Origin of the sequence: Vandammella animalimorsus (assembly GCF_002285265.1) — a bacterium.
Classification (GTDB): Bacteria; Pseudomonadota; Gammaproteobacteria; order Burkholderiales; family Burkholderiaceae_C; genus Lampropedia.
On the sequence record NZ_NSJB01000005.1, the window covers coordinates 1 to 57,295 of the forward strand.

50 protein-coding genes are annotated in these 57,295 nt (G+C 66.5%); 24 read left to right on the forward strand and 26 right to left on the reverse strand.

The genetic code is table 11. The annotated features are described in order from the left end of the window. The first annotated feature begins 233 nt into the window (after positions 1-233). Positions 234-1,298, forward strand: coding sequence for an Obg family GTPase CgtA (gene cgtA, locus CK625_RS08390; RefSeq protein ID WP_095539871.1), 1,065 nt, complete (start codon positions 234-236; stop codon positions 1,296-1,298). Positions 1,299-1,332: 34 nt separating this feature from the next. Here the strand turns inward: cgtA and CK625_RS08395 are convergent, their stop codons facing one another. Together CK625_RS08395 and CK625_RS08400 are read right to left on the reverse strand one after the other, a co-directional pair. Next, entirely contained in the window at positions 1,333-2,472 is a 1,140-nt protein-coding gene (locus CK625_RS08395) for a glycosyltransferase family 4 protein (RefSeq protein WP_095539957.1), read from the reverse strand. A 23-nt stretch (positions 2,473-2,495) separates the two neighbouring features. Continuing rightward, positions 2,496-3,359, reverse strand: a complete 864-nt coding sequence (locus CK625_RS08400) for a glycosyltransferase (RefSeq protein WP_238945583.1) — start codon at positions 3,357-3,359, stop codon at positions 2,496-2,498. A gap of 54 nt (positions 3,360-3,413) precedes the next feature. On the opposite strand from CK625_RS08400, the gene CK625_RS08405 reads away from it, so the two are divergent. Next, on the forward strand, positions 3,414-7,526 hold the full coding sequence (locus CK625_RS08405) for a methyltransferase domain-containing protein (RefSeq protein ID WP_095539872.1): 4,113 nt from the start codon (positions 3,414-3,416) through the stop codon (positions 7,524-7,526). A gap of 120 nt (positions 7,527-7,646) precedes the next feature. Here the strand turns inward: CK625_RS08405 and CK625_RS08410 are convergent, their stop codons facing one another. After that, positions 7,647-9,845 (reverse strand): malate synthase G, encoded by a 2,199-nt coding sequence (locus CK625_RS08410; protein WP_238945584.1) that lies wholly within the window; start codon positions 9,843-9,845, stop codon positions 7,647-7,649. Between the two features lie 193 nt (positions 9,846-10,038). Here CK625_RS08410 and CK625_RS08415 point away from each other — a divergent pair, with 193 nt between their 5' ends. From CK625_RS08415 to CK625_RS08440, 7 genes are all read left to right on the forward strand, one after another. Further along, positions 10,039-11,094, forward strand: coding sequence for a LysR family transcriptional regulator (locus CK625_RS08415; protein ID WP_095539874.1), 1,056 nt, complete (start codon positions 10,039-10,041; stop codon positions 11,092-11,094). A 95-nt stretch (positions 11,095-11,189) separates the two neighbouring features. Continuing rightward, positions 11,190-12,083: an amino acid ABC transporter substrate-binding protein gene (locus tag CK625_RS08420; protein ID WP_095539875.1), complete on the forward strand. Its 894-nt coding sequence runs from the start codon at positions 11,190-11,192 to the stop codon at positions 12,081-12,083. Positions 12,084-12,295: 212 nt separating this feature from the next. Next, complete coding sequence (locus CK625_RS08425; protein WP_095539876.1) at positions 12,296-13,051, forward strand: amino acid ABC transporter permease; 756 nt, start codon at positions 12,296-12,298, stop codon at positions 13,049-13,051. A 1-nt stretch (position 13,052) separates the two neighbouring features. Continuing rightward, positions 13,053-13,718 carry an amino acid ABC transporter permease gene (locus CK625_RS08430; RefSeq protein ID WP_095539877.1) on the forward strand — a complete coding sequence of 222 codons (666 nt, stop codon included), beginning with the start codon at positions 13,053-13,055 and terminating at the stop codon, positions 13,716-13,718. 41 nt (positions 13,719-13,759) lie between these two features. Further along, positions 13,760-14,497, forward strand: a complete 738-nt coding sequence (locus tag CK625_RS08435) for an amino acid ABC transporter ATP-binding protein (protein WP_095539878.1) — start codon at positions 13,760-13,762, stop codon at positions 14,495-14,497. A gap of 132 nt (positions 14,498-14,629) precedes the next feature. Further along, a complete protein-coding gene (locus CK625_RS13715; RefSeq protein ID WP_238945585.1) occupies positions 14,630-14,932 on the forward strand; it encodes a hypothetical protein in 303 nt (100 codons plus the stop codon). Next, positions 14,910-15,296, forward strand: coding sequence for a hypothetical protein (locus CK625_RS08440; RefSeq protein ID WP_143326233.1), 387 nt, complete (start codon positions 14,910-14,912; stop codon positions 15,294-15,296). Before CK625_RS13715 ends, CK625_RS08440 begins: the two co-directional genes overlap by 23 nt. Before the next feature lie 175 nt (positions 15,297-15,471). Here the strand turns inward: CK625_RS08440 and CK625_RS08445 are convergent, their stop codons facing one another. Then, a complete protein-coding gene (locus CK625_RS08445) occupies positions 15,472-17,094 on the reverse strand; it encodes a YifB family Mg chelatase-like AAA ATPase (protein WP_095539880.1) in 1,623 nt (540 codons plus the stop codon). Between the two features lie 184 nt (positions 17,095-17,278). On the opposite strand from CK625_RS08445, the gene CK625_RS08450 reads away from it, so the two are divergent. Then, positions 17,279-17,905: a Maf family protein gene (locus tag CK625_RS08450; RefSeq protein WP_095539959.1), complete on the forward strand. Its 627-nt coding sequence runs from the start codon at positions 17,279-17,281 to the stop codon at positions 17,903-17,905. Continuing rightward, the gene (locus CK625_RS08455) at positions 17,902-18,789 is read left to right on the forward strand and encodes an SAM-dependent methyltransferase (RefSeq protein ID WP_095539881.1); all 888 of its coding nucleotides are present in this window, start codon (positions 17,902-17,904) and stop codon (positions 18,787-18,789) included. Before CK625_RS08450 ends, CK625_RS08455 begins: the two co-directional genes overlap by 4 nt. Before the next feature lie 27 nt (positions 18,790-18,816). Here the strand turns inward: CK625_RS08455 and CK625_RS08460 are convergent, their stop codons facing one another. From CK625_RS08460 to CK625_RS08500, 9 genes are all read right to left on the reverse strand, one after another. Further along, entirely contained in the window at positions 18,817-19,851 is a 1,035-nt protein-coding gene (locus CK625_RS08460) for an LLM class flavin-dependent oxidoreductase (protein ID WP_095539882.1), read from the reverse strand. A gap of 21 nt (positions 19,852-19,872) precedes the next feature. Next, positions 19,873-21,423 (reverse strand): metalloprotease TldD, encoded by a 1,551-nt coding sequence (gene tldD / locus CK625_RS08465; protein ID WP_095539883.1) that lies wholly within the window; start codon positions 21,421-21,423, stop codon positions 19,873-19,875. A 222-nt stretch (positions 21,424-21,645) separates the two neighbouring features. Beyond that, positions 21,646-22,404 carry a ribosome silencing factor gene (gene rsfS, locus CK625_RS08470; RefSeq protein ID WP_095539884.1) on the reverse strand — a complete coding sequence of 253 codons (759 nt, stop codon included), beginning with the start codon at positions 22,402-22,404 and terminating at the stop codon, positions 21,646-21,648. A gap of 99 nt (positions 22,405-22,503) precedes the next feature. After that, positions 22,504-23,451, reverse strand: coding sequence for an oxygen-dependent coproporphyrinogen oxidase (gene hemF / locus CK625_RS08475; RefSeq protein WP_095539885.1), 948 nt, complete (start codon positions 23,449-23,451; stop codon positions 22,504-22,506). 127 nt (positions 23,452-23,578) lie between these two features. Beyond that, positions 23,579-24,841 carry an ATP-binding protein gene (locus CK625_RS08480; protein WP_095539886.1) on the reverse strand — a complete coding sequence of 421 codons (1,263 nt, stop codon included), beginning with the start codon at positions 24,839-24,841 and terminating at the stop codon, positions 23,579-23,581. Between the two features lie 60 nt (positions 24,842-24,901). Next, positions 24,902-25,624 (reverse strand): response regulator, encoded by a 723-nt coding sequence (locus CK625_RS08485; protein WP_095539887.1) that lies wholly within the window; start codon positions 25,622-25,624, stop codon positions 24,902-24,904. 141 nt (positions 25,625-25,765) lie between these two features. Next, complete coding sequence (gene lgt, locus CK625_RS08490) at positions 25,766-26,581, reverse strand: prolipoprotein diacylglyceryl transferase (RefSeq protein WP_095539888.1); 816 nt, start codon at positions 26,579-26,581, stop codon at positions 25,766-25,768. A 193-nt stretch (positions 26,582-26,774) separates the two neighbouring features. Next, on the reverse strand, positions 26,775-27,635 hold the full coding sequence (gene htpX, locus CK625_RS08495) for a protease HtpX (RefSeq protein ID WP_095539889.1): 861 nt from the start codon (positions 27,633-27,635) through the stop codon (positions 26,775-26,777). A 98-nt stretch (positions 27,636-27,733) separates the two neighbouring features. After that, on the reverse strand, positions 27,734-28,696 hold the full coding sequence (locus CK625_RS08500; protein WP_095539960.1) for a DUF3025 domain-containing protein: 963 nt from the start codon (positions 28,694-28,696) through the stop codon (positions 27,734-27,736). A 108-nt stretch (positions 28,697-28,804) separates the two neighbouring features. Between CK625_RS08500 and CK625_RS08505 the strand changes: the two genes are divergently transcribed. Continuing rightward, the gene (locus CK625_RS08505; RefSeq protein WP_095539890.1) at positions 28,805-29,677 is read left to right on the forward strand and encodes an acyl-CoA thioesterase; all 873 of its coding nucleotides are present in this window, start codon (positions 28,805-28,807) and stop codon (positions 29,675-29,677) included. Between the two features lie 105 nt (positions 29,678-29,782). Here CK625_RS08505 and CK625_RS08510 read toward each other — a convergent pair whose 3' ends face one another. The 6 genes from CK625_RS08510 to CK625_RS08535 form a co-directional block, all read right to left on the reverse strand. After that, on the reverse strand, positions 29,783-30,199 hold the full coding sequence (locus tag CK625_RS08510) for a roadblock/LC7 domain-containing protein (protein WP_343030384.1): 417 nt from the start codon (positions 30,197-30,199) through the stop codon (positions 29,783-29,785). An 85-nt stretch (positions 30,200-30,284) separates the two neighbouring features. Further along, complete coding sequence (locus CK625_RS08515; RefSeq protein ID WP_095539892.1) at positions 30,285-30,686, reverse strand: hypothetical protein; 402 nt, start codon at positions 30,684-30,686, stop codon at positions 30,285-30,287. A gap of 104 nt (positions 30,687-30,790) precedes the next feature. Beyond that, complete coding sequence (locus CK625_RS08520) at positions 30,791-32,131, reverse strand: ATP-binding cassette domain-containing protein (protein WP_095539893.1); 1,341 nt, start codon at positions 32,129-32,131, stop codon at positions 30,791-30,793. Beyond that, positions 32,128-32,736, reverse strand: coding sequence for a GTP-binding protein (locus tag CK625_RS08525; RefSeq protein ID WP_122243951.1), 609 nt, complete (start codon positions 32,734-32,736; stop codon positions 32,128-32,130). Before CK625_RS08525 ends, CK625_RS08520 begins: the two co-directional genes overlap by 4 nt. Before the next feature lie 71 nt (positions 32,737-32,807). Continuing rightward, positions 32,808-33,233 carry a hypothetical protein gene (locus CK625_RS08530; protein ID WP_143326234.1) on the reverse strand — a complete coding sequence of 142 codons (426 nt, stop codon included), beginning with the start codon at positions 33,231-33,233 and terminating at the stop codon, positions 32,808-32,810. A 498-nt stretch (positions 33,234-33,731) separates the two neighbouring features. Continuing rightward, entirely contained in the window at positions 33,732-34,853 is a 1,122-nt protein-coding gene (locus tag CK625_RS08535) for a 3-deoxy-7-phosphoheptulonate synthase (protein WP_095539895.1), read from the reverse strand. Between the two features lie 337 nt (positions 34,854-35,190). Between CK625_RS08535 and ypfJ the strand changes: the two genes are divergently transcribed. The 12 genes from ypfJ (at position 35,191) to CK625_RS08595 (ending at position 50,432) form a co-directional block, all read left to right on the forward strand. Beyond that, positions 35,191-36,033 (forward strand): KPN_02809 family neutral zinc metallopeptidase, encoded by an 843-nt coding sequence (gene ypfJ / locus CK625_RS08540; RefSeq protein ID WP_095539896.1) that lies wholly within the window; start codon positions 35,191-35,193, stop codon positions 36,031-36,033. A gap of 37 nt (positions 36,034-36,070) precedes the next feature. Then, on the forward strand, positions 36,071-36,853 hold the full coding sequence (locus CK625_RS08545; protein ID WP_095539897.1) for a lysophospholipid acyltransferase family protein: 783 nt from the start codon (positions 36,071-36,073) through the stop codon (positions 36,851-36,853). After that, on the forward strand, positions 36,850-37,791 hold the full coding sequence (locus tag CK625_RS08550; RefSeq protein ID WP_095539898.1) for a phosphatidate cytidylyltransferase: 942 nt from the start codon (positions 36,850-36,852) through the stop codon (positions 37,789-37,791). The genes CK625_RS08545 and CK625_RS08550 overlap by 4 nt, the downstream gene beginning before the upstream one ends. Positions 37,792-37,802: 11 nt before the next feature. Continuing rightward, positions 37,803-38,054 carry a cysteine-rich CWC family protein gene (locus CK625_RS08555; protein ID WP_143326235.1) on the forward strand — a complete coding sequence of 84 codons (252 nt, stop codon included), beginning with the start codon at positions 37,803-37,805 and terminating at the stop codon, positions 38,052-38,054. Beyond that, entirely contained in the window at positions 38,051-38,386 is a 336-nt protein-coding gene (locus CK625_RS08560) for a thioredoxin family protein (RefSeq protein WP_095539900.1), read from the forward strand. The genes CK625_RS08555 and CK625_RS08560 overlap by 4 nt, the downstream gene beginning before the upstream one ends. Positions 38,387-38,760: 374 nt before the next feature. Next, positions 38,761-40,407 (forward strand): acyl-CoA synthetase, encoded by a 1,647-nt coding sequence (locus CK625_RS08565; protein WP_095539901.1) that lies wholly within the window; start codon positions 38,761-38,763, stop codon positions 40,405-40,407. A 47-nt stretch (positions 40,408-40,454) separates the two neighbouring features. Further along, the gene (locus tag CK625_RS08570; RefSeq protein ID WP_238945587.1) at positions 40,455-42,380 is read left to right on the forward strand and encodes a sigma 54-interacting transcriptional regulator; all 1,926 of its coding nucleotides are present in this window, start codon (positions 40,455-40,457) and stop codon (positions 42,378-42,380) included. Between the two features lie 110 nt (positions 42,381-42,490). Continuing rightward, positions 42,491-43,087, forward strand: coding sequence for a 1,6-anhydro-N-acetylmuramyl-L-alanine amidase AmpD (ampD, locus tag CK625_RS08575; protein ID WP_095539902.1), 597 nt, complete (start codon positions 42,491-42,493; stop codon positions 43,085-43,087). 214 nt (positions 43,088-43,301) lie between these two features. After that, positions 43,302-46,079 (forward strand): type I restriction-modification enzyme R subunit C-terminal domain-containing protein, encoded by a 2,778-nt coding sequence (locus CK625_RS08580; RefSeq protein WP_095539903.1) that lies wholly within the window; start codon positions 43,302-43,304, stop codon positions 46,077-46,079. After that, positions 46,076-47,623: a restriction endonuclease subunit S gene (locus tag CK625_RS08585; protein ID WP_143326236.1), complete on the forward strand. Its 1,548-nt coding sequence runs from the start codon at positions 46,076-46,078 to the stop codon at positions 47,621-47,623. The genes CK625_RS08580 and CK625_RS08585 overlap by 4 nt, the downstream gene beginning before the upstream one ends. After that, positions 47,620-48,723, forward strand: a complete 1,104-nt coding sequence (locus CK625_RS08590; RefSeq protein WP_095539905.1) for a Fic family protein — start codon at positions 47,620-47,622, stop codon at positions 48,721-48,723. The genes CK625_RS08585 and CK625_RS08590 overlap by 4 nt, the downstream gene beginning before the upstream one ends. 227 nt (positions 48,724-48,950) lie before the next feature. Then, positions 48,951-50,432: an HsdM family class I SAM-dependent methyltransferase gene (locus CK625_RS08595; RefSeq protein WP_095539906.1), complete on the forward strand. Its 1,482-nt coding sequence runs from the start codon at positions 48,951-48,953 to the stop codon at positions 50,430-50,432. 106 nt (positions 50,433-50,538) lie between these two features. Here the strand turns inward: CK625_RS08595 and CK625_RS08600 are convergent, their stop codons facing one another. The 7 genes from CK625_RS08600 to CK625_RS08630 form a co-directional block, all read right to left on the reverse strand. After that, a complete protein-coding gene (locus tag CK625_RS08600) occupies positions 50,539-52,548 on the reverse strand; it encodes a BCCT family transporter (RefSeq protein ID WP_238945588.1) in 2,010 nt (669 codons plus the stop codon). Between the two features lie 499 nt (positions 52,549-53,047). After that, entirely contained in the window at positions 53,048-53,401 is a 354-nt protein-coding gene (locus CK625_RS08605) for an STAS domain-containing protein (RefSeq protein WP_238945589.1), read from the reverse strand. A gap of 13 nt (positions 53,402-53,414) precedes the next feature. Continuing rightward, complete coding sequence (locus CK625_RS08610) at positions 53,415-54,053, reverse strand: MlaC/ttg2D family ABC transporter substrate-binding protein (protein WP_238945590.1); 639 nt, start codon at positions 54,051-54,053, stop codon at positions 53,415-53,417. Between the two features lie 60 nt (positions 54,054-54,113). Then, positions 54,114-54,896, reverse strand: coding sequence for an MlaA family lipoprotein (locus CK625_RS08615; RefSeq protein WP_172424878.1), 783 nt, complete (start codon positions 54,894-54,896; stop codon positions 54,114-54,116). Positions 54,897-54,934: 38 nt separating this feature from the next. Further along, on the reverse strand, positions 54,935-55,462 hold the full coding sequence (gene mlaD / locus CK625_RS08620; RefSeq protein ID WP_095539908.1) for an outer membrane lipid asymmetry maintenance protein MlaD: 528 nt from the start codon (positions 55,460-55,462) through the stop codon (positions 54,935-54,937). Between the two features lie 44 nt (positions 55,463-55,506). Next, positions 55,507-56,301, reverse strand: a complete 795-nt coding sequence (gene mlaE, locus CK625_RS08625) for a lipid asymmetry maintenance ABC transporter permease subunit MlaE (protein WP_095539965.1) — start codon at positions 56,299-56,301, stop codon at positions 55,507-55,509. After that, the gene (locus CK625_RS08630; protein WP_095539909.1) at positions 56,301-57,167 is read right to left on the reverse strand and encodes an ABC transporter ATP-binding protein; all 867 of its coding nucleotides are present in this window, start codon (positions 57,165-57,167) and stop codon (positions 56,301-56,303) included. Before CK625_RS08630 ends, mlaE begins: the two co-directional genes overlap by 1 nt. Positions 57,168-57,295 lie beyond the last annotated feature (128 nt).

A 57,295-nucleotide genomic window follows, 5' to 3' on the forward strand; every position in this document is an offset into this window, starting at 1 on the left:
TCAGCCTGGCGAGCATCAGCCCGGGATTGCTGCCCAAGCACTTGCTGCGGTTACGCCAGCGTCTGGGTGAGCAACTGCTGCCCAAACAACGACGGGGGCGACAATGCCCCCGTGTTGTGAAGAAGCCTCCTGCTCGCTATCCGCTCAAGCAGGTTCGTGCTGTTAAGTGAACGGCATTTCCGCCCTGCGGGGCTTTTGTCGTTGGTTCATTCGTTTCTCAAGGAGAGCGCATCATGAAGTTTGTTGACGAAGCCTATATCGATGTGGCGGCAGGCGATGGCGGCAATGGCTGCGCCTCGTTCCGCCATGAAAAGTTCAAGGAATTTGGCGGGCCCGACGGCGGCGATGGCGGGCGCGGCGGCCATGTCTACATCGTGGCCGACACCAACCTCAACACGCTGGTGGATTTCCGCTACGCGCGCCGCCACGAGGCCAAGCGCGGCCAGCACGGCATGGGCTCGGACATGTTCGGCGCCGCCGGCGCCGACCTGACGCTGCGCGTGCCGGCGGGCACCATCGTCAGCGATGCCGACAGCGGCGAGGTGCTGATGGAGCTGCTGGTGCCCGGCGAGAAGCGCATCCTGGCCAAGGGCGGCGATGGCGGCTTTGGCAACCTGCACTACAAGAGCTCGACCAACCGCGCCCCGCGCCAGAAGACCCTGGGCCGGCCCGGCGAGCGCAAAAGCATCAAGCTGGAGCTGAAGGTGCTGGCCGACGTCGGGCTGCTGGGCCTGCCCAATGCGGGCAAGTCCACCTTCATCACGGCAGTCTCGAACGCCCGGCCCAAGGTGGCCGACTACCCGTTCACGACGCTGCACCCCAACCTGGGCGTGGTGCGCGTGGGGCCGGAGCAAAGCTTCGTCGTGGCCGACATCCCCGGCCTGATCGAGGGCGCCTCCGAAGGCGCGGGCCTGGGCCACCAGTTCCTGCGCCACCTGCAGCGCACCGGCCTGCTGCTGCACATCGTGGACGTGGCGCCGTTTGACGACAGCGTCGATCCGGTGGCCCAGGTGCAGGCCATTGCCCAGGAGCTGCGCAAGTACGACCCGCAGCTGTACGACAAGCCGCGCTGGCTGGTGCTCAACAAGGTGGACATGCTCGACGCCGCTGCGCGCAGCGCCATGCTCGACAGGATGCGCCAGGGCCTGCAGTGGCAGGGGCCGATCTACGAGATCTCGGCGCTGGCGCGCGAGGGCTGCGAGCGCCTGGTGCGCGACATTTACCAGTACCTGCAGGCCCAGAAGCCGCCCACCGAGCAGGAGCAGGCCGAGCGCTTCGACCCGCGCTTCGATCGTTGAGCAGCCTGTGCAAAGTCCCTGAAGGCCGCACACGTCACGGCGCGGCGTCCTCGCCCGGCGGGCGCGAGGCGCGCCAGCGCATGTAGGCCGGCACCTTGAAGCGCACGATGGTGATGTAGGCAAAGGTGTAGAGGCTGGCAAACAGCACGCAACAGACCAGCAGCACCCAGGTGGTGTGCCAGAACAAAATGGCCGGCAGCACCGTCAGCATGGTAAAGCCCCACAGATAGGGCGAGGTGCGGTTGTTGCGCATCAGCATGTCGCGCGCCTCGTTGTCGCCATCGAAGACGCGGTGCACGATGCGGCGGTAGATCAGCTGGTGGATGTGCAGCGCATCGGCCACGCCCGGCGAGCTGCCGCGCACCCATTTGCGGTACATGGAAAACAGCGTCTCCCACACCGGGTAGATCAGCAGCAGCAGCGGAAACCAGGGCGAGACCATCGGGTGGCGCTGCACCAGCAAAATGCTGCCGATGGACAGCACGCTGCCCCACAGGTAGGCGCCGCCGTCGCCCGCAAACAGCAGCCCGCGCGGGTAGTTCCAGATCAAAAAACCGCCGCTGGCCGCGGCCGTGACCAGAAACACCACGGCCAGCGTGCGGTCCTGCACCTGGATGCTCACGTGCGCCAGCGCCAGCGCCACGATGATGGCCACCATGCCGGCCAGGCCGTTGTAGCCGTCGATGATGTTGAAGGCGTGCGGCAGGCCGGCAATGGCCAGCAGCGCAATGGCCACGCCCAGCCAGGGCCACAGCCCGGGCATGGCGTCCAGCCAGGCGATGTCCAGCCGCGGCACGCTCACCCCCAGCCAGGCCACGGCCAGCAGGGCGCTGGCCAGGGTCAGCGCAAAGCGCCAGCGCACGGCCATGCGCTGGCTCAGGTCTTCGAGCACGCCGCCCAACACCGCCGGCACCATGCACAGGCCCCAGCACAGCACCCACCAGCCCAGCTGCAGGCCAGCGGCGTCGCCGCGCAGGGTTTGCAGCACGCCTGCGCCAACGGCCACGCCCATGCCCGCGGCCAGCGCCACGCCGCCCAGGCGCGGCACATCGCCCATGTGAAAGCGCTGCGGCATGTCGCCCGGATAACGCCTGGCGTGGCGGCGCGCGCTGCGCACCAGCAAACCGGCGGTGATGGCGGCGACAAAGAACGCCCAGACGCACAGCAGCAGCATCGATTGGCCCTTGTTGAAAAAAATCACTGCAAATCGCGGCGCTGGGCGCTGGGGTGGCGGCGCGCCCAGCGGAAGCTGGGCAGGCACCACAGCCGCAGCAGGCTGTGCACATGCCACAGCAGCGGCCGCAGCTGGCGGCGGCTGGCGCGCTGCGCCAGATGCTGCATGCGGGTCTGGGCGCGCACCAGGGCGCCGATGTCGCGCCGCACGCGCAGGCTCAGGTCCACGTCCTCGCAGTACATGTGAAAGCCTTCGTCAAAACCGCCCAGGCGCTGCCAATCGCGCAGCCGCAGCACCATGCAGGCGCCGCTGACCCAGTCCACCACCTGTTCCTGACGCCCCAGCACGCGCCGGCGCCACAGATTGCCCAGGCTGGGCAGGGCGCGCTCGTTGTCCTGCACCTGGCCCTGGGCATCGAGCAGGCGCGGATAGGCCAGGCCAGTGCCCGGCGCGCGCAGCGCTGCCAGCAGCTGCGCCAGCGGCTGGGCATCGAGCAGCTGCACGTCGGGGTTGAGGATGCAAATGTGCGTGGGCATGTCGGCGCAGGCAGCGAGAGTGGCAATGGCGGCATTGTGATTGCGGCCAAAGCCGGCGGGCGCGCCATTACAAACGATTTCCAGTGTGAAGGGCAGCGCGCCCTGGGCCTGCAGGGCCTGCAGGGCCTGCTGCAGCGCCGGCTCCGGGACATTCAGTGTCACAATCACGCGGCCCAGGCAGGGCTCGGCCTGCTGCTGCAATTGCCGCAGCAGCGCCTCGATCCACTGACCGTGGCCGTGGCTGACGATGGACACGGCCACGCACTCGCGCCCCGGGGCGGGCGCAGCCGCAGCCGGCGGCTGAGCGGCAGGCTGCTGCGCAGCGGCAAACACCGCGTTCGAATCAGGCATGGGCAGTTGCAGAGCTGGCCCGGCAATGCCCAGGCCAATGGTTGACAAGAGACGATGACACTTTCCACGAACGAACTGCACATCTACCTGCGCAATATCGACGACGACGAGCGCACTTCCCTGTCCGTGGTGGTGCAGGAAATCGCCCCGGGCAGCCAGGTGCTGGACCTGGGCTGCGGCAGCGGCGCACTGGGCCAGTACCTGCACACGAAAAAGCAATGCACCGTCGATGGCGTGACGTTCAACGATGCCGAGGCGGATCTGGCCAGGCCCTATTATCGTCAGGTCGCCGTGGCCAATCTGGAGCTGACGCTGCCCAGCGCACTGTTTGGCGCGCAGCGCTACGACGCCATCGTCTGCGCCGACATCCTGGAGCACCTGCGCCAGCCCGAGGCGGTGCTGGCCGATCTGCGCCAGCTGCTGGCGCCAAGCGGCCGGCTGCTGATCTCCATTCCCAACAGCAGCTACGCCGGGCTGGTCGCCGAGCTGGTCGAGGGCGAGTTCCGCTACCGCGAAGAAGGTCTGCTGGACGCCACGCACGTGCGCCACTTCACGCGCCGCTCGCTGCTGCGCCTGCTGCAAGAGCAAGGCTGGCAGGTGCAGCAATTGCAGGCCATTGAGCGGCCGCTGCAGGAGTCGGAGTTCCAGCAGGCCTTCGACGCCCTGCCGCCCGCCGCGGCGCGCTACCTGTTGGCCGCGCCCGATGCGCTGACCTACCAGTTCATCGTCAGCGCCTCGGTGCACGAAGGCCAGGCGCCGGACAATACGCGCTGGCTGCTGCCACAGGCCCAGGCCCTGCCCGGCCAGACGCTGGCGCGCCAGGCCCATTTCTCGGCCCAGCTGTACTGGGACGAGGGCCAGGGCTTTGCCGAAGAGCGCAAGCTGGTGCAGCCCGGCGCCATCGGCCAGCAGCGGCAAACCCTGCGCTTTGCACTGCCCGTGCCGGCGGCGCAGCTGCGCGGCCTGCGGCTGGATCCTGCCGACCGGCCCGGCATCCTCTACCTGCACGCGCTGCGCCTGCTCGATGCGCAGCAGCGCCCGCTGTGGCAGTGGCAGGCCGATGCCGATGGCCAGCCGCTGCTGCAGTCCGCGCCCTCGCAACAAATCGCCTGGGGCGGCGCCCTGCTGGGCCAGGCGCAGGCCATGCCGCTGATACTGACCGGTGACGACCCCTGGCTGCAGCTGCCGCTGGATCTGGCCCGGCTGCAGCAGGACGAATCCCCAGGCCCGCTGACGCTGGAAGTGGAGCTGGGCTGGCCCATGTCGGCCGACTACCTCAGCCTGGTGGGCCAGGTGCAGCCGCTGGAGCGCGCGCAGCGCCAGCTGCATGAGCAATTGCAGGCCCAGGGCGAGCGCCTGGCGCAGATCTGGCGCGACCACGAGCAACTGGCCCAGGCCCACGCCCAGCTGCAGGGCGAGCACGCCCAACTGCAGAGCGAGCGCGCCCAGTTGCACACCACGCACGAGGCGCTGCAGGCCCAGTGGCACCGCACCGAACAGGAGGCGCGGCAATTGTTTGCCGAGCGCGCCCAGGCCCAGGCCGAAGTGGCCGACCTGCACCAGCAACTGCGCGGCATGGCCGAGCACCTGCAGAACATGCGCAATTCGCGCCCGTTTCGCTACACGCGGCCGCTGGTGCGCATGCGCGACTGGGGCCGGCAGCTGCTGCAAGGCCCAGCCCAGGCCAGCCCGGCATCGCCCGCGCCGAGCCCATCGGCCGGCCAGGCCGCCACAGCGCCGGGCGCCCCGGCCCAGGACCCCAACCACAACCTGGCCGCCCAAGCGCCCGTGCCCGCGCCGCTGGGCGAGACCGTGGACATCGTCGTGCCGGTCTACCGCGGCCTGGCCGACACCCGGCTGTGCGTCGAATCGGTGCTGGCCAGCCCGGTGCGCGTGCCCTACCGGCTGATCGTCATCAACGACTGCAGCCCCGAGCCCGAGGTCACCGAGTGGCTGCGCCAGAAGGCCGCGGCCGAGCCGCGCATCACGCTGCTGGAAAACGAGCACAACCTGGGCTTCGTGGGCACCGTCAACCGGGGCATGCAGGCCTCGCAAAGCCACGACGTGCTGCTGCTCAACAGCGACACCGAAGTGGCCAACGACTGGCTGGACCGGCTGCGCCGCACGGCCTACGCCGCCGCGCGCGTGGGCACGGTCACGCCCTTTTCCAGCAATGCGACGATCTGCAGCTACCCGGTGTTCTGCGCCGCCAACCCGCTGCCGCCGGGGCAGACCACGGCCTCGCTGGACCAGCTCTTTGCCCAGGCCAATGCCGGCGCCCATGTGGACGTACCCACCGGCGTGGGCTTTTGCATGTACATCCGCCGCGACTGCCTGCAGGACGTGGGCCTGTTCGACGAGGAGCACTTCGGCAAGGGCTATGGCGAGGAAAACGACTTTTGCCAACGCGCCATCGCCAAGGGCTGGCGCAACCTGCATGCGCTGGACACCTACGTGCTGCACACCGGCGGCGTGAGCTTTGGCCAGAGCAAAAGCCCGCGCGAGCAGGCCGCCATGCAAACCCTGCGCCAGCTGCACCCCAGCTACGAGCTGCAGGTGCATGAATTCCTGGCACGCGACCCGGCCCGGCCCGCGCGGCTGGCCGTGGACTGGCTGCGCCACACCGACGCAGGGCGCAAGCCCATCGTGCTGGCCGTGCAGCACCAGCGCGGCGGCGGCACCGAGCGCCACGTGCTGGAGCTGGCGCAAAGCCTGGCCGGGCAGGCCGTGTTCCTGTCGCTGCGCCCAGCTGGCGCGCAGCGCGTGCAGCTGCAGCTCATCGAATGCGCCCCGGCGGCGCAGGCAAAGGCAGAAACAGAGGCCGACGCCAGTACCGATACCCACATCAGCGCCACCGCCCAGCCACAGGCCAGGCTCTCCGAACAATGGTCGCTGCTGTTCGACCTGGAGGCGCAGCGCGATGAATTGCTGCAATGGCTCAAGGCCCTGCCCGTGGCCCACATCCACTACCACCACCTGCTGGGCCACGAACGCCTGATCTGGGAGCTGCCGCAGTTGCTGGGCCTGGAGTACGACTTCACCGTGCACGACTACTACAGCTTCTGCACCAACATCAGCATGACCGGGCGCAGCGGCCGCTACGAAGTCGATGCCCAGGGCGAATGCTGCGGCGGCCAGCACCCGGCGCCCATCCCCGCCGTCGAGCAGGACATCGCCAGCTGGCGCCTGCGCCACCGGCTGCTGCTCGAAAGCGCGCGCCAGGTGCTGGCCCCCAGCCTGGACGCGGCCGTGCGCATCCAGCGCTTTGCGCCCCAGGCACGGGTGCGCTTTGCGCCGCACACCGATGTGCAGGCCAGCGCCCTGCCCCAGCCCGCACCGTGCCCCCTGCCGGCCCAGCGGCCGCTGCGCATCGCCGTCATCGGCGCGCTCAGCGTCATCAAGGGCGCCGACGTGCTCGAAGCCGTGGCGCGCCTGGCCAAGCAGCAAGGCGCGGCGCTGGAGTTTCACCTCATCGGCTTTGCCTACCGCCACCTGCAGACCGCCCCGGCCAGCGCGCTGCAGGTGCACGGCCAGTACGACGAGCAAGACCTGCCGGCCATCCTGCAGCGCCTGGCGCCCGATCTGGTCTGGCTGCCCGCGCAGTGGCCCGAGACCTACAGCTACACCCTCAGCGCCGCACTGCAGCAAGGCCTGCCCGTGCTCGTGCCCGACCTGGGCGCCTTTGCCGAGCGCGTCGCAGGCCGGCCCTGGAGCTGGGTGCTGCCCTGGGACTGCACGCCCGCGCAATGGCTGCAGCACCTGCTGGCCCTGCGCGAGCAGCACTTCCTCACCGGCACCGCGCCCACGCCGCCCGAGCTGCCAGCGGCACTGGCGCAATACCAGGCCCAGGAAGTGGCCAAGCACGTGCCAAGCTGGGACTATGCGCAGCACTACCTGCCTCACCAGGCCAGCGACGGCGCACCCGCTGCGACTGCCAATGCCCAGGCGATAACCGCCCAAGCCGTGGCCGGCGCCCATGCCTTCGCGCGGGCCTTGCAGCAGGCCCCAGCCCACCAGCAAACAGGCTTGCATGGCGGCGCGCAGGGCCTGCGCAGCACCCTCCTGACGCAACTGGTGCGGCTGCGCGCCATGCCTGCACTGCGCCCCATAGCCCGCGCCATCCCGCCCCGGCTGCAAGCCCGCGTCAAGAGTTGGCTGCAGCGCTGAAAGCCGAGACTCGAAGCCTGTTCACGATTTCGGTGCGAATAGGCCACAGATGGACGCAATGAAAGCCCGCTCCTTTGCAGGAAGCGGGCTTTTCACAGCGCGGTGCGGCAGACCGCTGCCTCAGGCGGCCGCCTTGCGGCGCAGGCGCCAGGCGTGCAGCAGGGGCTCGGTGTAGCCGCTGGGCTGCTGCTCCCCTTTGAACACCAGGTCGGTGGCGGCGCGGTAGGCGTAGGAGTCGGCAAAGCGCCCGGCCATGTTCTGGTAGAGCGGGTCGCCCGCGTTTTGCGCGTCAACGACGGCGGCCATGCGCTCGAAGGTCTCGCGCACCTGCTGCTCGCTGACCACGCCATGGGCCAGCCAGTTGGCGATGTGCTGGCTGGAGATGCGCAGCGTGGCGCGGTCTTCCATCAGGCCGACGTTGTTGATGTCGGGCACCTTGGAGCAGCCCACGCCCTGGTCGATCCAGCGCACCACGTAGCCGAGGATGCCCTGGATGTTGTTGTCCAGCTCCTGCTGCTTTTCCTCCTCGCTCCACTTGGCCGCCTGCACCACGGGGATGTGCAGCAAATCGGCCAGCAGGCCATCGCGCACGCTTTCGTAGTCGGTCTGGCCCAGCTCGGCCTGGATGCTGGGCACGTCCACCTGGTGGTAGTGCAACGCGTGCAGGGTAGCGGCCGTGGGCGATGGCACCCAGGCGGTGTTGGCGCCGGCCTTGGGGTGGCCGATTTTCTGCTCCAGCATCTGCGCCATCAAATCGGGCATGGCCCACATGCCCTTGCCGATCTGCGCGCGGCCGCGCAGCCCGCAGGACAGGCCCACCAGCACGTTGTTCTTCTCGTAGGCGGCGATCCAGGCGCTGGTTTTCATATCGCCCTTGCGGAACACCGCGCCGGCCTGCATGACGCTGTGGATTTCATCGCCGGTGCGGTCCAGAAAGCCGGTGTTGATGAAGGCCACGCGCGCTGGCGCGGCGGCGATGCAGGCCTTGAGGTTGACGGAGGTGCGGCGCTCCTCGTCCATGATGCCGAGCTTGACGGTGTGCTCGGGCAGGCCCAGCAACTTTTCCACGGCGCCAAACAAGGCGTTGGCAAAGGCCACTTCGGCCGGGCCATGCATCTTGGGCTTGACGATGTAGACCGAGCCCTTGCGCGAGTTGCGGATGCCGTTCTGGCCGTGGCCTTGCAGGTCGTGCATGGCAATGGCCGTGGTGATGGCCGCGTCCATGATGCCCTCGGGGATTTCCTGGCCCTGCTCGCCCCAGAGGATGGCCGGGTTGGTCATCAGGTGGCCAACGTTGCGCACGAACATCAGCGAGCGGCCATGCAGGCGCAGGGGCTGGCCATCGACGCCGGTGTATTCGCGGTCCGGGTTCAGGCGCCGCGTGAAGCTGCGCCCGCCCTTGCTGACCTGCTCGGTCAGCGTGCCCTTGAGGATGCCCAGCCAGTTGGCGTAGCCGGCGATCTTGTCCTCGGCATCGACGGCGGCCACGGAGTCCTCCAGATCGAGGATGGTGGACAGCGCCGCCTCCAACACCACGTCGCTGATGCCGGCCGCGTCGCCCTGCCCGATGGGCGTGCTGCGATCGATCTGGATGTCGATGTGCAGGCCGTTGTGCACCAGCAGCACCGACGAGGGCGCCTCGGCCTGGCCCTGGTAGCCCACCAGCTGCGCCGCATCCTGCAGGCCGGTGCTCAGGCCATTGCCCAGCGAGACCACCAGCTTGCCGCCCTCGATGGCCAGGCCCGTGGCCTGCTGGTAGGAGCCATTGGCCAGCGGCGCGGCCGCATCCAGGAACTGGCGCACATAGGCAATCACCTTGGCGCCGCGCACCGGGTTGTAGCCCGCGCCGGCCTCGGCGCCGCCATCGCTGGGGATGGCGTCCGTGCCGTACAGCGCGTCGTACAGCGAGCCCCAACGCGCGTTAGCGGCGTTGAGCGCATAGCGCGCGTTCAGAATGGGCACCACCAGCTGCGGCCCGGCCAGCTTGGCCAGCTCATCGTCCACCTGCTCGGTGCGGGCCTGGGCATCGGCCGGGTTGGGCACGATGTAGCCAATGCCTTCCAAAAAGCTGCGGTAGGCGGCAATGTCCTGGATCGGGCCGGGATGGGCGCGGTGCCACTTGTCCAGCTCGGCCTGCAGCCGCTCGCGCTCGGCCAGCAAGGCGGCGTTCTTGGGCGCGAACTCATGCACGATGGCGGCAAAGCCCTTCCAGAACGCCTCGCTGTCGATGCCGGTGCCGGGCAGCACCTGCTCGTCCACAAAGGACTTCAGCGCCGGGGCCACTTGCAGGCCATGCACGGGGGTGCGGGTGGAACTCATGAAAACACTCCGGTAAAAATGATCGAGAGGGCGTACTGTATGCAATCTTTCAGTACGCATCAGACAAGCAAAAATACAATCGCCATTGACGAAAAGTAAAAAATGCGCCCGCGCAAGGCGGGCATGCCAGGCAAAGCAGTAGCCAAAGAGGCCGCCCAGAAAAAGCGGCCAAGCCCCAGCGCAGCCTCACCCCATGGACAAGTTCAAAGCCATCGAAACCTTTGTGCGCGTGGCCAGCCAGGGCAGCCTCAGCGCTGCGGCCAGGTCGGAGCAGGTGGTGCCGGCCATTGTCGGCCGCCGGCTCGATGCGCTGGAGGCGCACCTGGGCGTCAAGCTGCTGGTGCGCACCACGCGCCGCATCACCCTGACGCGCGAAGGCGCGGCCTTTTTAGAAGACTGCCAGCGCCTGCTGGCCGACTGGGCGGACGCCGAGGCCAGCGTCTCGGCCGGCAACGTGCGCGCCAGCGGCTCGCTGCGCATCACCGCCCCGGCCGGCTTCGGCCGCCGCCACGTGGCGCCGCTGGTGCCCAAGTTCCAGGCCTTGCACCCGCAGCTGCGCATCTCGCTGAACCTCAGCGACCGCCTGGTGGACCTGACCGGCGAAGGCTACGACTGCGCGGTGCGCGTGGGCGACCTGCCCGACTCCAGCCTGGTGAGCATCCGACTGGCCGACAACCGCCGCCTGTGCGTGGCCGCGCCCAGCTACATCGCGCAGCACGGCCAGCCGCGCCACCCGGCCGAGCTGGCGCAGCACAACTGCCTGAGCCTGTCCAGCGAGGCCTCGCAAAGCCGGGGCTGGGCCTTTTCCGTACCGGATGAGCCAGCCCCGCCCGCCAGCGCCGCCACGGCCAGCGGCCAGGGGCGGCCGCGCCAACCGGGCGCGCGGCGCGAGCCGGCGCGGCACATCCTCTACATCAAGCCGCGCGGCGGGCTGGACTGCAGCGACGGCCAAGTGCTGCACGACTGGTGCCTGGCCGGCCACGGCGTGGCCTGGCGCAGCCTCTGGGAGGTGCAGGACGACCTGGCGCAGGGCCGCCTGGTGCAGCTGCTCGAGGCCTTTGCCGCGCCGCCCAACGGCATCTACGCCGTACTGCCCGAGCGCCGCCACGTGCCGCTGCGCGTGCGGCTGTGGATCGACTTCCTGCGCCAGCACTACGGCCAGCCGCACTTCTGGCTGCGCCCCAAAGACGCGCCCAATGCCCCTGCAAGCCACAACGGCGGCGCTGGCGAAATTGTCAAGCAATCCTGAGGCGGCATTTTGCGATAATGCCCCGTCTTGGCCCGCCCCCCATGCACTGCTGGTGCACGCGGCAGGCTCTATTCATTCCATCAAAGGAGCACGTGATGAAAAAACAAGTTTTTGCCCTGGCACTGCTGGCCGCCGCTGCCACGGCCACCGTGGCCCAGGCCGATACGCTGGAGAAGATCAAGAACTCCGGCGAGGTGACGCTGGGCGTGCGTGAGTCCTCCGGCCTGGGCTATACGCTGGGCAATGGCGTGTACGTGGGCTTTCACACCGAGATGGCCGAGAACATCATCAAGGATCTGGAAAAAGACCTGGGCAAGCCGCTGAAGATCAAGTACCAGCCCATCACTTCGCAAAACCGCATCCCGCTGATGACCAACGGCACCATCGATTTCGAATGCGGCTCGACCACCAACAACCGCGCCCGCCAGAAGGAAGTGGACTTTGCCCACACCACCTACGTGGAAGAAGTGCGCATGGCCACCAAGAAGGACTCGGGCATCCAGTCCGTGGCCGATCTGAACAACAAGACCATTGCCGTGACCACCGGCACGACTTCGGTGCAAACGCTGCGCAAGCACCGCCGCGCCGAGGGCGTGAGCTTCAAGGAAGTCATGGGCAAGGACCACGCCGACAGCTTCCTGCTGCTGGAGACTGGCCGCGCCGATGTGTTCGTGATGGACGGCTCCATCCTGGCGGCCAACATCTCCAAGTCGCGCACGCCGGACAACTACCGTATCGTCGGTGAAGTCCTCAGCGTCGAGCCCATCGCCTGCATGCTGCGCAAGGACGACGACGCCTTCAAGGCCGCGATCAACAAGAGCATCGAGCGCCAGATGAAGGACGGCACGCTGGAAAAACTGTGGGACAAGTGGTTCCTGCAGCCCACACCGCCGGCCAACACCGTGGTGAACCTGCCGCTGTCGGAAAGCACCAAGAAGGCCTGGGCCAACCCCAACAGCAAGCCGATGGAAGACTACCAGGTGGAATAAGGCCTGGCATCAATAGCCCGGGGCCGCTGGCCTGCTGCCCCGTCAAACGCTCCGTTGGCAGGACGCCGCTCCCGCCGACGGAGCGTTTTTGAATCTGGCTGCGCTAGGGATTGTTGGGATTGGGTTCGCGAAGCGGTTTTTCGAGGCAAAAACCGCAGATGCACGCGACGCTGCAATGGGTGCAGACCTGACTTGGTCATCAGGAGGACGCAATGAATTGGGATTGGCAAGTCTTTTGCCAGGACAACATCAGCAACGAGGTGGTGCAAGGCTGCTTTGGCAAGGGCGGGGACATCACCTATCTGGACTGGATGCTCTCGGCCTGGGGCTGGACCCTGGCCGTGGCCGGGCCGTCGCTGCTGCTGGCGCTGCTGGTGGGCTCGGTCATCGGCACCATCCGCACGCTGCCCAACAGCCCTTGGCTGGTGCGCCTGGGCAATGCCTGGGTGGAGCTGTTTCGCAACATCCCGCTGCTGGTGCAGATCTTCCTGTGGTACCACGTCGTGCCCAGCCTGTTTCCCGCCATGCGAGAGCTGCCCGGCTTCGTGCTGGTGGTGCTGGCGCTGGGCTTTTTCACCTCGGCGCGCATTGCCGAGCAGGTGCGCGCCGGCATCCAATCGCTGCCGCGCGGCCAGCGCTATGCCGGCATGGCACTGGGCCTGACCACGCTGCAGTGCTACCGCTACGTGCTGCTGCCCATGGCCTTTCGCATCATCATCCCGCCGCTGACCAGCGAGACGATGAACATCCTCAAGAACACCTCGGTGGCCTTTGCCGTCTCCATCACCGAGCTGACCATGTTCGCCATGCAGGCGCAGGAGGAAACCGCCCGCGGCGTGGAAATCTACCTGGCGGTCACGGCGCTCTATGCCGTCTCGGCCTTTGCCGTCAACCGCATCATGGCATTCATCGAACAGCGCGTGCGCGTGCCCGGCTTCATCGCCGGCGGCGCTGCAGGGGGGCATTGAAATGGGTTTGGACTGGAGCTTCTTCAACTGGGACATCGTCAGCCAGTACGTGCTCAAGGGGCTGTACTTCAGCCTGTACCTGACGGCCATTGCCACCCTGGGCGGCATCTTCTTTGGCACGCTGCTGGCCATGATGCGCCTGTCGGGCAGCAAATGGCTGCAAGTGCCCGCCACCATCTACGTCAACGGCATGCGCTCCATCCCGCTGGTGATGGTCATCCTGTGGTTCTTCCTGCTCGTGCCGCTGATCACCGGCCGCTCCGTCGGGGCCGAGCTCTCGGCCATCGTCACCTTCATCGCCTTTGAGGCGGCGTACTTCAGCGAAATCATGCGCGCGGGCATCCAGTCGATCCCGCGCGGGCAAGTCTATGCCGGCCAGGCGCTGGGCATGAGCTACGCGCAAAACATGCGCCTGGTGATCCTGCCGCAGGCCTTTCGCAACATGCTGCCGGTGCTGCTGACGCAGACCATCATCCTGTTTCAGGACACCTCGCTGGTCTACGCCATCGGCGCCTACGACATGCTCAAGGGCTTCGAGACCGCCGGGCGCAACTTTGGCCGCCCGGTCGAGGCCTACATCGGCGCGGCCGTGGTGTACTTCATCATCTGCTTCACCCTCTCCCGGCTGGTCAAACGCCTGAACCAGAAAATCGCCATCATCCGCTGAGGCGCGCTCACCGCGCGGCTCAGCCCCAGCAAAGGTTTTCCATGATCGAACTGAAAAACGTCTCCAAATGGTATGGCGAGGTGCAAGTGCTCAACAACTGCACCACGCGCATCGAGAAAAGCGAAGTGGTCGTCGTGGCCGGGCCCTCAGGCTCGGGCAAATCCACCCTCATCAAAACCATCAACGCGCTCGAACCCTTCCAGAAAGGGGAGATCTGGGTGGACGGCGTGCCCGTGCACGACCCAAAGACCGACCTGCCCAAGCTGCGCAGCCGCGTGGGCATGGTGTTCCAGCACTTCGAGCTGTTTCCGCACCTGTCCGTGCAGGACAACCTGACCCTGGCGCAAATCAAGGTGCTGGGGCGCAACCCCAGCGACGCCAAGGCCCACGGCCTCAAATACCTCGACCGCGTGGGCCTGATGGCGCACAAGGACAAATTCCCCGGCCAGCTCTCGGGCGGTCAGCAACAGCGCGTGGCCATTGCGCGCGCCCTGTCCATGGACCCCATCGTCATGCTGTTTGACGAGCCCACCTCGGCGCTGGATCCGGAAATGGTCGGCGAAGTGCTCGACGTCATGGTCGGCCTGGCCAACGAAGGCATGACCATGATGGTCGTGACCCACGAAATGGGCTTTGCCCGCAAAGTCGGCAGCCGCGTGATCTTCATGGACGTGGGCGGCAAAATCCTCGAAGACTGCAGCACCCAGGAATTCTTTGGCAACCCCGAAGCGCGCCAGCCCCGCACCAAGGACTTCCTGCAAAAAATCCTGTCGCACTGACGGCCAGGGCTGGCCTGGGCCAGCCCACCTCATGCTGGGGCGGCAATCGGGTAACCGTAAAAGCCATGCCACCGTTCCCCCGTGAAGAAGGGTTGCCGCCCACAGCCATCGACCAAGGCAAAAAATGCATTGATGAAGCTCCCCAGACAAACACACTGTTTATTTGCCCTGCCCATTTTGATTTCTGGCTGCGCCCTTCACTCGCAAGAACCAGCAAGCCACGCCCAAGATCATGCGATCAATCGCGTGAAAATGCACTTGAGATCAAACGGTTGGAATGATGAGTCCGCAGCTCTTTCGTGCAATGCGATGACGGAAGGCGGGCACCACTATGTTTTATGCAGATTCAACAACCCCCCAAATGAATGGGGCAATCACTCGATTTATGTATTGAATAAGAATTTTGAAGTGATTGCAATCATTCCCGGCAGATGAAGCAGAGTCCAAACCCATCAAAAACCAAAATACAATCGAGATATTTTCTATGATGATTCATAAGTTGATTTTGTCTGCAACGCCATTTCTTGTGGCTGCCTGCAGTGTTTGGGAACAACCCGGTATCGAGACGTGGGATATCGACAGCGAGACTACAGATCATCTAAAAGTCAGGATCGTAGAGATATTCAACTCCCGCCCTGAATTTAAAGTATGGAACCCGGAGGGCTGCTACTATCGAATGGACAAGCATTTTTACTATGTCGCATGCAAAAAGATCATTGAGGGAAAAGATTTTTTTTGGGATGATGTAAATATCTTACTGACCTTCGACAAAGATTTTAATTTAATAGAAATGAACTAAACAAAACATCAATTGAAGCAACATAAAAACAACGATCAGCCAAAAATAAAACCCAATCAATTCGAAAATTATTGATTTCATATCCACAAGAGATAAATTCACAAAAATTATCCTTACTGGCTTAAATCAGACTATCAAAACAAGCGCCTAAAAATTGCACAGAACGTTGCACAACTCAATCCTTCTGCGTCGGCAGCGCGCGGCGGTATTGCACGGCTTCGGCCACGTGGGCGGGCTCGATGGGGCCGGACGGCGTTGGCGCGTTGGCTTCGGCCTGGTTGGCCTGCTGCAGATCGGCGATGGTGCGCGCCACGCGCAGTACGCGGTGCATGGCGCGGGCCGACCATTGCATTTGCTGCGCGGCCGCCTGCAGCAGCTGGCGCGCGGCATCGCTCAGTGGGGCGTGTTGTTGCAGAGCCTTGCCTTCCAGCGCCTGGTTGGTGTGGCCTTGCCGGGCCTGGGCGTACTGCACGGCGCGCACCACGCGCTGCTGGATGGCGGCGCTGGGCTCGCCGCCGCCGGCCTGCATCAGCTCTTGCACAGGCAGGGCCTGCACTTCGATGTGCAGGTCGATGCGATCCAGCAAGGGGCCGCTGAGCCGCCCCTGGTAGCGCGCCACCTGCTCGGGCGTGCAGCGGCAGGCGCGCGCCGTGGAGCCCCAATGGCCGCAGGGGCAGGGGTTCATCGCGGCGATGAGCTGAAAGCGCGCCGGGAATTGGGCGTGGCGCCCGGCGCGGGCGATGTGGATGGTGCCAGTCTCCAGCGGCTCGCGCAGCGCCTCCAGCGCCGCGCGCGGGAATTCCGGCAATTCATCGAGGAACAGCACGCCCTGGTGCGCCAGGGAGATTTCCCCAGGCTTGGGGGGCGAGCCGCCGCCCACCAGCGCCACGGCGCTGGCCGTGTGGTGCGGGCTGCGCACTGGGCGCACGCCCCATTGCTCCCAGCGCAATGGCCCGGCCAGGCTGGCCATGGCGGCGCTTTGCAACGCATCGGCCGGCGTCAGCGGCGGCAGCAGGCCGGCCAGGCGCTGCGCCAGCATGGATTTGCCTGCCCCTGGCGGCCCGACCATGAGCAGGTGATGGCCGCCAGCGGCGGCAATTTCCAGCGCGCGGCGCGCGGCCAGCTGGCCTTTGACATCGGCCATGTCCGGGTAGCGCGGCGGCCGGTGGCGGGCATCGCCGGGTTGCAGGCGCACCAGGCCGTGGCCGGGCTCGGCATCGGCTGCGTCCGGCCCGGGGCCGCCCTGGCGGAAGAAGGCCACCGCATCGAGCAGGTGCGCAGCGCGGTAGACGGTGCAATCGGGGGCCAGCACGGCTTCCTCGGCGCTGCCCGGCGGCAGCACCCATTGCAGGGGCGCGGGGGCCTCTGCCGCCGCGGCTGCATCTGCGCCTGGGCTGGGCACCGCTGACCGCGCCAGCACCATGGGCAGGGCGCCGCGCACCGGCCGCAACGCGCCTGAGAGCGAGAGCTCCCCGGCAAACGCAAAACCTGCCAGGCGCTGCGCATCGAGCAGGCCGCTGGCGGCCAGAATGCCCAGTGCAATGGGCAGATCGAAGCGGCCCGAATCCTTGGGCAGATCGGCCGGCGCCAGGTTGACGGTGATGCGCTTGTTGCTGGGAAACTCCAGCCCGCTGTTGAGGATGGCCGAGCGCACGCGCTCGCGCGCCTCGCGCACTTCCACATCCGCCAGCCCGACCAGCGTGAAGCTGGGCAGGCCATTGGCCAGGTGCACTTCCACCGTCACGCCCGGGGCCTCCAGGCCCAGCAGCGCGCGGCTTTGCAGTTGCGCCAATCCCATGTGTTCTCCTTCTTGCCGGCTTGCCCCGCTTGCCCCTCTGCCCGCCAGCCTGCCCCCGCCAAAACGCTGGATGCAGGATGGCCCAATGCGGAAAATTATCCTGCCCTTGGCAGTACTCAGCCAGCACGCGGCCAGTGTGCAAGCCATGCGCGGCGGGCGCACTGCGCCGGGCGACAATCACGCCATGAACCTCCCGATTCCCTCCCCCTCATCCCCCGGCCAGCAGGGCGCTGCCCTACGGCTGATCCTGGCCTCGACCTCACGCTACCGGCAAGAGTTGCTCGCCCGCCTGGGCCTGCCCTTCGAGGCCATCGCCCCGGACGTGGACGAAACCCCGCTGCCGGGTGAGGCCCCGCAGGCGCTGGCCCAGCGCCTGGCGCTGGCCAAGGCGCGCAGCGTGGCCGCGCGCCACCCCCAGGCGCTGGTCATTGGCTCCGACCAGGTGGCCGAGCTCGACGGCCAGGCGCTGGGCAAGCCGCTGCAGCACGCGCGCGCCGTGGCCCAGCTCACGCAGATGAGCGGCCGCACCGTGGTGTTCCACACCGCCGTGGCCGTGGTCTGCCAGGCGCGCGGCCTGGCGCTGCAGGAGCTGGCGCCGGTGCGCACGCGCTTTCGCCCGCTGGATGCGGCCACCATCGAGCGCTACCTGCGCGCCGAACAGCCCTACGACTGCGCCGGCAGCGCCAAGAGCGAGGGCCTGGGCATTGCGCTGCTGGACGAAATCGCCAGCGACGACCCCACGGCCCTGATCGGCCTGCCGCTGATCCGCACCTGCCGCCTGCTGCGCCAGGCCGGGCTGGACATCCCATGAGCGCGCCGGCCGCCCCCACCGCAGCCACCGCGCCGCGCGGGCGCCTGCTGCTGGTGCCCGCGCCGCTGGACTTCGGTTGCGCCGAACAAGTGCCGCTGGAGCAGGTGCTGCCCGCGCACACGCTGCGCGAGGCGGCGCGGCTGCGCCATTGGATTGCCGAAAGCGCCAAGAGCGCGCGCGCCTACCTCAAGCGCATCGACGCGCTGTACCCGCTGGCAGCGCCCTTGCAGGAGCTGCACATCGCCGAGCTGCCGCGCCACATCCACAAGCTGGGCGACCACGCCGGCGCCGCACGGCCCGGGGCCGGCCGCAGCGCGGCAGCCCGCCAGCGGCCAGGGCGCCACGGCGCCCAGCACAGCAGCGATGGCGGCGCTGCGCCCTTCGAGCCGCGCGCGCTGCTGCAACCGGCACTGGCCGGGCACGACATCGGCCTGGTCAGCGAGGCGGGCATGCCCGGCGTGGCCGACCCGGGCTCCTCCATCGTGCGCGCCGCGCACCAGCTCGGGCTGGGCGTGCTGCCCTTGGTCGGCCCGGTGTCGCTGCTGTTGGCGCTGGCTGCCTCGGGCCTCAATGGCCAGAGCTTTGCCTTCGTCGGCTACCTGCCGCAGGACGGCGCGGCCCGCGCCGCCGCCATCGGCCAGCTCGAAGCCCAGGCCCGCCGCAGCGGCCAGGCGCAAATCCTGATCGAAACGCCCTACCGCAACGCGCGCCTGTGGCAGGCGCTGCTGCAACACCTGCGGCCCGAGACCTGGCTGTCCATCAGCGCCGGGCTGAGCCTGCCGGGCGCCATCAGCCAAAGCCGCCCGGTGCAGCAATGGCGCAGCCTGGGCAGCGCCTGCCCGGTCGATGGCAAGACCCCGGCGGTGTTCACGCTGGGCTGCTGAAGGGGCGCTGCAAGAGGACTGCGCCCGCTACACCGCACCGCCAGACGCTGCGGCGCCGGCGGCGGCCCAGGCGGCGGCGGTGATGTCCAGCGATTGCAGGCGTGCGTCCAGCTCGAAGGTGTCGGTCACGAGCATGAACTCATCGGCCTGCGTGGCCGCAGCCAGGGCCTGCAGGCCCTGCTGCACGGTTTGCGGGCCGCCGATCAGGCCGATGGCCAGAAAGTCGCGGATGGCCTGGCGGGCGCGCTCGTCGAGCTGCGCCATGAAGCCCTGCACGGGCGGCTGCATCAGGCCGCGCTGGTTGGTAAGAATGCCCAGGATGCGCTGGTAGGTGCTGCTGGCCAGGTATTCGGCCTGGGCGTCGCTGGCGGCGGCCACCACTGGCACGCCGATCATGACGTAGGGCCGCTGCAGCGCCGGCGACGGGCGGAAGGTGCTGCGGTACAGCTGCAGCGCCTGGTGCAGCAGGCGCGGCGCGAAGTGCGAGGCAAAGGCATAGGGCAGGCCCAGCTGCCCGGCCAGCTGGGCCGAGAACAGGCTGGAGCCCAGCAACCAGATGGGCACATGGCTGCCGGCGCCGGGCGTGGCCACCAGCGCCTGGCCGGGGCGGGGGTCGTCAAGCAGTTGCTGCAGTTGCTGCACTTCACGCGGGAAGTCCTCCTCGCTTTCCACGCGGCCTCGGCGCAGGGCGCGCATGGTGGGCTGGTCGGTGCCGGGGGCGCGGCCTAGGCCCAGGTCGATGCGCCCTGGGTAGATGGCCTGCAGCGTGCCAAAGGCCTCGGCCACCACCAGCGGCGCGTGGTTGGGCAGCATGATGCCGCCGGCACCGACGCGGATGCGCGCGGTCTGGCCAGCAACGTGGCCGATCAGCACCGCCGTGGCCGAGCTGGCGATGCCGGGCATGTTGTGGTGCTCGGCCATCCAGTAGCGCACAAAGCCCAGCTGCTCGACGTGCTGGGCGGTGCGCACGGCGGTGTCGATGGCAGCAGAAATGCTCTGGCCCTGGCGTACGGTAACCAGGTCGAGCATGGACAGGCGCGGCATGGGGCTGTGACTTGGCATGGGGGCCTTTCTGGCAGGTTCTTACACCGTGCCGCCAACGGTCAGGCCTTCGATGCGGAAGGTGGGCTGGCCCACGCCCACGGGCACGCTCTGGCCTTCCTTGCCGCACACGCCCACGCCGCTGTCCAGGCGCACGTCGTTGCCGATCATGCTCACGCGCTTGAGGGCCTCGGGGCCGTTGCCGACGATGGTGGCGCCCTTGACGGGGTAGAGCAGCTTGCCTTTCTCGACCCACCAGGCCTGGCTGGCGCTGAAGACGAATTTGCCCGAGGTGATGTCCACCTGGCCGCCGCCGAAGTTGGTGGCGTACAGGCCGCGCTCGATGCTGGCGATGACTTCGGCGCTCTCGTAGGGGCCGCCGAGCATGTAGGTGTTGGTCATGCGCGGCATGGGGATGTGGGCGTAGCTTTCGCGCCGGCCGTTGCCGGTGGGCGCGGTGTTCATCAGGCGCGCGTTCATGGCGTCCTGCAGGTAGCCCACCAGGATGCCGTCCTCGATCAGCACGTTGCGCTGCGTGGCATGGCCTTCGTCGTCGATGTTGAGCGAGCCGCGGCGCTGGGCGATGGTGCCGTCGTCCAGCACGGTCACGCCCTTGGCCGCCACGCGCTGGCCGATGCGGCCGCTGAAGGCGCTGGAGCCCTTGCGGTTGAAGTCGCCCTCCAGCCCGTGGCCCACGGCCTCGTGCAGCAGCACGCCGGGCCAGCCCGGGCCGAGCACCACGGTCATCTCGCCTGCCGGCGCGGGGCGCGCCTGCAGGTTGGTCAGCGCGGCATCGACGGCCTTGTCCACATATTCCTGCACCAATTCGGTGTCGAAATAGGCCAGGCCAAACCGCCCGCCGCCGCCGGCCGTGCCGACTTCGCGGCGCTGGCCCTGCTGGGCGATGACGGTGACCGACAGCCGCACCAGTGGCCGCACATCGGCCGCCAGCGTGCCATCGGCGCGGGCAATGAGCACCACGTCCCATTCGCTGGCCAGCCCGGCCATGACCTGCACGATGCGCGGATCGCGCGCGCGCGCCAATTGCTCAACCTGGCCCAGCAGCGCCACCTTTTGCTCGCTGCCCAGCGTGCCGATCGGGTCCAGCGCCGGGTACAGCGCGCGGCTGGGGGCGATGCGGCGCGCGCCCACGCGCGCGCGCGCGCCGCTGGCGCGGCCAGCGCCGATGGCGCGCACCGTGGCGGCGGCGTCCATCAACGCGGCGGGCGAGAGGTCGTCAGAGTAGGCAAAGGCGGTTTTCTCGCCAGCCACGGCGCGCACGCCCACGCCCTGGTCGATGCTGAAGGAGCCGGTCTTGACGATGCCTTCCTCCAGGCTCCAGCCTTCGTGGCGGGTGTATTGGAAGTACAGGTCGGCGTCGTCCACCTGGCGCTGGCGGATGTGCGCCAGGGCTTCATGCAGATGGCGCTCCTGCAGGCCGTAGGGCTCCAGCAGCCATTGCTGCGCCAGCGCCAGGCGCTCTTCGGTGCTGGTGGGCTCGGGCAGGCCGGCCTGTGCAAATGGATTGGCCGCTGCGGCGGCAGGCACGCTGGCCGCCGTGTGCAGCGCGGGGGAGGCGAGTACAGAGTTCATGGCGCCAGATTGTAGGAGGGCTGGCGCGCCGCTGCCGAGCCCCCTGGCGCCCAGAACCTGTTCAAAATCTCGGTGCGAGTGGGCAGGAAACGGTTTGGGATGGGCAGCAAGGCGCAAAACGCAGCCATAGCCGAAGCTATGGCGAGGCTTTGTAACGCAGCAGACCGCCCAAATCCGCTTCGTGCACACCGTGCAGAGATTTTGAACAGAGGTTCTCAGGGCTTATGCGCCAGCCTTGCGGGCAGCGGTTTTTTTCGCTGCGGCAGCGGGGCTTTTCTTGGCGGCGGCCTTGGTGGTCTTGACGGTGAGCTTTTTCACCGGGGCCTTGGCGGCGGGGGTTTTGGCTGCCGTCTTGGCAGGGGTTTTCACTGCGGTTTTTGCCGCGGCTTTTGTCGCGGTTTTGGCGGGCACCTTGGCTGCGCTTTTCGCAGTGGTTTTTGCCGTGGTCTTTGCTGCAGTTTTTGCGGCGGTCTTGGTGGTGGCCTTTGCGGCGGTCTTGGCGGCCGTTTTTTTCACTGCGGCCTTCTTGGCGGCGAGCGGGCGCTTGGCCGGGGCCTTGGCATCGCCTGCGGCGGCGTCCTCGGCAGCGGCGGCGGCGGGCTGGGCCTTGGGCTTGGCCTTTTTGACGGGCTTGTCGCCCCAGATTTCTTCCAGGCGGTAGTACTGCCGAATGGCCGGCTGCATGATGTGCGCGACGATGCTGCCGCAATCGACGATGACCCATTCGCCGTTGTCCTCGCCTTCAACGCGCGGCTTGTCAAAGCCGGCTTCGCGCACCTTGTCGCGCACGCTGGCCGCCAGCGCCTTGGTCTGGCGCGAGGAGGTGGCGGTGGCGACGATGACGCGCTCGAACAGGGGCGAGAGGTGCGCCGTGTCGAACACCTGAATGTCCTGCGCCTTGACGTCTTCCAGGCCATCGACGATGGCGGCCTGCAGCTTGCTCAGATGGCGTTTGGCGGTGGTCTCACTGAGGATTTTCATGCGGTGTGCGGTGTGCGAATCAATGCGGTCAAGGGCCTGGAGAAGGCCTGGCGCGCCAGTGTACCGCAGCCCTTTGCGGCGATCGCCTCGGGCAGGCGCTCAGCCCTGCCCCAGCCAGTCGCGGCGCACGAGGAATTTCTGCGTCAGCTCGGCCTCGGGCGAGCCGGGCTCAAAGCGCTGCTGATAGGCCCAGCTGGCCAGCGGCGGCATGGACAGCAAAATCGATTCGGTGCGCCCGCCCGATTGCAGGCCGAAGTGCGTGCCACGGTCGAAGACCAGGTTGAACTCCACGTAGCGCCCGCGGCGGTAGAGCTGGAAGGCGCGCTCGCGCTCGCCCCAGGGCTGGTGCATGCGCCGCTCGACGATGGGCAGGTAGGCCTGCAGAAAATGCTCGCCCACGGACTGCATCAGCGCAAAGCCGCCGTCAAAGCCCAACTCGGACAGATCGTCATAGAAGATGCCGCCGATGCCGCGCTGCTCAGCGCGGTGCTTGAGGCAGAAGTAGTCGTCGCACCAGGCCTTGAAGCGCGGGTATTTGTCGGCGCCGAAGGGCGCGAGGCTGGCCTGGCAGACGCGGTGAAAGTGCTGCGCGTCCTCCTCATAGGCGTAGTAGGGCGTCAAGTCCATGCCGCCGCCAAACCAGCTCACCGCCTGGCCCTGCGCGGGTTGGGCCGAAAGCATGCGCACGTTCATGTGCACCGTGGGCACGTAGGGGTTGCGCGGGTGGAACACCAGCGACACGCCCAGCGCCTCGAAGGGGGCGCCGGCCAGCTCGGGGCGCTTTTGCGTGGCCGATGGCGGCAGCGCCGCGCCGCGCACGTGCGAGAAGCCGCAGCCGGCGCGCTCGAACACCTGGCCGCCTTCGATGATGCAGGTGATGCCATCGCCCTGCAGCGGCTCGTCGGCCGATTTCTGCCAGGGCTCGCGCACGAACTGCACGCCGCTGCCGGCCTGGTCTTCGATGTGCTGCAAGGCATCGACGATGGTTTTCTGCAAGGCGATCAGCCACGGCCGCACTTGCTGGGCCGAGGCGTTGGGCTGGGACATGGATGAAGACTCCTGAAGGCGGGCCGCGCAAGGCAACGATGGCATGCGCACCCGGCGAAAAACGAAGCGCGCATTATCTTCACGCGGGCTGCGGCCGCGGCCTGAACCCGAGCAAATCGCCCTGGGTTCACTTCAGCCCAAAGCCTACGGCTGGGGCGGCGGGCTGGGCCATGCGCGGCAGGGTCAGCGTGAAGCTGCTGCCACCGCCTGGGCGCGCTGCGCAGCGCACGCTGCCGCCGTGGCGCTGCGCAATGGTCTTGACCAGCGCCAGGCCCAGGCCCACGCCGCCGCTGCGCTCGCTGGCGCCGGGGGCGCGGTAGAAGGGCTCGAAGATGCGCTCGCGCAGCGCCTCGGGCACGCCGGGGCCGCGGTCGTGCACGTGGATGGCGATGTGCGCGCCCTGCTCCTGCAGCACCAGCTCGATCGGCCCCTGGCTGTAGCGGCGCGCGTTTTCCAGCAGGTTGCGCAGCGCGCGCCGCAGCAGCTTGGCGTCGCCCAGGATGTCCATGTCCGGCGCGGCGGCGTCGCTGGCGGTGGTGTCGATGTCCATCTCCGCGCCGATGCGGGCGCTTTCCTCGGCCGCCAGGCCGATGAGGTCCACGGCTTCGAGCGCCAGCGCCGAGTCTTCGGCCAAGTCCAGGCGGCTGGCCAGCAGGATTTCGTCGATGAGCTGGTCCAGCTCGGCGATGTTGCGCTGGATTTCCTGGCGCGCCGCGCCCGAGGGCCGGCCGTGCTCGGCCAGCTCCAGGCCCATGCGGATGCGCGCCAGCGGCGAGCGCAGCTCGTGCGAGGCATTGGCCAGCAGCGCCTTGTGCGAGCGCACCAGGGTCTGGATGCGCGCGGCGGCGGCGTTGAACTGGCCGGCCAGCTCGGCCACCTCGTCCTGGCCATCGACGGGGATGCGCACGCTGAGGTCGCCCTCGCCGAATTTCTGCACACCCAGGCGCAGCGTCTCCAGGCGCTTCATCAGGTGGCGGATGATGGGGAACACGCCGATGATCACCGACAGGCCCACCAGGCCCAGCAGCCACAGGTAGCCAAAGGGCGGCAGCGCCCAGAAGGCCCAGCCGTTTTGCGGCGGGCGCGGCGGGCGGTCGTTGCGCGGCGCGAAGCTGGCGATGTATTCGCGCCCTTGCTCAGTGGTGATGCCGAGCTTGAAGCCCGGCTCGTCGCTGGGGATGAAGACCGAAACGCCGCGGATGGGCGGCTCGCTGCGGTCCACGCGGCTGATGACCACCTCGCGCGGCGCGATCACGCGCGCCTGTTCGCGGCGCTCCTCGGCCACGCGCCAGCCCCAGCCCACGGCCAGCATGAGCACGGCCACGCAGCCAACCACGGCCAACCAGATGCGCAGGTACATGCGCTGGGAAAAGGGGTTGCGAAGCGGCATGGGCAGTGCAAAAACCAGTGCTGGGAAAACGGGGCGCGGCCGCCGCAGGCGGGGGGCAGCTCAGTCCTGCTGCTTGGCGAACACGTAGCCCACGCCGCGCACGGTGAGGATGCGGCGCGGGTTCTTCAGATCGCTTTCGATGGCGGCGCGGATGCGGCCGATGTGCACGTCGATGGAGCGGTCAAAGGCTTCGAGCTCACGGCCGCGCACGGCCTCCATGATTTGATCGCGCGTGAGCACGCGCCCGGCGCGCTCGGCCAGCGTCACCAGCAGGTCGAACTGGTAGGAGGTCAGCTCCACGGGCTGCGCGGCAATCGTCACCGTGCGCGCGCTGCGGTCGATCTCCAGCGAGCCAAAGCGCATGGTCTCGGGCACGGCCTGCTGCACGGCGCCGGCCTGGCGGCGGCGCAGCAGGGCGCGGATGCGCGCCAGCAGCTCGCGCGGCTCGAAGGGCTTGGGCAGGTAATCATCCGCGCCGATCTCCAGGCCGATGACGCGATCCATGGGGTCGCCCTTGGCCGTGAGCATCAGCACCGGCAGCTGCGCAGCCGCGCCAGGCAGCGCGCGCAGCCTGCGGCAGACTTCCAGCCCGTCCATGTCCGGCAGCATCAAATCCAGCACCACCAGCTCGGGCGCAGGCCCCGCGCCACGCCCCTGCAGGGCGGCCAGGCCAGTGTGGGCATCGGGCGCGTGCTCGACACAGTAGCCCGATTGCGCCAGGTACTCCGACACCATGGCCGCCAGGCGCGCATCGTCTTCGATCATCAAAACAGGGGTGGTCATGGCAGGTGCTTTCCAGTCAGTGGGCATTGGCGCAGCCGGGCACTATCGCCCGGCTTGCCGCGCGGCGTTTGTCCTGCGGGTAAAGGCGGCGTAAAGCCGGCCAGGGCCAGGGCGCGCCATCGACATGCCATCAGCGCACCATCAGTGAGCCTGCGCGCGCCGCCCGGCCCAAATCCACACGCCCGCGCCGGCGGCAATCATCGGCACGCACAGCCATTGGCCCATGCTCATGCCCAGCGGCAGCAGGCCCAGGAAGGCATCGGGCTCGCGGAAGAACTCGGCCACGAAGCGCAGGCTGCCATAGCCCATCAGGAACAGCGCCGCCACCCGGCCCTGGGCGTGCTCCCTGCGGGCGAACAGCCACAGGATCACGAACAGCAACACGCCTTCGAGCAGGAACTGGTACAGCTGCGAGGGATGGCGCGGCTGCATGCTGCCGCTGTGCGGGAACACCATGCCCCAGGGCAGATCGGGCGGGGCCAGCCGGCCCCAGAGCTCGCCATTGATGAAATTGCCGATGCGCCCGGCGGCAAAGCCCAGCGGCACGCACGGCGCGACGAAATCGGCCACCTGCCAGAACGGCCGCCGGCGCGTCACGGCAAACCACACCATGGCCACGATGGAGCCCAGCAGCGCGCCGTGAAAGGCCATGCCGCCCTTGTTGATCAGCGGGATCTCCAGCGGGTGGGCCAGGTAATAGCCCGGCTTGTAGAACAGCACATAGCCCAGGCGCCCGCCGATGATGATGCAAAGCACGCCGATGAAGAGCAAATCCTCCACATCGCGCACCTGCCACTGGCCCTGCTGCACCAGCTGCGCATACGGCGGGTGCCGCAACCGCAGGCGGCCCAGCACGACGAACAGCACAAAGCCCACCAGATAGGTCAGCCCGTACCAGTGCACGGACAGGGGCCCGAGGGAAAACGCAACAGGATCGATGTTCGGATAGGTCAGCATGGTGTGGCGCAATCAGTGCGCGCCGCAGGGGCGGCGCAGCGCGCATCCTAAAGGAAGGGCGCCGCGCCCAGCGCCAAACGGCGCCAGGCCCGCTGGCCCAACGCACATGGCTGGGGCAGCGGGCCTGGGAAGGACAGGGGCAGGGACGGCCAGCGCCGTGGCAGCACCGCCCCAAAGAGCCATCATTGCAGCATCACTGCAGCTGTTGCAGCGCCATGATGCGCTCCTCCAGTGGCGGATGCGAGCTGAACAGCTTGCCCATGGCGCCGGAGATGCCCATCGACGCCAAGCCCTTGGGCAAATCCTGCGTGTTGATATTGCCCAGCCGCGCCAGCGCGCGCTGCATCGACACAGGCTGGCCCATCATCTGCGCCGCGCCCGCATCGGCGCGGAACTCGCGCCGGCGGCTGAACCAGGCCACGATGATCGCCGCCAGCACGCCCAGCAGCGCATCCATGACGAACACCGTCAGGTAGTAGCCCGGCCCCATGCCCGCCTGGCCGCCGCGCTCATTGCCGCGCTGCAAAAAGGCATCGACCAGCGCGCCCACCACCCGCGAGATGTAGATCACGAAGGTGTTCATCACGCCCTGGATCAGCGCCATCGTCACCATGTCGCCATTGGCCACGTGGGCCACCTCGTGGCCGATGACGGCCTCGACCTCCTCGTGCGTCATGCTTTGCAGCAACCCGGTGGAGACGGCCACCAACGCCGCATCGCGACGCGCGCCCGTGGCAAAGGCATTGGCCGGCCCATCGTAAATGCCCACGTCCGGCATCTGGATGCCGGCCTTGTCGGCAAAGCGGCGCACGGTCTCGACGATCCAGGCCTCATCGCGGTTGCTGGGCTCATTGATCAGGCGCACGCCCATGCCACGAATGGCCATGGTCTTGGACAACATCAGCGAAATCAACGAACCGCCAAAGCCCATGACCAAGGCCATGACCAGCAGGCCACCCTGGCTGCCGCGATCCAGCCCGAGCAGGCTGGTGACCACCCCCAGCACCAGCACGACGGCCAGGTTGGTGGCAACAAAAAGAAGAATGCGTTGCATGGTGGGGAACCTCCTTGGTCAAAATGGCCACGGCGCCTGCGCGCCATGCGAACACTGGCAGATGGTGGCCCGCCAGCGGTTTTCAAGTAGGCCCGGCATCATCGCCTGGGCGGGCGGAAGACCTGGGGGTCTTCGTAGAAGGCGCGCTGGGTGTTGGCGGGCCACCAGCCGGGCAGGCCCAGCACGGGCAGCGGCGTCAGCGGCTTGTGCGCCAGGGCCTCGGGTTGCAGGGCCTGGCTCAGGGCCTGGTCCCAGGCGGCCAGCAAGGGGGCTGGGCATTGGGGCAGCGCGCAGGCTGCGGGTTCAGGGGCGGCCTGGGCGGGCGCCGTGGCCGGGCCCAGCGCGGCCTGCCATGCGGCGGCCAGCGCCGCGTCGCTGGCCAGTGGCAGTGTCAGCACATGGGCGCACAGGGGCTTGCGCGGGGCGCACAGTTGCTCCAGCAGCGCGTGGCCAAACAGCACGACAAAGGCCTGCCGCCACAGCGGGCGCAAGGTCCAGAACAGGGCCAGCCAATCGCGCGCCAACAGGGCTTGCCACAGCGGCTCGGGGGCCAGCAGCAGCGCGCCGTTTTCGTCGAACAGGGTGCAGGCATCGCGCACCGGGCCGCGCCGGCCCTGGATGCCGTGCTGGCGGATCTGCTCGGTCTGGATGGCGTTCAGGCGCGCCTTGCTGCGCGGCAAGTGCAGCCAGATCAGGCCGTTGAAGAAGTCGTGCGCGTGGTCGCGCGTGGGCACGGCCCAGTGGGCGTGGATGAAGGCTTCGTAGCTGGCGCCCGCCGGCAATTGCTGCTGCGCGACGAAACGCGGCGCGCCGCGGCGGCCAGGCGCAAGGCCCGTGCCATCGCCCGCGCCCGAGGCCGTGGCCGCAAGCTCTGGATGCGCCACTTGATCGAGGGCCTGGTGCACAGGCAGGCCGTGCGCGAGCACGGCCTGGGCCAATGGCACGCCATGGGGTTGGGCGAAGGGGGCGAGCCAGGGCTGGGCCCAATCCAAGCGTTGCAGCGGGGCGCAGCCGGGCCGCTCTGGCGGGGCGTGGCACTGTGCGGGCGTTTCATTCGACATGGGCGACATTGTCGCCGCCCGCGCGCAGCAGGCTTTCTGGATAATGCGCCTGCCGGGTGCGCCGATGCGCCCCTGAATGTAAATAGTGAGCACGAGTTTTCTTCCCCCATGGCTTCCGACATTGACACCGCCCCCCCCAACGATGCGCAGCGGCGCCAGGCGCTGACGCAGTTGATTGCGCAATTGCAGCTCGAACAGCTGGAGAAGCGTTTGTTTCGCGGCCTGAGCAATGACATTGGCGCACCAGCGGTGTTCGGCGGCCAGGTGTTGGGCCAGGCGCTGATGGCGGCAGCGCGCACGGTGCAGTCGCACCGGCTGCATTCGCTGCATGGCTATTTCCTGTTGCCGGGCGACAAACAGGCCCCGATCGTCTATGAGGTCGATCCGGTGCGCGATGGCCAGGGTTTTACTTCGCGCCGAGTAGTGGGCGTGCAGCACGGGCGCGCCATCTTCCACATGTCGGCCTCGTTCCAGCGCGAGGAGCCCGGCGCCGACCACCAAAGCCCGATGCCGGCAGCGCCAGCGCCGCAGGACACGCACCCGCGCCACCCGCCAGTCAGCGTGCTGCAGCGGCCGTTCGAGATTCGCTTCGTCGATCCGCGCACCACCAAGTCGCATGGCCCGCTGCCGCCGAACAATCAGGTCTGGTTGCGCACCTGTGCGCCCGTGCCGGACGATCCGCTGATCCACCAGGCGCTGCTGGCCTATATCTCTGATTTCAGCCTGTTGGGCGTGGCGCTGCGCCCGCATGGCCTGCACTTTGGCATGCCGGGGCTCAAGACCGTGAGCCTGGATCACGCCATGTGGTTCCACCGCCCATTTCGCTGCGACGAGTGGCTGCTCTACGACATGGATTCGCCTTCGGCCAGCGGCGCACGCGGCTTTGCGCGTGGCGCGCTGTACAACCAGCAGGGGCAGTTGGTGGCCTCCGTGGCGCAGGAGGGCCTGATGCGCTATCGGCCACCTGCAGCGCAGCAGTGATGGATGGCGGGCAACCGGCCCGCCAGATGCAGATACAGATGCAATGCAAAAAACACAACGGCCCGCAGATGCGGGCCGTATGCATTGGCAGAGCGCACAGCGCCCTCAACCGCCCAGCTCCGCCAGACGCATGGCGGCCTTGCGGGCATCGAGCAGGATGCGCCCCAGGTTGGCGCTGCTCTCGGCCGAGAGCGTCAGCGCGCGGCCCGTGCCAGCTTCGATCAGCAGCATGATGCCGCTGCTGCCGCCCAGAATGATCTGCTTGAGCTCGCCCACGTCGATTTCCTTGGTGGCGCGCCGCGACAAGGCCAGCAACGAGGCGCACATGGCGCCGATGCGGTCGGCATTGACGTTGGCCTCAGTGGCTGCGGCCAGCACGAAGCCGTCAAATGACACCCACGCCGTCAGCTCTATTTGCGCCGAACCTGCACGAAGCTCGCGCAAGATGCTTCGCGCCTGCGATTGCATTACTGGTGACAGCATGGTGAGGAAACAAAAATAACCGCAAACGGCCAGCGCCATTGAATCTCATGGTCTCAACAGGCCCTGGCCAACAGCCGCTGAAACCAACGCGCGCTGCATGCAGCGCGCGACACAAGGACTTTGCTTACAGCGAAGACTCGATCAAGGGCATCGCCATGCGGGCCTTGGTCAGCACCATGCCCAGGTTGGCGCCCTTGCGGCACACGAAAGTGGCCACTTGCGATTGGTTCTTGCCGCGCAGAAAGACGTGCAGCAGGTTGTCGCTGTTGACGATGATTTCCTGGAAGTAGTGACGGCCATCTTCCTGCACGCCGCGCACGCGGCGGAAGATTTTCTCGATCGCCTGCACGTTGGGGCCCTGGAACAGGTCGGCCGTGGCGGCAGCGAGCAGGTCAATCACTTCCTGGGCGTGGGAGTCAACGGTTTTGATCGCCAGCAGCATGCCGGAGTCGAGATCCACATAGCCTGCGGCGACGCAATCGGGGATGGAGGTGACGGCTTTCTCAAGGCTGGAATCCAGGGACATCGTAGGGACCTTTCACGATCAAGTAAGAATAAATATTGTTACATCAGTAACGCGCTCGAACGAAGCCGCGATTGTAAGGAAATTCTGTCTGGCGCGCAGCGCTTTTATGTAAACGTCACGTTTCTGCGAATGAATTGCTCGAACGCAGACAGAAACACCTCTTGCGAGGCCGACTGGATCCAGCCTGGGTCGATGCGGCGCATGGCCTTGACCGAATCCTCGCCGCTCCACTGCCCTTTGGCGCGCCACATCAGATACAGCGCCAGCACTGTGCCCGTGCGCCCCTGGCCGGCCTTGCAGTGCACGGCCACGCAGCGGCCTTGGGCCATTTGCTTGTCCAGCAGCGCGCACAAATCCACGGCCTGCGCCAGGGTCGGCGGGGTCATGTCGGGAATGGGCATGAACAGGCAGTCAATGCCAAATTCCGCCGCCAGCTCCCGGTCAAAAGGGGTTTCCGTCAGGTTCAGCAAGGTGTCGATGCCGGCGCCCTGCAAGCCGGCCAAGTCCTGGCGCGCCTCGCGCAGCAGGCCGGGGATGGACACGCCAGCGAGCCGGTCGGGCACCACCCAGCGGAACCTGGCCGGCAGCAAGGGGTTGATCTTGCCGTTGCGCGGCACGCGGCCTGCGCTGAGGGTTTCGATGGTTTCCTCAATCAGGCTGGCCGTCAGCGCGGTTTCTCCATCGCCGCTTTCACTGCGCTCGGGCAGCGTGCCATTGGCCAGGTAGTGTTGCCCGGCGGCCGTGCCTGGCGCAGCGAAGAATTGCCCTGCGGGCCCGGCCTCCAGCACCCGGCCATTGCCCAGCAGCACCACGTGCTGCGCCAGCGCCCTGGCCTGCTGCACATGGTGGGTGATGATGACGATGGCGCGCGTTTGCGCCAGACGCTCGATGAGCGCCACGACGCGCGCCGCATCGGCATCTGCCAGGCCGGCGGTGGGCTCGTCCAGCATGAGCAAGTCCGGCGCGCGCTGGGCCGCGCGCAGAATGCAAAACAGCGCCCATTCCACATCGCTGAGCTCGGCCACGTTGGCAAACAGCCGCGTCAGCAAATCGCCTTCCTGCAGCTGCGCGAACAGCCCGCGCAGCGCTTGCATGACGCTGGGCGCACTCTGGCCCTGGCCTTCGACGAAGAATTGCAGCCCCGTCATGCCCGCAGGGCGCTGGGCTTTTTGCTGCACCCGCATGCGCGCCAGCGGCGCGTGCGGGACGCTGCCCTGCTGGTAGCTGGCGCGCCAGCTGCCTTCCTGCAACTGACGCTCTTCGGTTTGGCTGAAGGCATCGATGCAGCGCATCAAGGTGGATTTGCCCGTGCCCGATGGCCCCAGCAAGGCCGTGCAGCCGCGCGCCGGCAGCGTCACATCGATGCCGTGCAGCACCTGCTTGTCGCCGTACCAGGCATCCAGGCCCGTCAATTGCATCAATACCGTGGCGGCCATGGCGCTCATGCCCTCACTTGCAAGCTGCTCATGCGCTCGTGCAGAACGGATTCGGGATAGGCGTGGAACGACTCCAGCAGCGCCGCCATGACGACCATCAGCAAAGCCACGTCGCGCTGCTCGCGCGCATCGCACCACATCACGGGGGGCTGGCAAATGCTGCAGGTACAGCTGCTGCGCTGGCTGAAAAAGCGCCGGTATTCGTCCAGATTGCGGCGCTCGTCGGCCTCGGCATGGGTCACGGCAACGATCAGCGGCGCATCGCCATGGGGCTTTTGCGCGCGGATGGCATCCAGGTAGGTGCTCAGGTCATCGAAACGCTCGGCCCGCGTGTGGTCCACGAACAGTACCGCGCCCTTGGCCTGCTCCAGCAGGATTTCCCACATGAAGTCAAAGCGGTCCTGGCCCGGCGCGCCGTACAGGCGCAGGCGGTCGCCGCTGCCCAGCTCCATGACGCCCATGTCCATGGCCACGGTGGTCGTGTCCTTCAGGGCCAGGGTGTCCTCATCGGTAGGCTTGACGTCGGTGTCCACCACCTCGATGTCGCTGATGGCGCGAATGGCCGTCGTCTTGCCCGAACCCACCGAGCCCAATACCGCAATATTCCAATCCATAGTTTTTCATCCGAAGCGCATGCTGCGCCATGTTCGCCCTGCCATCGGTCGTCGGTCGAGGGCGGTGGGCATCAAGACAAGAGTTTTTTCCAGAGCCGCTTGAGAAAGGAGCCCGCCGGCGTCGGCATGGCCGGTGGAGCGGCCTCTTCCTGCGTCGCGACGACGTCGGGCGCCACATCGCCGGCGTCGGAGAGGATCTCGCCCATGGTCTGAATCTGAACCTTCAATGCATCGCGCCCAGTCTGGAACACGTCCACGCAACCGGACTCCTGCAACTGGCGCAGCACTTTTTCCACCTTGTGGCTGGGCATGTCCACCGAGCGATGCACCAAAAACCCCACCGTCGGCTTGCGCGCCAGCAGCGCGCAAATGCGCGCGATGTCGCCTACGCGAACCAAATCGTATTCCTTGGAAAAATCAGGCCACTGCTTGAGGTACAACAGCTTGGAGCGGATGTCCTCTTGCGTTTCATGGCTTGAAGGATCTGGACTTGTCATGTCATTGAACTATTGATCGAAAGCTGGCTTTGGGCGCCAGGGGAATTCTTTGCGCAACAGCCCTTGCGGACTTTGCCCGCCACAGTGGCCTGTGCACCTTTCACCACGGGGCGCGGCGCGGTCGTTCTTTTTCAGGCGCGGCCCCTGAGCTTGCCCGCGCGCGGCTACAAACCCCTTGGCCATGGCGCATCGAGACCATCAAAACCCGGCGGCATGGGCCATGCATACGGTCGCGACGCGCCAACAAGGCGCCGGCTGCCCCCAGGCAATCCCCAATGGCGACCAGCCACTGGCGCGGCAGGCGCTCCCGCTCAGCGCCTGCCTATTGTGCTTCGCAACATTTTCCAAACTTGCCATTATCGCCGCGTTTTCAGGCTTGAAAACCATCGCCCGCACCATACGGGCCTGCATGGCAACAAAATCCGACCGCTTGGGGAGCGGCGATGCAGGCGCCCAGGCGCCTACAGGCAGGCCGTACAGGGGGATTCGAGCGAGCGCTCAATTCTTGCGGCGCTGCTGCACCGCGTCCGCCAGGCGCTGCAGGATTTGCGTAGATTCCTCCCAGCCCACGCAGGCATCGGTGATGCTCTTGCCATATTCGAGCTGTTGCGGATCGTCCACGCCAGGGGTGAATTTCTGCGCGCCAGGCTGCAAGTGGCTTTCGATCATCACTCCGAAGATGGCCCGCGAGCCAGCGGCGATCTGCTGGGCGATGTCGCTGGCCACCGTCATTTGCAGCTCGTGCTTTTTGCTGCTGTTGGCGTGCGAGCAGTCCACCATCAGCGATGGCGGCAGATTGGCCTTCTCCAGATCGGCGCAGGCCGCCTGCACGTCTTGCGCCTGGTAATTGGGCGTCTTGCCGCCGCGCAGGATGACGTGGCAATCGTCATTGCCCTCGGTGGTGACGATGGCCACCTGCCCGGTCTTGTGCACCGAGAGGAAATGGTGCGGGCGGCTGGCGGACATGATCGCATCCGTGGCAATGCGGATGTTGCCATCGGTGCCGTTTTTGAAGCCAATGGGCGCCGACAGGCCGCTGGCCAGCTCGCGGTGTACCTGGCTTTCGGTGGTGCGCGCGCCGATGGCGCCCCAGGCGATCAGATCGCCGATGTACTGCGGGGAAATCACGTCCAGAAATTCGCTGCCTGCGGGCAGGCCAATGCGGTTGATGTCGATCAGCAATTGGCGCGCAATGCGCAGCCCTTCGTCGATGCGATAGCTCTGGTCCATATAAGGATCATTGATCAGGCCCTTCCAGCCCACCGTGGTGCGCGGCTTCTCGAAATACACGCGCATGACGATCTCCAGGCGGTCTTGCAGCTGCTCGCGCAGCGGCTTGAGGCGCCGCGCGTATTCGAGCGCCGCCTCCGGATCGTGGATGCTGCACGGGCCGATGACCACCAGCAGGCGGTCGTCCTGGCCGTGCATGATGTGGCGGATGCGCTGGCGCGTCTGCAGCACCTGGCGCTCCACCGGGGTGCCCTGAATGGGAAAGAAACGAATCAAATGCTCTGGCGGCGGCAACACTGTGATTTCCCGAATGCGCTGATTGTCTGTCTGACCGGTTTTTTCAACAGCGCCTGGCCAGGCTGCGGTGCCTTGTGTTGCGATAGCGTTCATGGGTGCCCTCGTGTAAGTGGTCGGATGGTCAAGAAAAAAACAGCAAGAGAAAAAGGCGCAAGACGCCATGCCATGAAAAAACCGCCGGAGCTGCTGGGCTGCGGCGGTTTTTAGAGCTTGGGCGCTTTACAGGTTTGCGACTGGGCCTCTCATCCGCCTTGGACAGAGAAATCAAAGCCAAAAAATGCAAACCAAGTGGTGTATGCCATGGCGGCGCAATGTAGCACAGATTTCCAGGCCGCCCCGGCGGGGTCAAGGATTTGCCTGATGCAGGCTTTGCGGCCAGCGCTACACTTGCCCGCCATATTTTTGACTGCACTTGTGGAGTACACAGACCATGCGTTGGGAAGGCAATCGGCAATCGCGCAACGTGGAAGATCGCCGCGGCGCTGGCGGGCGGCGCGGCGGCGGCCTCAATCTGGGCATTGGCTCGATCATCGTCGCCGTCGTCGCCGGCTGGATTTTTGGCGTCAACCCCTTGACGATTCTGGGCCTGATGCAGGGCCTGCCCAGCCCGCAGGTGCAGCAGGCGCCCGCGCCAGGGCCGGACGACCGCTCCAGCCAGTTTGCCAAGGTCGTGCTGGCCGATACCGAGGACGTCTGGAACAGCATTTACCGCAATTACCAAGAGCCGCGCATGGTGCTGTTTCGCGGCGCCACGCCCACCAGCTGCGGCATGGGGCAGGCGGCCACCGGGCCGTTTTACTGCCCGGCCGACCAGACCATCTACCTGGATTTGAGCTTCTTCGACGAGCTCAAGCACCGCCTGGGCGCGCCGGGCGAGTTCGCCCAGGCCTACGTGATTGCGCACGAAGTGGGCCACCACCTGCAGCGGCTGCAGGGCACGACGCACAAGCTCGAACGGCTGCGCGGCCAGATCAGCCAGGCCGAGTACAACCAGCTGAGCGTGCGCCTGGAGCTGCAGGCCGATTGCTATGCCGGCGTCTGGGGCCACCATGCCGACCGCCAGCGCCAAATCCTGGAGAAGGGCGACATCGAGGCGGCCATGAACGCCGCCGCGCGCATTGGCGACGATGCGCTGCAGCGCGGCGCCGGCCGCGTCGTGCGGCCCGAGAGCTTCACCCACGGCAGCAGCGCGCAGCGCCAGCGCTGGTTCCACATCGGCCTGAAGACGGGCGACCCCAACGCCTGCGACACCTTCAACGCCCAGCAGCTGTAACCCCAGCCCACCTTGTGTGGAGAGAGCGAGCTTTCGCATGAGCATCCTGGCCCGCTTCAGCGCCGCCGCCATCACCGGCGCGGCCAAGGCCTTGACCGGGGCGCGCAGCCTGTGGCTGGGCTGCGCACCCGTGCCGCAGCAGCGCATTTACTACGCCAACCACACCAGCCACAGCGATTTCGTGCTGCTGTGGGCCTCGCTACCGCCACTGCTGCGCAAGCGCACCCGGCCCGTGGCCGGGGCCGACTACTGGCTGCAGGGGCGGCTGCGCCGCTACATCATTGACCGGGTGTTCCATGGCGTGCTGGTCGAGCGCAACGGCAACGGCGCAGGCCATGGCGGCAACGGGGGCCACGACGGCCATGGCGCTGCAGCCGCGCCAGCCGAGGCCGCCGCTGCGCCACGGCCCGATGCGCTGCAGCCGCTCAAGGCCGCGCTGGAGGCGGGCGATTCGCTCATTCTCTTTCCCGAAGGCACGCGCAACATGGGCGAAGGCCTGCTGCCCTTCAAAAGCGGGCTCTACCACCTGGCCCAGGCCTACCCGGAGGTGGAGATCGTGCCCGTCTGGCTGGGCAACCTCAACCGCGTCATGCCCAAGGGCGCGCTGATCCCGCTGCCGCTGCTGTGCACGGTGCACTTCGGCGCGCCGCTGCAGCTCTTGCCCGGCGAGGAGAAACAGGACTTTTTGCTGCGCGCCCGCCAGGCCCTGCTGCATCTGGCCGGCGGCGAAAGCGCCGACGGGCCACGCGGCGATGGGCCAGCGCCGGCCGCAGAGCCCATGCCGACACCGGCGCCCGCGCCAGAAGGGGGCCAGCCATGAGCCGTGAGACCTTCTTGCTCTCGGCCCTGGTGCTGGGCCTGATGCTGCTGGCCTCGGCCGTGGGCTTTGCGCTCAAGCTGCGCGCGGGCTGGCAGCCCCATGCGGTGATCGACAACCTCAACGCCCGCATCAAGGCCTGGTGGGTCATGATCCTGGTGCTGGGCCTGGCCTTTGCGCTGGGGCGCGTGGCCGTGGTGCTGCTGTTTCTGGGCATTTCGTTCTATGCGCTGCGCGAGTTCATCACGCTCACGCCCACGCGCCGCGCGGACTACTTTGCGCTGCTGGCGGCCTTTTACGTGGCCCTGCCGCTGCAGTACTTCTTCATCCTCACCGGCTGGTACGGCATGATGGCCATCTTCCTGCCGGTGTACGGCTTCTTGCTGCTGCCGATCTTTGCCGCGCTCGGCGGCGACACCACGCGCTTTCTGGAGCGCGCCTCCAGCGTGCAATGGGGGGTGATGATCGCGATCTACTGCATCTCGGCCGTGCCCGCGCTGCTGCTCATCAGCATCCCCGGCTACGAGGGGCGCAACCTGCTGCTGATCGCCTGGCTGGTGCTGGTGGTGCAGGGCTCGGACATCCTGCAATACGTCTGCGGCAAGCTGCTGGGCCGGCGCAAGATCGCCCCGGCGCTGTCGCCGTCCAAGACGGTGGAGGGCTTCGCAGGCGGCGTGCTGCTGGCCTCGCTGCTGGGCGCGGCCCTGCACTGGATCACGCCCTTTGGCCCGCTGCATGCGCTGCTGATGGCGCTGGTCGTCACCCTGCTGGGCTTTGCCGGCGGGCTGGTGATGTCGGCCATCAAGCGCGATCGCGGCGTCAAGGACTGGGGCAGCATGATCGAAGGCCACGGCGGCATGCTCGACCGGCTCGATTCGATCTGCTTTGCCGCGCCGATCTTCTTTCACCTGGTGCGCTACATCTGGGGCGTGCCCGTTTGAGCCCGCGCCCCGTGCCGCCCGCCCCGCCCGCCAGCCCCGCCGGTCTTTGCCCGCTGTGCGGCGCGCCCAATGGCTGCGCCATGGCGCCCCGGCCTGGCGCCGCGCCTGCGGCCGCCCACCCTTTTGATTGCTGGTGCCTGCACACCCACATCGCCCCCGCCGCCCTGGCGCGCGCGCGGCAGGCCCAGCCCCAGCAATGCCTGTGCCGCGCCTGCGCCACGGGCCATCAGCCACAAGCCATCAGCCACAAGGAGACCCCATGAGCCAGGACTACCAACCCGAGACCATGACCCGCGCCCAGGCCGAGCAGCTGCCCGGCACGGTGCTGCTGGATTTCGGCGCCAACTGGTGCAGCATCTGCAACGCCGCGCGCGCCCATGTGGAGGCGGCGCTGGCCGAGCACCCGCAGGTGCGCCACATCCGCATCGAGGACGGCAAGGGCCGCCCGCTGGGGCGGGAGTTCGGCGTCAAGCTCTGGCCCTCGCTGTTCCTGCTGCGCGATGGGCAGGTGCAGGCCCAGCTGGTGCGGCCCGAATCGACCGAGGCCGTGCGCGCCGCGCTGGCCGCAGCGCTGCCCGGCTCGCCCGCCGCCTGAATACCTGGCCGCAAAAAACCGCGCGCCGCGCCCATCCCCAGGATCGGGCGGCCTGCTGCGCCAGCAAACCAGCCAAGCGCCAGCAAGCCAATGCAATGGCACGCGCGATCGGCTGCGTCTTGCGCCTTGCAGCCCCCCGACCTGGCGCGCGCGGTGCGCGGCAAATCTTTGAGATTTGAGGGCAGGTCCTGATCTGCGCCCTGCCCGGGTTTTCCCGCAGCGGCGGCCCCCCCCCGTGTTCCTGCCAATTGCCAAGCCCTGCGCGGCACAGTACAAGCCTGTGTCGCCGCTTGGCGCGCCCCCTGCTGCCTTGCCGGCATGCGGTGCGGGCTTTTGCGCCAGCACTTCCATCATCCAAGAAAGACCTGTACACCATGAGCGCCTACGACCAACACCTGGACCGCAACGCCGCCAACTTCACCGCCATCACCCCGCTGGACTACATCCGGCGCAGCGCCGAGGTCTACCCCGGCCGCCTGGCCGTGGTGCATGGCGAGATCCGCCGCAACTGGCGCGAGACCTACGCGCGCTGCCGCCAGCTCGCCAGCGCATTGCAGCAAGCGGGCATCGGCAAGAACGACACCGTGGCCGTGATCCTGCCCAACACCCCGCCGATGGTGGAGGCGCACTTTGGCGTGCCCATGGCCGGGGGCGTGCTCAACACGCTCAACACCCGGCTGGACCCTGAAACCATCGCCTTCATGCTCGACCACGGCGAGGCCAAGGCGCTGATCGTCGACCCGGAGTTCGCCGGACTGATCCACAAAGCCCTGCCGCTGCGCAAGAGCGAGCACCTGACGACCATCATCACCGTGCAGGACGCGCTCTACGGCCCCGCGCCCGTGCAGCTCGACGGCGCGATCGACTATGAGGACTTCCTCGCCGGCGGCGACCCCGAATTCAACTGGCAGCGCCCCGAGGACGAGTGGGACGCCATCGCCCTGAACTACACCAGCGGCACCACGGGCGATCCCAAGGGCGTGGTCTACCACCACCGCGGCGCGGCGCTCAACGCCGTTTCGGCCATCCTGGAATGGGACATGCCCAAGCACCCGGTCTATCTGTGGACGCTGCCCATGTTCCACTGCAACGGCTGGTGCTTCCCCTGGGCCGTGGCCGCGCGCGCGGGCGTGAACGTGTGCCTGCGCCGCGTCGATCCGGCCGCCATCTTCGACGCCATGCGCGAACACGGCGTGACGCACTACTGCGGCGCGCCCATCGTGCACGGCATGCTGGTCAACGCCCCGGCCTCCATGAAGGCCGGCCTGCCCAGCGGCGTCAAGGCCATGGTCGCCGGCGCCGCGCCGCCGGCCTCGATGATCGAGGGCATGGAGGAAATGGGCTTTGATCTCACCCACGTCTATGGCCTGACCGAGGTCTATGGCCCGGCCACCGTGTGCGCCAAGCACGAGGACTGGCAAACCCTGGACATCGGCGAGCGCGCCCAGCTCAACGCGCGCCAGGGCGTGCGCTACCACCTGGAGCAAGACGCCTGCGTGCTCGACCCCGACACCATGCAGCCCGTGCCCTGGGACGGCGAGACCATGGGCGAGATCATGTTCCGCGGCAACATCGCCATGAAGGGCTATCTGAAAAACCCGCAGGCCACGCAAAAGGCCTTTGCCGGCGGGTGGTTTCACTCCGGCGACCTGGCCGTGCAATACCCGGACGGCTACATCAAGATCAAGGACCGCAGCAAGGACATCATCATCTCCGGCGGCGAGAACATCTCCTCCATCGAGGTTGAGGACACGCTCTACCGCCACCCGGCCGTGCTGGCCGCCGCCGTGGTGGCCAAGCCCGACCCGAAATGGGGCGAGACGCCCTGCGCCTTCATCGAGCTCAAGGAAGGCGCCACCACCACGGTGGAGGACATCGTGGCGCACTGCAAGAAGCACCTGGCAGGCTTCAAGGTGCCCAAGGCCGTGGTCTTCGGCCCGCTGCCCAAGACCAGCACCGGCAAGATCCAGAAGTTCGAGCTGCGCAAGCAGGTGGGCTCGGCCCAGGCCATCGATGTCTAGAGAATGTGATGCCCTAACCCCGCAGGCACACGCCGCATAATCGGGCCATGCCCGAGAAGAACGCCTCCATCCTGGTCATCGACGACGAGCCCGATCTGCGCCTGCTCTACGAGCTGACGCTGATGCGCGAGGGCTACCAGGTCGAGTCGGCCGAAACCGTCGCCCAGGCGCGCGAGAAGCTGCAGCGGCACTTCGACGTGGTGCTCACCGACATGCGCCTGCCCGATGGGCTGGGCATGGAAATCCTGCTGGAGCTGCAAGCGGCCGGCCGGCCCGAGCGCTGCATCGTCGTCACCGCCTACGGCTCGGCCGAGAACGCCGTGGAGGCGCTGCGCGCCGGCGCTTTTGACTACCTGGCCAAGCCGGTGGAGCTCAAGCAGCTGCGCACCGTGGTGGCCTCGGCCGTGCAGGGCCTGCCGGGCAAGCCCTCATCGCTGGAGGCGTCCGCAGCGGACCACACCGCAGCTGCCGCGCCCGCCGCGCAGCCAGCCCCCGGGGCCGTCGAGCCAGAATGCGATGCGGCCGAGCCCGAGCAGACCGGCAGCCCCCCGCAGGCGGCAGGCGCGCGCACGGCCGCACCGGCGGCAGCCGCATCCAGCCCCAAAAAGCGCAAAACCCCCGCCAAGCAGGAAGCCGACGATGACCCCGGCGCGGCCGCGCTGGCCAACCTGGTGGGCCAATCGCCCATCATGCAGGCCGTCAAGGAGCGCATCGGCAAAGTCGCGCGCAGCATGGCGCCCGTGCACATCCACGGCGAATCGGGCACAGGCAAGGAACTGGTGGCGCGCGCCCTGCACGCCAACAGCCAGCGCGCCAGCGGGCCGCTGGTGGCCGTCAACTGCGGCGCCATCCCGGAAAACCTGCTCGAAGCCGAATTCTTCGGCGCCAAGAAAGGCTCCTACACCGGCGCCACGCACGACCGCCCCGGCTTCTTCCAGGCCGCCAAGGGCGGCACGCTGTTTCTCGACGAAATCGGCGACCTGCCGCTGGCCATGCAGACCAAGCTGCTGCGCGCCATCCAGGAGCGCAGCGTGCGCCCGCTGGGCGCCACGCAGGAAGAAGTCGTGGACGTGCGCCTGGTCAGCGCCACGCACCGCGACCTGGCCCAGGAAGTCGAGCAGGGGCGTTTCCGCCAGGATTTGTACTACCGCCTCAACGTCATCGAGGTGCGCATCCCGCCGCTGCGCGAGCGCCGCGAGGACCTGCCCGCCCTGGTCGAGGCGCTGCTGGCGCGCCTGGCGCGCGACTCGGGTTTCGAACACGTCGAAGCCTCGCCGGCCTTCATGGCCGCCGTATTGCGCCGCCCCTTCCCTGGCAATGTGCGCGAGCTGGAAAACCTGCTGCACCGCGCCATGGCCCTGAGCGAGGACGGCATCCTGCGCCCCGAATACATCGACGACGCCGGCAACCCGGCCCGCGCCAGCGCTGCGACAGCGCCACAGGCCGCGCCCGATCACGCACCCAATCACACGCCAGCCGGCGCAGCGCCCCTGGCCGCCCCTGCGGCTGCGCCCGCTGCCATGCCCGCAGTCCCGGCGGCACTGGCCCCGGCCGCCACCCCTGCCGTCGCGCCCGCGCCGCCAGTGGCCGAGCCGCCGCCCGCGCCTCCGCCTGCCAGCTTCCACACCGGCGCAGCGCCCTGGATGCAATACCAGGCCCAATTCGCCATGCCCAGCCTGGGCCTGCCCGCAGGCAGCGGCGCGGCCCCCTCACCCGCGCCCGCGCCCAAAGCCAGCCCTGCACCGGCAGCTCACGCCAGCAACGCCAGCGCGGGCGGCGCCACCGTCGAGCCCCTGCCCAGCGATTTGCAGGCCTGGCTTGATGAGCAGGAGCGCGCCGTACTCATCCGCGCCCTGCAGGCGGCACGCTACAACCGCACCGCCGCCGCCGCCATGCTGGGGCTGAACCTGCGCCAGATCCGCTACCGCATCGAACGCCTGAACATTCCCACCGAGCCGGACGCGCGCGCCTGAAGACCTGTTCCCAAGCCAGCTGCGCTGCTGGCACGCGCCATCGGGGCTGCATGGCACACACACCACGGGACGGCCCACGTCAGGCGCGACCACATCCGCCACCACGCCCCATGCCCCAACTGCCCCCCACCGACAACACCGCCCAGGTCCAGGATTGGCAGGGCGGCCGCTACCTGCCTGCGCAGTGGATCGCCTCGCCCAATTGCGACGCCCGCCCCGACGCCGCCCAGATCGACCTGATCGTGCTGCACTCCATCAGCCTGCCGCCGGGCGTGTTCGAGGGCCAGGCCGTGCAGCAGCTGTTCACCAACACCCTGGACTGGGACGCGCACCCCTACTTCCAGGGCATTCGCGGGCTGCGCGTCTCGGCGCACTTCTTCATCCGCCGCGATGGCCGCCTGATCCAGTTCGTCGACGCCGACGCGCGCGCCTGGCACGCCGGCCAATCCTGCTACGACGGCCGCCGCGCCCGCAACGACGACTCCATCGGCATCGAGCTCGAAGGCCTGGAAGGCGGCCTGTTCACCAGCCAGCAATACCAGGCGCTGACGCCGCTGTGCCAGGCCCTGCGCGCACGCTACCCCATCGCCCACATCGCCGGCCACGAACACATCGCCCCAGGGCGCAAGCACGACCCCGGCCCCGGCTTTGACTGGGCCCGGCTGCAGCAACAACTGCAATGGCCGCCGGCCATGTTCCCCACATGAAAAAACGGCCTGCCACCCAAGGGCGGCAGGCCGTTTGAACACGCGCTGTCGGCCATCCACACCATCATTCAGCTGCTCAATTGCCCAGATTGCACCAGCGTTGACACAGAATCCCATTTGGCCAAGCCAGAAAAATGCCATTCAGTGACAGCGATGCGCAGCGCCAGAGCTGCCAGTTGCGCGACAGCCTTCCACCAATTCCCGCCATCTGCCCATGACCCCCGAAGCCCTCGCCCGCCAACACATCGACCACAAACTCGAACAAGCCGGCTGGATCATTCAGGACATGCGCGCGCTCAACCTGGGCGCTGGCCTCGGCGTGGCCGTGCGCGAATACCCTACCGACACCGGCCCGGCCGACTACGTGCTGTTCGTCAACCGTGAAGCCGTGGGTGTGATCGAGGCCAAGAAAGACAGCGCCGGCGCCACCCTCACAGTGGCCGAGAGCCAGACCGCCCGTTATGCCAGCGCCGCCCTCAAATGGCGGCAGGGCAATCAAGCACTGCGCTTTTTGTTCGAGGCTACCGGGCAGATCATCCGTTTTACCGACGGCGCCGACCCCGCCCCGCGCTCGCGTGAAATCTTCCACTTCTTCCGCCCGCAAACCCTGGCCGACTGGCTGGCGCAACCTGCAACCCTGCGCCGCCGTCTGGCCGAACAGATGCCGCCCTTGCCTGAGAGCGGCTTGCGTGACTGCCAGATCAACGCCATTACCGGGCTGGAGGCCTCGCTGGCGCACAACAAGCCGCGGGCGCTGGTGCACATGGCCACCGGCTCGGGCAAAACCTATACCGCCATCACCGCTGTCTATCGTCTGCTCAAGTTCGGCGGCGCCAGGCGCGTACTGTTTCTGGTCGATACCCGCAACCTCGGCAAACAGGCGCATCAGGAATTCATGGCCTACACCCCGCCCGATGATGGCCGCAAATTCACCGAGCTCTACAACGTGCAGCGCCTGACGTCCTCGCATATCGACCCGCACGCGCAGGTGTGCATCAGCACCATCCAGCGCATGTATTCCATCCTCTCGGGCGAGGCCATCGACGAATCGGCGGAGGACATCTCGCTCAACGAAGTGCAGCAAAGCGCCGGGCAGGAAAAATTCGTGCGCTACAACAGCGCCGTGCCGGTGGAAAGCTTTGACTTCATCGTCATCGACGAATGCCACCGCAGCATCTACAACCTGTGGAAGCAGGTGCTGGATTACTTCGACGCCAGCCTGATTGGCCTCACCGCCACGCCGGACAAGCGCACCTACGGCTTTTTCAACGAAAACATCGTCGCCGAATACAGCTACGAAGCTTCCGTGGCCGATGGCGTCAACGTCGGCTACGACGTGTACGAGATCGAAACCGAAATCACCCACAAGGGTGCAGAACTCAAGGCTCAAGAGTGGGTGGATCACCGCGACCGCGACACCCGCAAAAAACGCTGGGCGCAAACCGAAGAAGACACCGCCTACAGCGCCAAGGCGCTGGATCGCTCCGTGGTCAACCCCAGCCAGATCCGGCAGGTGATTCAGGCCATGAAAACCGCGGTGGAAACGCAAATCTTTCCCGCCCGCAAGGAAACGCCCAAAACCCTGATCTTTGCCAAGACCGACAGCCACGCCGATGACATCATCCAGATCGTGCGCGAAGTCTATGGCCAGGGCAACGACTTCTGCCGCAAAGTCACCTATTCGGAAAAAGACGCCGACGGCATCCTCGCCAGCTTTCGCAACGACTACCACCCGCGCATCGCCGTCACCGTGGACATGATCGCCACCGGCACCGATGTCAAACCGCTGGAAGTGCTGCTGTTCATGCGCGATGTGCGCAGCCGTGGCTATTACGAACAGATGAAAGGCCGCGGCGTGCGCAGCCTGGATGCCGATGGCCTCAAGCGCGTCAGCGCCAGCGCCGAAGGCGCCAAGACCCGCTTCGTGCTGATCGACGCCGTGGGCGTGGAAAAATCGCTCAAGACCGAAAGCCGCCCGCTGGAGAAAAAGCCCGGCATCGCCCTGAAAGACCTGCTGCAAGGCGTGGCGCTGGGCAGCCGCGACGACGACACCGTGCTCAGCCTGGGCAACCGCCTGGTGCGCCTGGCCAAACAGCTCGACGGCAAGGCCCAGGCGCGCATTGAAAAGATCAGCGGCGGCACCCCCGTGGGCGAACTGGGCAAGGCGCTGATCACCGCGCTCGACCCCGACGCCATCGTGCAAACCGCGCTGGCCAGCGCCCGAACCCAAGGCATCACCCGCAGCGAAGACACCCTCACACCCGAAGAACTCGACGCCGCCCGCGCCCAGCGCGTGGCTGCCGCCTGCGCGCCTTTCGATAGCCCCGAACTGCGCGAAGCGCTCGAAACCGCCCGCCGCGAGCGCGAACAAATCATCGACCATATCAATCTGGATCAAGTCACCCACGCCGGCTTCAGCGAACAGGCCCAAGCCCAGGCCGAGGCCACCATCGCCCGCTTTGCCGACTACCTTGAGCAGCACAAGGACGACATCGCCGCGCTCGGCTTTTTCTACCAGCAGCCCTACCAGCGTCGCGCGCTCACCTTCGAGATGATCGAAGAACTGCACCAGCGCCTCGCCCAACCGCCGCTGCTGCTCACCACCGAAAAACTCTGGAGCGCCTATGCCCGCGTGCGCGGCAACCAGGTCAAAGGCGTCAGCCGCCAGCGCCAGCTCACCGACCTCATTTCCCTGCTGCGCTTTGCCCTGGGGCTGGATGGCGAACTCAAACCCTTTGCCGACGAAGTGGACAAGCGCTTCCAGGCCTGGGTCTTCCGCCACAACGCCCAGCGCCGCAGCGCCTTTACCCCGGAACAAATGGACTGGCTGCGCCTGATGAAAGACCACATCGCCAGCAGTTGCAGCATCCAGCGCGACGACTTCGACTACGCCGAACTCGCCGGCCACGGCGGCCTGCAAAAAGCCTGGCAGTTGTTTGGCCTGGAACTGGACAGCCTGATGGATGAAATGAATGAGGAGCTGGTGGCGTGAGAGAGAAGGAAGAAATGCAGACTACACAAAATGGTGGGCTGCCTAAAGGGTGGGTTAACGTAAAGTTGGCAGATATCTCATCAATTGAAATGGGACAATCGCCCGAGTCCTCCTCTTACAACAGTATTGGAGAGGGTTTGCCATTCTTTCAGGGCAAAGCTGAGTTTCGGTCTGTGTTCCCTGAAATCAGGAAGTGGTGTACAGCACCAACTAAAGTAGTTGAAGCTAGCGATATCTTGCTTTCCATTCGCGCCCCTGTTGGCCCCACCAATATCGCCCCTCAAAAAAGCTGCATTGGTCGCGGCCTGGCCGGGATACGGGGAGAAGCTGGAGTTAATCAGCATTATCTTTATTATTTTTTCAAGCACATTGAGCCTTGGCTATCAGGACAAGGTACAGGCTCTACGTTTGCGGCAATAAGTGGGCAATTTGTTCGTGAAATCTCTTGTCCAGTAGCTCCCACCGCCGAACAAACCCGCATCGTTGAAAAGCTCGAAGAACTGCTTGCCGACCTCGATGCCGGGGTGGCTGAGCTGAAAGCCGCACAAAAAAAACTGGCGCAATACCGCCAATCCCTGCTCAAAGCCGCGGTCGAAGGCGATTTGACCGCTGACTGGCGCCGCCAGCACACCCCCACCGAAACCGGCGCCGAACTGCTCTCGCGCATCCTCAAAGAACGCCGCGCCCGTTGGGAAGCCAAACAACGGGAAAAATTCGCAAGCCAAGGCAAAACCCCGCCCAAAAACTGGCAAAGCAAATACCCTGAACCTGTTGCGCCAGATACCCAGAATCTACCCAAGCTGCCTGAAGGTTGGGAATGGGCGAGCCTTGATCAGCTCGTTGCCGAGTCATCCTACGGCACCTCCGTCAAATGCAGCTATGAAAGGAATGGCACTCCAACTCTACGAATTCCCAATGTAAGCCAAGGCCAACTTGTTCTTCAGGATATGAAGTATTCAACAGTCGAATTGAATCTTCATAAAGATGAATATTTATCTATTGGAGATGTTCTTGTTATTAGAACAAATGGCTCCATAGGCTTGGTTGGGCGTGCTGCTGCGGTGGTTTCTGAGCTCCCATCGCCGCATTACTTTGCTTCATATCTGCTTCGTCTGCGATGTGTGGAGGTAACGTGCGTCCACCGCTGGATATTGACTGCACTCACAGCCCATTCCGGGCGACAATGGTTAGAAAAGCGGGCAGCCTCATCTGCTGGGCAGCACAACATCAGCCTTTCTACACTGCTGACTATGCCAATACCGCTCCCCCCGATATCGGAGCAATTTCATGCTCTGAGGGAAATAGAAGAGGGTGAGTATTCAATTCAGCAGCAACAAGAAGCGCTGAAGCAGTCTCTCAAACAATCCACCGCTCAACGCCAAAACATCCTGCGCACCGCCTTTGCCGGTGAACTGGTGCCGCAAGACCCCAACGACGAGCCCGCCAGCGCCTTGCTGGAGCGCATCCGCGCCCAACGCGCCGCGCAAACCCCAGCCAAAAAACCGCGCAAGAGCAGAAAGCCCCAGGAGACCAGCAAGCCATGAAACCTTATGTTCCATCCAGTTTGCCGCTGATTGACCTTGATCTGGGGCAGCTGTTGCCCAAGATTGGTCCTGCCAATGCGGCGCTCGCACGTTACGACGGTTTGTTGCAGTCCGTGGTCAACCCCTCCATCCTGCTGTCTCCGCTGACACAGCGTGAAGCTGTGCTTTCTTCCAAGATCGAAGGCACTCAGGCCACCGTGGACGAGGTGCTGGAGTACGAGGCCGGTCTATCGTTTGATGCCGAGAAAACCAAAGACATTCAGGAGATCGTCAACTATCGCAAAGCATTGGCAATGGCTGCGCAAGAGCTTGTCCATCGCCCGATCAGCCTGAGCTTGCTGCGGCAAACACATGCTGTGCTCATGGATAGTGTGCGTGGCGCCAACAAGATGCCGGGCGAGTTTCGTCGCGATCAGAATTGGATTGGCAGTGCCGGTTGTGCTGTGGAGCAAGCCACCTTCGTGCCACCTTCGCCTTTGCAGCTTCAAGATCATTTGCAGGCATGGGAAGCCTATCTGGCCGATAACGATGTGGACGTTTTGTTGCAATGTGCCGTAGTACATGCGCAGTTTGAGCTGATCCACCCCTTTAAGGACGGCAATGGTCGGATCGGGCGCCTGTTGATCCCACTGTTTCTTTTTCAAAAGCGGGCGCTGGCCAGCCCGATGTTCTATTTGTCGGAGTACTTGGAGAGCCACCGCGACCTCTACTACGCACGTTTGCAGGCCATAAGCCGCGAAGGTGACTGGACGGGCTGGATTGCATTCTTTCTGGATGCAGTGACGCAGCAGGCGCAGGAAAACAGCGCCCGAGTGAAGGCCATCATGGCTTTGTATGAAGACATGAAGCGCCGCATCGTTGACTTGACTCGCTCACAACATGCCATTGCGGTGCTGGACACCCTGTTTGACCGTCCGATCTTTCAGGCAAGCGACTTTGCCCAACGATCAGGCATTGCCAAGCAGTCGGTTGCCCCTTTGCTGCGCACGCTGCGAGAAGCGGGCATTCTGCAAGTGCTGCGCGAGGCCAGCGGGCGTCGCTCAGCCGTTTTGGCCTTTGGCGAGTTGCTCAATTGCGCCGAAGGTCGAAAACTGCTTTGAGTCTCGTGCGGCATACACAAACAAATTTGCGTCCGAAAGAATCAGGGTTTCGGGACACAAATCTCTTTGTGTATGACACGCCAGACACAAAGCAAGCAGTCGCACCCAGCCCAGCTTGGGTTTACTTGATGGGTACTTGATGGAACCGGCCTGCTCAAGCTTTCTTTTGTCTCAGTCCGTTTTAAATCAAATATTTGCAAAGCATTCTTTTACTTGATGGGTACTTGATGAACACCTCCACCCTCGTCCAAAAAGTCTGGAACTTCTGCCACACCCTGCGCGATGACGGCGTGGGCTATGGCGACTATCTGGAGCAGCTCACCTATCTGCTCTTTTTGAAGCTGGCGCATGAGTACGCGCAGGCACCGTACAACCGCGACACGCGCATCCCCAAGGGCTACGACTGGCCTAGCCTCAGAGCCAAGGTGGGCGAGCCGCTGGAGGCGCACTATCTGGCGGTGTTGCAGCGGCTGGCGCAGGAAGGGGGCATGTTGGGTGCCATCTTCTTCAAGGCGCAGAACAAGATTCAGGACCCGGCCAAGCTCTCGCGCCTGGTGCAGATGATCGACGCCGAAAGCTGGATCAGCCTGGATGCCGACACCAAGGGCGATCTATACGAGGGTCTGCTGCAAAAGAACGCCGAAGACACCAAGAGCGGCGCGGGGCAGTACTTCACTCCACGCGCCTTGATCGAAGCCATGGTGGCCTGCGTGCGCCCCGAGCCGATGAAGACCATTGCCGACCCGGCCTGCGGCACAGGCGGTTTCTTTCTGGGCGCCTATAGCTGGCTGACGCGCCCCGGCGCGCGGCTGAACAAGCGACAAAAGGAGTTCCTGCGCGATGAGACCTTTTACGGCAACGAGATCGTGCCGGGCACCCGCCGCCTGTGCCTGATGAATTTGTTTTTGCACAACATCGGCGAACTGGACGGCGAGCCTGCGGTGGAGCGCTCCGACGCGCTGATTGCCGAGCCGCGCGTCAAGGTCGATTACGTGCTGGCCAATCCGCCCTTTGGCAAGAAAAGCAGCATGACCATCACCAATGCCGAGGGCGAGGAAGACCGCGAGGCGCTGACCTACGAACGCCAGGACTTCTGGGAAACCACCTCCAACAAGCAGCTCAACTTCTTGCAACACATCGTCAACTTGCTGAAAGTCGACGGCCAGGCCGCCGTGGTGCTGCCGGACAACGTGCTGTTTGAAGGCGGCGCGGGCGAGCGCATCCGCCGCAAGCTGCTGCAAACCTGCGATGTGCACACCATCCTGCGCCTGCCTACCGGCATCTTCTACGCGCAAGGGGTCAAGGCCAATGTGCTGTTCTTCGACAACGCGCCCAAGGATGGCCGCATCCATACCCGGGGCGTATGGTTTTATGACCTGCGCACCAACCAGCACTTCACCCTGAAAACCCGCCCGCTGAAACTGGATGATTTGCAGGACTTCATCGCCTGTTATCACCCGGAAAACCGCCACGAACGTAAAGAAACCGAGCGCTTCAAATACTTCAGCTACGACGAGTTGATGGCGCGCGACAAGGCCAGCCTGGATATCTTCTGGTTGAAAGACGACAGCCTGGACAAACTGGACGACCTGCCGCCACCGGAGGTGCTGCAACAGGAGATCATCGAGCACCTGGAAGCGGCGCTGGCGGCATTCCGGGATGTGGCGAACGGCCTGCAGAGCGCCTGCCAGGGGGTAGCGCTTGCCTGACGGCATTCACCGCCCGGCCTGCACATACAAGGGGCGCTGACTGGCTTCGCAGCGCCCAAGCAGCGTGGCAGCGTGAACAAAGCCCGGTGGGCGGCGCTATGCCTCTTCAGCGCAGGCTGTGCAGCAGGTGCATGTGCTTGTGGTACTGGTCGATGATGTCGTTGATCACGCCGTCCTTGCTCCAGCCCATGATGTCGTAATCCTGCCCGCCCTGGGCCAGATGCACCTCGGCGCGGTAGTACTGCGGCGCATCGGCGGCGGCCGGGCTGGCATCGCCCTGCACGAAGGCCGGCTGCGCGTGAGCGGTGGCGACGACGCGGTAGGTGAAGTCGATCTCGCTGCCGTGGTTGGTGGTCAGCAGCACCTGGCCGGGCGCGGGTTGGCTGACCTGCGCCTGCACGCCCAGGGCGCCCAGCTCCTCAGCCACTTCGCGGCAGGCCTCGGCCACCGTGCCGTCGACGAAGCGGTGCACGGCCTTCTGGTCAGGAAAGTCCATGATGACGTGCAGGCGCTCGCGCCAGGCGCCGCGCGCGCGCATCATGGGCGCGGCGGTGGGCGCGGCCAGTTGCTGCACGAGCTGCTTTTGCATGTCCACGCGCAGCGCCTTGAACAGGCCGTACATGGCCACCATCAGCACGGTGACGAAGGGCAGGGCGCTGGCGATGGCCATGGTCTGCAAGGCGCCCAGGCCGCCGGCCAGCAGCAGCACGATGGCCACCACGCCCGAGCCGATGGCCCAGTACAGGCGGTAGCCCAGATGGTCACTGGTCTTGCCGTGGGCACACAGCATGTCCATCACCAGCGCGCCGGAGTCGGCCGAGGTGACGAAGAACACCACCACCATGAACAGCGCCACGTAGATGAACAGGCTGGAAAACGGCAGCCGCTCCAGAAAGGAAAACAGCGCCAGCGACACGTCCTGCGAGACGATCTGGCCCAGCTCGGCCATGCCCTGGTTGAGGATCATGTCGATGGCCGAGTTGCCAAAGAAGCTCATCCACATGAAGGTAAAGCCCGTGGGCACCAGCAGCACGCCGATGACGAACTCGCGGATGGTGCGCCCGCGCGAGACGCGCGCGATGAACAGGCCCACGAAGGGCGCCCAGCTCAGCCACCAGCCCCAGTAGAGGATGGTCCAGCCGCCGATCCAGTCGGTCTTCTGGTAGGCGAACAGGTTGAAGGTCATGTTCACGATGTTGGAGGCGTAGTAGCCCACGTTCTGCACCAGCGCCTGCAGCAGCAGCACGGTGGAGCCGGCCAGCAGCACGAACAGCAGCAGCAGCGCCGCCAGCCCGAGGTTGAGCTCCGAGAGCAGCTTCACCCCGCGATCCAGGCCCGTGGCCACCGACACCGTGGCCAGCGCGGTGATGGCCACGATCAGCACGATCTGCGTGGTCACCGACACCGGGATCGAAGGGAAGACGTGGTTCAGCCCGGCATTGACCTGCAGCACGCCATAGCCCAGCGAGGTGGCCACGCCAAAGAGCGTGCCGACCACGGCGAACACGTCCACCGCGTGGCCGATGGGGCCATTGATCTTGTCGCCAATCAGCGGATAGAGGGCCGAGCGCAGCGTCAGCGGCAGGCCGTGGCGGTAGCTGAAGAAGGCCAGCACCAGCGCCACGATGGCGTAGATGGCCCAGGCATGCACGCCCCAGTGGAAGAAGGTCAGGCGCATGGCCTCGCGCGCGGCCTGCACCGTGCCGCCCTCGCCCAGCGGCGGGGCCAGAAAGTGCATCACCGGCTCGGCCACGCCGAAGAACATCAGGCCAATGCCCATGCCGGCGGAAAACAGCATCGCAAACCACGAGGCGTTGCTGTAATCGGGCTTGGCGTGGTCAGGCCCCAGGCGGATGCTGCCGTAGCGCGAGGCGCCCAGGTAAATGACGGCCAGCAAGATGATGGCCACCGTCAGCACGTAATACCAGCTGCCATTGGCAACGATGGCCGCCTGCACCGCCTTGAAGGCCTGGTCGGCCGCCTGCGGCGCGATGGTGGCAAAAGCGATGATGGAGACGATGATGGCCGAGGCCGTGTAGAACACGGGCCGGTTGATGCCGCTGCCGCCGCGGGCGGCAACTGACTGGGCGGGGGAAGGCGAGGCGGGATGGCTCAAAAGTGCGTTCCTTTCCTGTGTGATGGGGTCCAAAGACAGGGCTGCCATGGCAAGCATGGTCTGGCCCGCCATGCACATGCGGCAGCGCAGGCCAAGGGCCATGGTTGGCAGATGGATGGATGCAGTGCAGACCTTCCCAAGAGGAATTCCAGGAAGTGCCCTGCATGAAAAGCCGCCGATGGCGGCAACAGGCGGGCGCGAGGCCTGCCTGCAAGGCCCGAGGGGCCCATGAGAAAAGGGTGTGCGGCAATGCACAACCGGCGAGCGCCATGATGGCGCGCCCTAACGTTCTATGACATGACGCTTGATGACGCTCTATGGCGCTGCATGGGGACAAGCGCCAGCGGCACTGACACTGGCGCTGGCCCGCCCAGTGGGCGCTGCCAAGAAAAGGGCGGGCCAAGTGTACCCCGTCAACGCCAAGCTCGGGCGCTGGCGCTGATGGGCCGCTGCCGCCTCAAGGGCCTCTGCCCCCCGATGGGCAGCGTGAGCAGGTGGTTCAGGGCCGTGCGTCGCCGCCGACGCCGCCCGCGGTCGCGTCGGGCGCTGCCGGGGGCAGCAGCTCTTCGATGCCGTAAACATCGGCCAGCGACAGCAAGGTGGCCGACATGCCGGCCACGCCGGCAAATTGCATGCCCTGCGCGAGGATTTCGCGGCGCAGCGCCAGCAGCGCGGCCAGGGCCGAGGAGTCGAACTGCCGCAGCGCCGAGGCATCGAGCAGCACGGCATGGCCGGCGCTGCGCGCGGCCTGCAGCTGCGGCTGGATGCTGCGCACCCACTGCGTCACCTCATCGCGGGTCAGGCGGGTGGGCAGTGGCACGATGGCGGGCTGGTCGGCAGGCTGCGCGGTCATGGTCGGGGCAGGTTCAAGAGGGTTTGCGGTTGTGGTTGCGCAGCGACTGTATCAGGCCTTCGATGCCGCCGGCGCTGATTTCCTTCTGGAACTGGCTGCGGTAGGAATCGACGATCCACGCGCCCATGACGTTGACGTTGTAGACCTTCCAGCCCATGCCCTGGCCAGGGGTCTTTTGCAGGCGGTAGTCGAGCTGGATGGGCTGCTCGCCGCCGCGCACCTCGGAGCGCACCAGCACATCGTTGGCATCGGCCTGGGCGCGCATGGGCAGCACGACGACTTGCAGATCGCCAACCTGATCGAGCGAGCCGGCGTAGGTGCGGATCAGCATGGCCTTGAATTCGGCGATGACCTGCTGGCGCTGCTCGGGCGTGGCATTGCGCCAGGCCGGGCCGACGGCGGCGGCGGTCATGCGCGGGAAGTTGATGTGCGGCATCACCACGCGGTCCACGGCTTCGGTGGCCGCGGCAATGTTGCCGGCCTGCACGCCGCGGTTGCTGCGGATTTCGCCCAGCACGTCCTGGGTGACTTTTTCGATCATGGCGTTGGGGGCCAGGTCCTGCGCCTGCACGGCCGCTGGCGCGGCGGCCAGCAGCGCCGCTGCGCCCAGCAGGGCCGCGCCCAGGCGACGGTAAATGGATTGCATCAGCATGCGGTCATTCCTTTCTCGGTTTCAAGCGCGCCCAGGCGCGCTCGGCTGCGGCCTGCGCGCTCACTGCGCGGCAGGGGCGGGGGTGTCGCCGTAGTCTTCTGGCGGGATGTAGCCATCGCTGGCCTCGTCGGCGATGCGGCCATCGCTGCCAGCGGCCTGGCCACGGCGGCTGAAGTAGAAGTCGCGCACCATCAGGTAAGGATCCAGCGCGGCATCGCCCAGCGTATCGCTGGCGCGCAGCAGCCGCGCGCGCGTGTCCACGATGTCCAGCGCGCGCAGCCCGTAGCGGTGCGCGGCCGGCTTGAGCTGGCCCAGCGGATGGCCGTAGATGTCCACCGGCAGCGCGGCCGCATCGCGCAGCGACGATGCGCCCAGCAGCGGCAGCACGACGTAGGGCCCGGTGGGCACGCCCCAGTGGCCCAGCGTCAGGCCAAAGTCGCTCTTGTAGCGCTGCAGGCGCATCTCCGAGGCCACGTCCAGCAGGCCGCCCAGGCCAAAGGTGGTGTTGACGGCCACGCGAAAGAAGCTGCTCATGGCCGCCTCACCCTTGAGCTGCAGGCCGTTGTTGACGAAGGACCAGGCATCGCCCAGGTTGCCGAAGAAGTTGCCCACGCCAGTGCGCGCCGGGCCGGGCACGATCTTCTGGTAGCCGGTGGCCACGGGGCGCAGCACGGCGCGATCGAGCCCTTCGTTGAACTGGTACATGCGGCGGTTGAAACCCTCGAAGGGGTCGCGCGGGTCCTGCCCGGCGCCCTGCGAACCGGTCGTGGCGCAGCCAGCCAGCAGCGCGGCGGCCAGTGCCAGGGCCAGCGGGGTTCGGGCGCGAAGTATTGGGTTTGGCATGGTTCGGTGCCCCCTCATCGGGATTGCGGTGGTCGGCGTCACTGGCTGCCGTCAGAGCCGGCGCTGGGCGCGGGGCTGGCGGCCTGGCCGCTGCCGGCGCCGCCAGCGGGCTCGGCCGCCTTGCTGAACATGAAGGCCGAGATCAGGTTTTCCAGCACGATGGCCGACTGGGTGGCGGCGATGGTGTCGCCCTGGCGCAGGTATTCGTCCTCGTAACCGGGCTCGATGCCGATGTACTGGTCGCCCAGCAGGCCGCTGGTGAGGATTTTGAGTGCGCTGTCGCGCGAGAATTTGTAACTTTCGTCCAATTCCAATACCACCTTGGCGCGGTAGAGCGTGTCGTCGTAGCCGATGGACAGCACCCGGCCCACGACCACGCCGCTGCTGCGCACGGCCGCGCGCGGCTTGAGCCCGCCGACGTTGTCGAAGTGCGCCTGCACCTGATAGCTGCGGCTGTGCCAGTTGATGCTCAGCAAATTGGCCGCCTGCAGCGCCAGGAACACCAGCGCCGCAAAGCCGGCCATGACGAACAGGCCGACCCAAACATCCACTTTCGATTTCTGCATAGCTGTTGTGCTTTCCTCTCAATGCGCCGCGCAGCGGCCCGGACTCAATCGGCGGGCGTGAACATCACGGCCGTGAGCAAAAAGTTCAGTGCCAGCACCGCGCCGACCGAGGCCAGCACCACGGTGCGCGTGGTGGCGCGCGAGACGCCCTCGGGCGTGGGCCGCGCGACGTAGCCTTGCAGCAGGGCCACGAAGGTCACGGCAATGCCGAACACCACGCTTTTGACCAGGCCCTGGCGCAGATCGGTGAAGACGCCGACATTGCTTTGCATCTGCCCCCAGAACGCGCCTGCGTCCACGCCCAGCATCACCACGCCGATCAGCCAGCTGCCCAGAATGCCCACCGCGTTGAAGATGGCCACCAGCAGCGGCATGACGATGACCCCTGCCCAAAAGCGCGGCACCAGAATGCGCTGCACGGGATCGACGGCCATCATCTCCATGGCGCTGAGCTGCTCGCCCGCGCGCATCAGGCCGATCTCCGCCGTCAGCGAAGTGCCCGCGCGCCCGGCAAACAGCAGCGCCGTGACCACCGGCCCCAGCTCGCGGATCAGCGCCAGCGCCACCACCATGCCCAGGGTCTGGGCCGAGCCAAAGCTTTGCAGGATGTAGTACAGCTGCAGGCTGAGCACGCTGCCGACGAACAGGCCCGAGACGGCAATGATGGTCAGCGAGCGGTTGCCCAGGAAAAACACCTGGTCGCGCACCAGCGAAAACCGCCGCAGCGACCACAGGCCCGGCAACCACAGGCGCACGAACAGGCGCGCCGCATAGCCCCAGTTGGCCATCAGCTGGCGCACGCGCGCGCCCAGCTCGGCCGGGTGCCACCAACGCTGCATCATGGCCGCCCTCCTGCTGCGCGTTCTGCACGCCCGCTCAATCGCGGCAAGCCAAAGTCCTCCTCCAGCCCCGGGCCGGGGTAGTGGAACTGCACCGGCCCATCGAAAGCGCCCTGCACGAACTGCTGCACCAACGGATCGCGGCTTTGGCGGATTTGCGCCGGCGCACCCTGCTCGGCAATGGCGCCATTGGCCAGGATCACCACGTGATCGGCGATGGCGAAGGTCTCATCCAGATCGTGCGAGACCAGGATGCTGGTCGTGCCCAGCGCATCGTTGAGGCGGCGGATCAGCCGCGCCGTCGTGCCCAGCGCAATCGGGTCCAGGCCGGCAAAGGGCTCGTCGTACATGATCAGCTCCGGGTCCAGCGCAATGGCCCGCGCCAGCGCCACGCGCCGCGCCATGCCGCCGGAGATCTCGCTCGGGTACAGCTCGCGCGCGCCGCGCAGGCCCACGGCATTGAGCTTCATCAGCACCACGTCGCGCAGCACGGCCTCGGGCAGGCGCGAGTGCTCGCGCAGCGGGAAGGCCACGTTCTCGAACACCGTCATGTCGGTAAACAGCGCACCGAACTGGAACAGCATGCCCATGCGCCGGCGCAGCGCATACAGACCCTTGTGCGTTTGCGCGCCCACGTCCACGCCATCGAAGAGCACACTGCCCACAGGCGGCAGGTGCTGGCCGCTGATGAGCCGCAGCAGCGTGGTCTTGCCGCCGCCCGAGGCCCCCATGATGGCCGTGACCTTGCCGCGCGGCACCTGCAGGCTCACGTCGCGCAGGATGGGGCGCTGGCCATAGCCGAAATGCAGATTGCGGATCTGCACCAGCGGCGCGGCGGCGCCGGCTTCGTTGGGTTGGAATGTCATACAAATCAAAGAGCGCCCACGCCGCCCGGGCGCGGGCAAGCGGGCCATTCTAGCGAAGTGATGTCTCAGCCGCTTTGCCCGCGCCAGCGCCGCCCTGGCTGCGCAAATGCCATCGCGCGCGCATTCCC

Coding starts and splice junctions, on each gene's coding strand:
- CK625_RS08405 (WP_095539872.1), top strand. CDS start 3,414: ATGACACTTTCCACGAACGAACTGCACATCTACCTGCGCAATATCGAC.
- mlaD (WP_095539908.1), bottom strand. CDS start 55,462: ATGCAGAAATCGAAAGTGGATGTTTGGGTCGGCCTGTTCGTCATGGCC.
- rsfS (WP_095539884.1), bottom strand. CDS start 22,404: ATGAAAATCCTCAGTGAGACCACCGCCAAACGCCATCTGAGCAAGCTG.
- CK625_RS08545 (WP_095539897.1), top strand. CDS start 36,071: ATGAGCATCCTGGCCCGCTTCAGCGCCGCCGCCATCACCGGCGCGGCC.
- CK625_RS08395 (WP_095539957.1), bottom strand. CDS start 2,472: ATGCTGCTGCTGTGCGTCTGGGCGTTCTTTGTCGCCGCCATCACCGCC.
- CK625_RS08610 (WP_238945590.1), bottom strand. CDS start 54,053: ATGCTGATGCAATCCATTTACCGTCGCCTGGGCGCGGCCCTGCTGGGC.
- CK625_RS08400 (WP_238945583.1), bottom strand. CDS start 3,359: ATGCCTGATTCGAACGCGGTGTTTGCCGCTGCGCAGCAGCCTGCCGCT.
- CK625_RS08505 (WP_095539890.1), top strand. CDS start 28,805: ATGGCTTCCGACATTGACACCGCCCCCCCCAACGATGCGCAGCGGCGC.
- CK625_RS08430 (WP_095539877.1), top strand. CDS start 13,053: ATGGGTTTGGACTGGAGCTTCTTCAACTGGGACATCGTCAGCCAGTAC.
- CK625_RS08630 (WP_095539909.1), bottom strand. CDS start 57,167: ATGACATTCCAACCCAACGAAGCCGGCGCCGCCGCGCCGCTGGTGCAG.
- mlaE (WP_095539965.1), bottom strand. CDS start 56,301: ATGCAGCGTTGGTGGCACCCGGCCGAGCTGGGCGCGCGCGTGCGCCAG.
- tldD (WP_095539883.1), bottom strand. CDS start 21,423: ATGAACTCTGTACTCGCCTCCCCCGCGCTGCACACGGCGGCCAGCGTG.
- CK625_RS08435 (WP_095539878.1), top strand. CDS start 13,760: ATGATCGAACTGAAAAACGTCTCCAAATGGTATGGCGAGGTGCAAGTG.
- ampD (WP_095539902.1), top strand. CDS start 42,491: ATGCCCCAACTGCCCCCCACCGACAACACCGCCCAGGTCCAGGATTGG.
- hemF (WP_095539885.1), bottom strand. CDS start 23,451: ATGTCCCAGCCCAACGCCTCGGCCCAGCAAGTGCGGCCGTGGCTGATC.
- CK625_RS08550 (WP_095539898.1), top strand. CDS start 36,850: ATGAGCCGTGAGACCTTCTTGCTCTCGGCCCTGGTGCTGGGCCTGATG.
- CK625_RS08560 (WP_095539900.1), top strand. CDS start 38,051: ATGAGCCAGGACTACCAACCCGAGACCATGACCCGCGCCCAGGCCGAG.
- CK625_RS08605 (WP_238945589.1), bottom strand. CDS start 53,401: ATGACCGCGCAGCCTGCCGACCAGCCCGCCATCGTGCCACTGCCCACC.
- CK625_RS08595 (WP_095539906.1), top strand. CDS start 48,951: ATGAACACCTCCACCCTCGTCCAAAAAGTCTGGAACTTCTGCCACACC.
- CK625_RS08500 (WP_095539960.1), bottom strand. CDS start 28,696: ATGTCGAATGAAACGCCCGCACAGTGCCACGCCCCGCCAGAGCGGCCC.
- CK625_RS08425 (WP_095539876.1), top strand. CDS start 12,296: ATGAATTGGGATTGGCAAGTCTTTTGCCAGGACAACATCAGCAACGAG.
- CK625_RS08480 (WP_095539886.1), bottom strand. CDS start 24,841: ATGCCGCTTCGCAACCCCTTTTCCCAGCGCATGTACCTGCGCATCTGG.
- CK625_RS08525 (WP_122243951.1), bottom strand. CDS start 32,736: ATGGATTGGAATATTGCGGTATTGGGCTCGGTGGGTTCGGGCAAGACG.
- CK625_RS08535 (WP_095539895.1), bottom strand. CDS start 34,853: ATGAACGCTATCGCAACACAAGGCACCGCAGCCTGGCCAGGCGCTGTT.
- CK625_RS08420 (WP_095539875.1), top strand. CDS start 11,190: ATGAAAAAACAAGTTTTTGCCCTGGCACTGCTGGCCGCCGCTGCCACG.
- ypfJ (WP_095539896.1), top strand. CDS start 35,191: ATGCGTTGGGAAGGCAATCGGCAATCGCGCAACGTGGAAGATCGCCGC.
- CK625_RS08570 (WP_238945587.1), top strand. CDS start 40,455: ATGCCCGAGAAGAACGCCTCCATCCTGGTCATCGACGACGAGCCCGAT.
- CK625_RS08450 (WP_095539959.1), top strand. CDS start 17,279: ATGAACCTCCCGATTCCCTCCCCCTCATCCCCCGGCCAGCAGGGCGCT.
- htpX (WP_095539889.1), bottom strand. CDS start 27,635: ATGCAACGCATTCTTCTTTTTGTTGCCACCAACCTGGCCGTCGTGCTG.
- CK625_RS08445 (WP_095539880.1), bottom strand. CDS start 17,094: ATGGGATTGGCGCAACTGCAAAGCCGCGCGCTGCTGGGCCTGGAGGCC.
- CK625_RS08485 (WP_095539887.1), bottom strand. CDS start 25,624: ATGACCACCCCTGTTTTGATGATCGAAGACGATGCGCGCCTGGCGGCC.
- CK625_RS08510 (WP_343030384.1), bottom strand. CDS start 30,199: ATGGCGCTGGCCGTTTGCGGTTATTTTTGTTTCCTCACCATGCTGTCA.
- lgt (WP_095539888.1), bottom strand. CDS start 26,581: ATGCTGACCTATCCGAACATCGATCCTGTTGCGTTTTCCCTCGGGCCC.
- CK625_RS08590 (WP_095539905.1), top strand. CDS start 47,620: ATGAAACCTTATGTTCCATCCAGTTTGCCGCTGATTGACCTTGATCTG.
- CK625_RS08520 (WP_095539893.1), bottom strand. CDS start 32,131: ATGAGCGCCATGGCCGCCACGGTATTGATGCAATTGACGGGCCTGGAT.
- CK625_RS08460 (WP_095539882.1), bottom strand. CDS start 19,851: ATGCCAAGTCACAGCCCCATGCCGCGCCTGTCCATGCTCGACCTGGTT.
- CK625_RS08515 (WP_095539892.1), bottom strand. CDS start 30,686: ATGTCCCTGGATTCCAGCCTTGAGAAAGCCGTCACCTCCATCCCCGAT.
- CK625_RS08530 (WP_143326234.1), bottom strand. CDS start 33,233: ATGACAAGTCCAGATCCTTCAAGCCATGAAACGCAAGAGGACATCCGC.
- CK625_RS08565 (WP_095539901.1), top strand. CDS start 38,761: ATGAGCGCCTACGACCAACACCTGGACCGCAACGCCGCCAACTTCACC.
- CK625_RS08410 (WP_238945584.1), bottom strand. CDS start 9,845: ATGAGTTCCACCCGCACCCCCGTGCATGGCCTGCAAGTGGCCCCGGCG.
- CK625_RS08415 (WP_095539874.1), top strand. CDS start 10,039: ATGGACAAGTTCAAAGCCATCGAAACCTTTGTGCGCGTGGCCAGCCAG.
- CK625_RS08580 (WP_095539903.1), top strand. CDS start 43,302: ATGACCCCCGAAGCCCTCGCCCGCCAACACATCGACCACAAACTCGAA.
- cgtA (WP_095539871.1), top strand. CDS start 234: ATGAAGTTTGTTGACGAAGCCTATATCGATGTGGCGGCAGGCGATGGC.
- CK625_RS13715 (WP_238945585.1), top strand. CDS start 14,630: ATGAAGCTCCCCAGACAAACACACTGTTTATTTGCCCTGCCCATTTTG.
- CK625_RS08455 (WP_095539881.1), top strand. CDS start 17,902: ATGAGCGCGCCGGCCGCCCCCACCGCAGCCACCGCGCCGCGCGGGCGC.
- CK625_RS08615 (WP_172424878.1), bottom strand. CDS start 54,896: ATGCCAAACCCAATACTTCGCGCCCGAACCCCGCTGGCCCTGGCACTG.